Below are 49,037 nucleotides of genomic sequence, written 5' to 3'. Positions count from 1 at the left end.
GCTGGTTCGAGCGGCTGGCCCGCGAGGCCGGCCTGCCGAAGATCCGGCTCCATGACGTGCGCCACAGCTACGCGACGGCGGCGCTGGCCGCCGGGTGCCCGCCAAGGTCGTCAGCGAGCGCCTGGGCCACGCCAACATCGCGATCACGATGGACACCTACAGCCACGTCCTGCCCGGCATGGACGAGCGCGCGGCGAGCGCCGTAGCCCGGCTGATTCTTGACGACGAGACGCCAGGCGAGGCGGCTCGTTGACAAGGCGTTGACAACGCGCCGCGAGGCACCCGAGGAGGGAAAGGAGGTGAAGCGCAAAGCCGCTGCTCAGGCGGGGTGAGGCTTGGGGTGACCGAGGGGACTCGAACCCCCGACCTTCGGGACCACAACCCGACGCTCTAACCAACTGAGCTACGATCACCAGGTCGCAAGCGAGGGGAAGGATACCGGCCCAAGCGCGCCCGTGCCAGCGACTAGGACGACCTGCCGGCGAACTTCCGTGCTCATTGAACCACCGTCAGGGGGGCAGTAGGGTCCGCCAATGGCCCACAGCATCCCGGCCCGGCGTCTCCTCCTGCGCCAGCTCGAGCTGGACGAGGCGCGTGCCCTGCTCGAGGGCAGGCCGCACCCCGATCGGCCCTGGGCCGCGGGCTACCCGACCGAGGGAACGATCACCGCCGTGGACGGGTTCGTCCAGGCCGTCGCCGCCGACGTCCAGCCCGGACGGTACGGGGTTTACCAGCTCGTCCTCCAGGACGGCACGGTCGTCGGCGACCTGGGGTTCTACGGCCCGCCCACTCCCGCCGGGGTGGTCACCGTCGGGTACGGCCTGGCCCCGGGCGCCCGCGGGCACGGGTATGCCACCGAGGCGCTGCGCGCGCTGGTCGCATGGGCGCTCGCCCAGCCCGGGGTCGAACGGATCGAGGCGGACACCACTCACGCCAACCTGCCGTCCCAGCGGGTGATGGAGCGGGCCGGCATGCGCCTGGTCGGCCAGGACCAGCAGCGCCGCTACTACGCGCTGCCTTGACTTGACGTCCTCTTCCGCCTGAGGGCGGGGATCTGCTCTGGCGCACCTTCCGTGATGCGGTGACCGGGGTGACGGCCGAGGTCCCAAGGCGGGCGAGCGCCCGGGCCAGGACCCGGGCGCTCGCCATCAGCCCGGCACGAGATCAGGCGCCGGCTGCGTAGATGTTCTGGTCCAGCCCTCCCTGTGACAGGCACGGATCGCTGATGGCCGGGGACGAGTAGGACGCGGCGTTGATGTCGTTCGGCACGTACGTGCACGGCTGGTAGACGTCGAAGCCGTCGTGGTCGTCGTCGGCGCCCACCTCGCGCGGGTCGGTGCCTGGCACCAGGTCACGCGAGTCGGTCCATGCGGCGACGACGGTGCCGCCGACCGCCGAGACGTAGATGTAGTCACCCCAGAACCCGTCCCGCCTGGCCCCGTGGGTCTCCCAGCCGAAGTTGCTGCCGACCGCAGAGAGCTGGGTCTCGCTCCAGCTCACGCCGCCGTTCGTGGACTTCGCCACGAGCGTGTGCACGACGTCGCCGGAGTTCTGCCCGCTGGCGGTGTTGCCCGGCGGGAGGCTCGGCGCGTACGCCGGGTCGCTGCGGGAGTCGTAGAAGACCACGTTGATCACCCCACCGGCGGCCGCGATGTCAGGGGTCCACTGGTGGCCTGCCGGCACGATATCGAGCGTGGTGGCAGGGGTCGGCCAAGCGGTCCCGTCCGGGGAGCTGCGCACGAAGACCTTGGACTGTCCGCTCGCCAGTTCCGCGTTCCAGACCACGTGCACGCCGGTTGCGTCCGCGGCGACCGCGGGGGCGCTGGTGAACCGGGAGAAGGTGAGCCCGCTCGGGCAGGCGAACGGTCCGTCGCCGCAGTCGGTCGCGCCGTTCCCGCTGAACTGGCTCGAGTCGAACAGCTCGATCGTGGCCACATGCGCCGCCGGGCCGAAGGACGCGCCCCCGTCGGTGGATTTCGACAGCCACACGTCGCTGCTCGGATTCGACGAGGACGGGTAGGTCAGGAACGTCAGGTACACCGCGCCGTCGGGCCCCACGGCAAGATCGGCGAAGGACCCGGTACCAAGCGACACCGGCGTGACCCGGATCGGCCTGGAGAAGGTCAGGCCGTGGTCGGTGGAACGGGAGAACAGGACGGCGTTGTTGGGGGCGAACCCGTCGTACTGCGACCACGCCACGTAGGCGTTGCCGGAGAACGGCCCGGTGGTCTGGTCGACCGTCAGGTTGATCTTGTCCTGGAACAACCCGGTGAGGAACTGCCCGGAGGGAGTTCCGCGCTTGACCAGGACGGTCCGGTCGTAGGCCGCGCCGTCGTTGGTGTAGCGCGCGACGAACACCCCGCCGTTGACCGGCTTGGAGCGGTTGAAGCAGATGAAGGCGTAGAACAGGCGGCCGTCGCGGTCGAAGGCCTGGGACGGGTCGCCGGCTGCGCCGCAGGTTCCGTGAACCGGCGAGGCAACCCCCGCCGCCGACGAGTCGGCCGGGTATCCGGGTACCAGGCTGTCGTGCCAGCTGGACCCGCCGTCGCTGGAGCGATAGTAGCCGGTCCAGACGTCGCCGTTGACGATCTGGGCGCAGTAGTCGTTGGCTCCCGCGACGACGACTTGGGTGTTGTGGGGGTCAACCGCCACTGTCGGCTCGTTCTGCGAGCGCCTTCCCGTGCTGCACGCCGTGGTCGTGGCGTCACTGGACCCGTCGTGGCGCAGATAGCTCGAGGCAGTGCCGTCGCGGGTGACCCTGACGTTCGCGCTGCTGGCGAATGCCGCACCGCTGAAGGCAACAGCAACCGCGACGGTCAGGGGAACAAGGACCCAGCGAGATCTCATGAAGACCTCCTTATCCGGCCGCCGGTAGTCGTCTCCCCCCGTTGGGCAGACGACCGGCCCGAAAAGCCTTGCAAACCCATCCGCAAGGGTCAACCCGGCGACGGATCCCGGAGCGCCCTTCACCAGCGCCCTGAAAAGGTCGGTGCACTGGGGCGCAGCCTTGGTGGCCGCCGGGGCGCGTGGGTTGGGCGTTCGGGGCCACCCTCGCGGTGAACGTGGCCACCGCGGTGAACATGGCCACGTAGCGCAGCCTTGGCAGCCTTGATAGCCGCCGGGGCGCGGTTGGACGGGTGCGTTGCCGACCCGGCCGCGCCCGTGGTTGCATGCCGGCGATCGTCTGCAAGGGAGTGCACACATGCGAATGGTCCTGATGGGCCCGCCGGGCGCCGGGAAGGGCACCCAGGGCAAGCGGCTCGCGGAGGAGTTCGGCGGCGCCCACATCGCAACGGGCGACCTGTTCCGGTCCAACGCCGAGCGCCAGACCGAGCTCGGCCGGATCGCCCAGGAGTACATGGAGCGTGGCGAGCTGGTGCCCGACGAGATCGTCATCGCGATGGTGACCGAGCGCCTGTCCGAACCCGACGCCGCCGCTGACTTCGTGCTCGACGGCTTCCCACGGACCGTGCCGCAGGCCGAGACCCTCGACCGGCGCCTGGCCGAGCTCGGCCTGCCCCTCCAGGCCGCCCTGAACTTCGAGATCACCAAGGACGAGCTGCTCAGGCGGCTGGCCGCGCGGGCCAAGGAGGAGGACCGCGCCGAGGACGAGGACGAGGACGCCATCCAGCGCCGGCTCGAGTCCTTCATCAACGACACCAGGCCGGTGGTCGACTACTACGACCAGCGTGGCCTGCTCCTCCACGTCGACGCCATGGGCCAGGTCGACGAGGTCACCAAGAGGATCCTCGACGACCTGGCCGCCCGCGGCCTGGTCGCGCGCTGAGCCGAAAGCTCACGCTGAACCGGAGGGTTAGCGATGATCGCGCTGGTCACGGGTGCTTCGAGCGGGATCGGGGCGGCCGCCGCGCGCCGGCTGGCCCAGGAGCCGGGCGCCCGCCTGGTCCTGGTCGCCCGCAGGCGCGAGCGCCTCCAGGCACTCGCGGCCGACCTGGGTGACGCCACCGTGATCGCCGCCGACCTGACCGACCCGGACACCCCGGCGCGCATCGCCGAGGAGGTCGAGCGCGAGCACGGCCGGCTCGACCTGCTGGTCAACAACGCGGGCGCGCCCGGCCAGGGGAGCTTCGAGCGGAGCGGCTGGTCCGGCGTCCAGTCCACCATGGCGATCAACTTCGACAGCCAGGTCCGGCTGACCGAGGCGCTGCTGCCGCTGCTGCGGCGCTCGGCGCCGAGCGCGATCGTGAACGTGGCCAGCGTCGCCGGCCGGGTCGCGCGGGCCTCGATCGGGGACTACTCGGCCAGCAAGTTCGCCCTGGTCGGCTGGACCGAGGCGCTCCACCTCGAGGAGCGCAAGCACGGCGTGCACGTCGGCCTGGTCCTGCCCGGCTTCGTCTCCACCGAGGGCTTCCCCCAGCGGGAGCTGATGGCCCGGCGCCTCACCCGCTGGATGGTGTCCACCGACGACAAGGTGGCCGAGGCGATCGTGGATGCGGGCCTGCGCCGCAAGGCCGAGCGCTACGTGCCCCGCCCGTACGTGCTCGTCCCGATCCTGCGCACGCTGGCCCCGCCGCTCTACCGCCTGGCGGTCGGCGGCGGCCGGCGCTTCGCGCCGAGCACGGCGACCAATCCGGTGGAGCAGGAGGCGCCGCCGGTGGAGCAGGAGGCGTCGCCAGCGGAGCAGGAGGCGCCGCCAGCGGAGCAGGAGGCGCCGCCAGCGGAGCAGGAGGGGTCAGCAGGCGACCGACGGCAGGGCTGAGCGCCGCCTGGCGGCCGGTCAGCGGAGCAGGGGGCGGAGCGCGTCCTCGAGCTGGCCGGCGGTCAGGGGGCCCTCGAAGCGGGCCCGGACGATGCCCTTGCCGTCGATCACCAGCGTCCACGGCTCGGTCTGGAAGCCCCAGGCGGTGAAGGCGCGCACCGGCTTGTCCGGAGCCTTCTGGTCCGGGTAGATCTCGACGTGGACGAGGTTGGCCTGGCCCGGGCGGACCTCGTCGGCGAGCACGAGCAGCTCGTCCACGACCGGCCCGCACATGCGGCTGGCGCAGAACAGCGGCGTCGAGAAGCTCACCACCGTCGGCCTGCCCGAGGCCAGCGCCCGGTCGAGGGAGACGGCGTGCAGGTCGCACGGGGGCGTGCGGGTGCAGACCTTGGCCAGGGCGGCCTTGCCGGTGGCCACGAGCGTCGGCGCCGGCAGCGCCTTGCTGCCGACCGCGCCGGGCACCTTGCCGGCGACCGGGACCGCGCCCCGGGCCACGCCGCGCTGCCCGCCGCCAGCGTCGATGGTGGCCGCGATCAGCCAGTTGCCGGTGGCCGGGAGGTCGACCTCGGCCCCGTAGAAGCCCTTCAGGTCCGAGCGGGGGGACTTGTCGCCAGTCTTGTCGTAGGCGTCCATGGTGAACCATTTGGCGGGAAACGGGCCCATCGCCTTGCTGGTCTCGTCCTGGGCCGTCCACACCTCGGGCCTGCCACCGGTCACCAGGCGGTTGTCGGGCGTGGAGAGGCCGAAGGTGTACAGCCCCTTGCCGGTCTGGAGCTGGCTCTGGGCGCCGAGCAGGGAGAGCTGCGTGCTGCCGCTGCCGATGGTGCCGATCGAGCCGGGCGCCGCGGCCTGGCCCGCCCCGGCCGAGCCCGAGTCGTCCTTGGTGCAGGCGGCAAGCAGAGCGGAGAGCCCGAGGGCGCTTGCGCCCACGGCAGCCTGCCTGAGCAGGTGACGGCGGGAGACGCGCGCGCCTGCGCGGTTCGCCTGCTCCTCGAGAGATACGGCTCCGGTTGCTTCGCGGTTGGACATGCTCGCTGCTCCAGTTAAGGACTGACGGGTCGATTCAACTGCCCGTTCGAGGGAGAACACAACCCAGTGTGGACCACCATCGCTGGACGGGGGACCGGGGGGAACACCACCGGGGGACCGGGGGGAACACCACCGGGAGACCGGGGGGAACACCACCGGGAGACCGGGGGGAACATCCACGGCGGATCGGGGAGGAACATCCTGATGAGCAACGTGATGCGGACGACCAAGCTGCGACGGCGAGGAGGGGGCAGGCGCCTGGCCCGGCTCGGGGTGCTGGGGGCTGCCGTGCTCGTCGGCCGGAAGACGGCGAGCAGGCAGAACCATGGATCCAACGGCCGTTCGGGGCCGAACGGCGTGCCGGGCCGCGCCGACACGAAACAGTCACCCAGCGTCGACGCCAACGACCCCTGGGCTGGCCACAGCCCGAAGCCGCCGGCCACCGACGGCCGGGGCCGGGGTGCCGAAAGCCCCCAGGACATCCCCAAGCAGGGCTGGCGGGACATCTTGATCCGGGTCAAGAACGAGATCCGCGACGACAAGGTGCCGCTGATCTCGGCGGGTGTGGCCTACTACGCGCTGCTGTCCCTGTTCCCCGCCATCATCGCCCTGGTCTCGGTCTACGGCCTGGTCGCCGACCCCGGCGATGTCCGGGCCCAGGTCAACAACCTTGCCTCGATCATCCCGGAGGGGTCCCGGACCCTGATCACCGACCAGCTCACCGCCCTCACCAGCACCGCGGGCGCCGGGCTGAGCCTCGGCGCGGCGTTCGGGATCCTGACCGCCCTGTGGAGCGCGTCGAGCGGCATGAAGGCGCTCATCACGGGGATCAACATCGCCTACGGCGAGCCCGAGTCGCGCAAGTTCCTCAAGCTCCGCGGGCTCGCGCTGCTGCTCACGCTCGGGGCGATCCTGACCATGGCGATCGCGCTGGGGGTCATCGTCGTGCTCCCGGTCCTCATCGACCATGTGTTCGGCCCGGTCGGGGGCACGGTCGTCGGCATCCTGCGCTGGCCATTCCTGGCCCTGCTGATGATCGTCGGCCTGGCGGTGCTGTACCGGCTGGCGCCCGACCGGGACGACCCCAAGTGGCGGTGGGTGACCCCGGGCTCGGTCGTGGCCACCGTCCTGTGGGTACTCGCGTCGATGGGCTTCTCGTTCTACGCCAGCCACTTCGGCAACTACTCCAAGACCTACGGTTCGCTCGGCGCCGTGGTCATCCTGCTGTTCTGGCTCTACCTGTCCGCGTTCGTGGTGCTCGTGGGCGCCGAGGTGAACGCCGAAATGGAGCTGCAGACCAAGAAGGACACCACCCACGGCCCGGACAAGCCGATGGGGGAGCGCGACGCCCACGCCGCCGACCACGTGGCCGAGACCCCGGCCACCGTCAAGGGGTAGCGCTGTGCTCCGGGCTGGGGACCAGCCCCAGCCCGGAGCACAGCGCCAAGACCGAGAACGGCCGGCCCGGAACAGGGCCGGCCGTTGGCGTCGTCCGTACCGCGAGCTAGTCGTCCGTACCGCGAGCTACAGGTCGGTGCCGCCGGTGCCGCTCGAGGTCGGCGCCGTGCTGCTGCTCGACGAGGAGCGGCTCTTGCGGGTGGTCCCGGTCCCGGAGTCGGTGGTCCCGGAGCCGGAGTCGGTGGTCCCGGAGCCGGAGCCGGTGGTCCCGGAGCCGGAGCCGGTGGTCCCGGAGCCGGAGCTGGTGGTCCCGGAGCCGGAGCTGGTGGTCCCGGTCGTGCCCGTGCCGGTCGCGCGCTCGCGCGCCGCGCCCACGCTGTCGGCCGCCTTGTCGGCGACCTGCGTGACCTTGCCCTCGATGGTCGTCGAGGCCCGGCTCTTGGACGCGGAGAACAGCGAGCTGACCTCCTCCTGGAGCCGCTGCATGCTCGGGTTCTCGGCCAGCCGCTTGGCGGACTCGCTCAGCTGCTCGTACCGCTCCCGGCCCGCCTTGGTGCCGAGTACATAGCCGATGGTCAGGCCCAGGGCAATTGCGGACTTGCCTTTCATCGTCTGCGCTCCTTCTCGTGGTCGTGCCGGCGGTGGTGGTGACCGGCGCGTCGGGCGGTCAGGCGGACTCGAGCTGCTCCTTGCGCCTGGCCATCTTCTCGCCGAGCTCGTCCATGCGCTCCTTGCCAAGGAGCTTCTCGGACTCGGGGAGCAGCTCGGTCTCCTCCTCCTCGACATGATGCCGGACGTTCTCCATGAGGACCGTCACCTTGGCGTCGAACCCGTCGGCGTCGAACCCGTCGGCGTCGGGCTCCATGCCGGCCAGCTCCCCGAGCAGCACCTTGACCACGTGGTGCTCCTCGTAGGCCTCCTCGACGATCTCCCGGTCCTCCTTCGGGGCCTTGGCCTGGACCGCCGGGTAGAAGATCTCCTCCTCGATCGCGGTGTGGACCTCGAGCTCGTGACTGATCTGCTCGACCAGCTTCCGCTTGGTCTGGTATGCCTGGTCCCCGGCCTCCTCGAACTCGCGGAACAACGCTTCCACGGCCCGGTGGTCCTGCTTGAGGAGCTCAACAGCGTCCATCGTCGGGCGGTCTCCTTTCTGGCTCCGCGCAGGTTCGGTACGTAGGCGTACACCGGCACCGGCGGAGGCAAACCACCTGGCGGCCGCATGCGCAACGGCACCGGAGGCGGTCTCCGCGCCGCCCGTCACGCTGGCGGATGCTACCCGGCGGCGCGCCGGTAGCGGTTGACGGCCAGGGGCACGAACCCCAGCAGGATCCCGAAGATCCAGGCCAGCGAGTACAGCACCGGCCTGGTGGTCGGGCCGCCCAGGCAGAGCGCGCGCAGCGCGTTGACCGTGTTGGTGATCGGGTGGGCCCTTGCGAACCCTTGCAGCCACCCTGAGGTGAGCGGAGATCCGGCCGGGGCTGTGGGAGCGGCGGACTACAGCTGGCCCGGCCGCCGGCGACATGCCTCGGACAGGACCCAGACCAGCACCGCTCAGGCCCGCCGGCTGGCCGACCAGCTCGGCGTGGGCGCGTCGGCGACCGGCACCACCTGGTGCTCGAGGGCGAACGCGACCGCCTCGAGCTTTGAGTGGACCCCGAGCTTGACGAGCACGTTCTGGACGTGGGTGCGGACCGTGTTGAGCGACAGGAAGCAGTGCTCGGCGATCCTGCGGCTGGAGTACCCGGCGGCCAGGTAGCCGAGGATCTCGCGCTCCCGGGTGCTCAGCGTCCGCACCAGCAGCTCGACAGCCGGGTCGCGGGCAGGCCGGGGTGGGGTGGCCGAGGTGACCGGGCCCTCGTGGCCGTCCGCGAGCTTGCGGATCACGGCCGCGACCTGCGGGCTCGAGGTGTCCTTGGCGAGGAAGCCGTCGGCCCCGGCCTCGATCACCCCCGCCACCGTGTCGTCGGAGGTGTCTGCCGACAGCACCAGGACCTTGGTGCCCGGGGCGCGTTCCTTGACTTCGCGGAGGACGCCGGCGACGTCGGTCCGCGGCATGTGCGCGTCCAGCAGCAGCACGCCCGGCGCGTGCAGGTCGATCAGGGCCAGCGCCTCGGCGCCGTCCGCCGCCACCCCGAGGACACGCAGGTCGTCCTGGGCGTCGAGCACCATGCTGAGACCCTCGGCGAAGACCTGGTGGTCGTCGGCCAGGACCAGCGTGATCATGCCCCCCATCATCCCGCCTCCCGCTCGCTCTCCGCGGTCGCCAGCGCGTTCGCGCGCGACCCCACCGCCTGCCGGCCCGCGGCCGGCAGCTCGAGGCGGACGACGGTGCCGCCCCCGGCCCGGCTGGCCGTCAGCATGCCGCTGCCCGTCTCCTCGACGAAGCGGCGCACCAAGGCGAGGCCAAGCCCGTTGCCGTCGCGCCGGAGCCCGGCCTTGCCCATCCCCGGACCCCGGTCCATCACCAGGACCTCGACGCCGCCGGACGAGCGCCGGACGACCACCTCGACCGGAGTGCCGCCGCCGTGGCGGTGGGCGTTCTCGATCAGGTTCTCGAGGGCCTGGCGGAGCAGGACCGCGTTGGTCCTGGCCCACAGCGGCCCGGCGCCCTCGACCCGCACGACGGCCGGCGCGCCGGCGCGGACCGTCTCGGCGGCCTGGGCGGCGATGGCCAGGACGTCGGCGTCGTCGCGCCGCTCCTGGCGATGGGCGTCGAGCACGTGCCGGCCGAGCTGCTCGAGGTCGCCGACCTCACCGGCGAGCCGCTCGGCGAGCGGGCGCGGATCGTCGCCCCTGCCCGCGGTCAGCTGGATGGCCTCGGTGAGAACGCGGACAGCGGCCAGGCGGCGCATGACCTCGTGGGCGAGCAGTGCCAGCGGCTCTACCGCGTGGTCGTCATCATTCCAGTGCATCACGGCACACCTTCCGATGGGCTCCGCGTGCAGCGAGTACGCGGGGACCGGTACCCATGGTCGTGCGGCGGTGACGGCGACCCTTGTAGCCGCTTTCGGCCGTCGGATCGCGATGTCGGCATTAGGGTACGGCAGTTGCAGCAAGCCACTCATCCGGAGAACTGACTACTTGCCCTCCCTGGTCCATCGCAGGGACGCTCTCGGGGGAGACTGCGGACGGGGCTTCCTTCAGCCTGAAAAGAGGGTTGGGCGCTTCCCCGCGCCTGGCCCTGATGATCCCCCTTCGCGGTTTTCGCCTAGCTGCCGTACCCCTACGTACTGCGGCTGTCGTACGGGTGTGGTCAGGGGATGCGCCACGCTTAGCGCCGCAGGCCCGCGCGGCCGTCACGGGCGGCGTCGCGGTGGGCAGGCGGTATGGAGGGACGATGGCTCGGGTTTTCCTGGCGGACTGCCAGCCGCTGTTCAACGAGGCGCTTGAGGCGCTGATCGAGCGCGACGGGCGCAACGACGTCGTGGGCTCTGGCTCGACGGCCGCACAGGTCGTGGGCGCGGTCGGGCGGCTGCGGCCCGACCTGGTCGTGGTCGACGCCGACCTCGCGCTGGTCTCGCGACCGACGCTGGTCGAGACCGTCCTCGACCAGCTGCCCGAGACCAGGGTCATGCTGCTGACCCAGGAGATCGACCTCGAGCTGCTGCTGGCCGCCATCCGGTCGGGCGCGGTCGGTGTGGTGGGCAAGAAGAGCGGCACCCGGACGGTGCTGCGCGCGGTCCAGGCCGCGCTCGACGGCGAGGGCGTGGTCCCCAGGGCTATGCTGCCGGAGCTGTTCCGGCGCCTGCTCGACCTCGGCGAGCGGGCCACCGACTCGCCGCTGAACCGGCTGTCGCCTCGGGAGCGCGAGGTGCTCGCCCTGCTCGGCCGCGGCTGGAACAACGCGCGCATCGGCCGCGAGCTGTTCATCAGCCCCCACACGGTCCGCACCCACGTGCAGAACATCCTGCAGAAGCTCGAGATGCACTCGAAGCTCGAAGCGGCGACCTTCGCGATGCAGCGCGACCTCGCGCCGCGCACGCTCACCCCCGACCTGAACGGAAGCCGCGCCTTCCAGCGCTGAGCCGGGTCGCCCGCTGCTGGCCAGGACCCGGGGTCGAGGACGGTTCTGCGAGTCTGCCCTCGTCTGCGGTGACGCGCTGACTTCCTTCGGTAGCTCACTGTCAGTAGTTCACTGTAGGTTCGGGGTATTCGCCTTGGGATCAGCAGGGCAATAACGAACTTTTGACGTTCTAGGGTATATGCTCCCGACCTCGGCGTCCCGGGTTGCCGATTTCCCCGCCTTCGCCCGCTTGTGCGCGGGTGCCGGCCGGCGCCCGATCGCGATTGTCTCGCAGGGGGGTTGGGTGCTGATGACCCGTTGACGGTTCGAGCCGCCCACCGGTGATCCGGTGGTGCGGGGGGCTGCCGACCGTGCCGCACGCAGGCGCACGCCGCGTGCCGGCCACGGCGCCGTGCGGCGGCCGTGGCCATCGGCCACATCCGAACGGTCCCGTGGGACGGGGCCGTCGTGTCGGTGTTCGTATGGGGATCGAGTACAGGAGGTAGGGCGTGGATGTCCATCGCCCATCATCGTCGCGGCTCGCCGCCGTGATCGCGTTCGTTCTCGCCGGGCTGCTCGTCCTGGCCGCCGTGCCCAGCCCGGGGGGCGGCAGCCCTGGCGGCGCTGCGGCCGGGGTCGGCGCTGCGGCCGGGGTCGGCGCTGCGGCCACCACGGCGGTGGTGGACCCGCTGCTCGCGGCGGCGCGCGGCGCCGTCCGGGTGATCGTGCAGAAGCAGGCCGGCGGCGACTTCGCCCCCGAGCGCGCGGTGGCCCGGCTCGGCGGCCGCGTCACCCGGCCGCTCCCGGTCGTCCACGGGTTCGCGGCCACCCTGCCCGCCAGCGCCGTGCCGGAGCTGGCTCGCACGCGAGGCGTGCGGGCCGTCTCGCGCGACGGCCGCATGCGCGTCCAGGCCAAGCTGGCAGCAACGCCGCCGTCCACGCCGCGCTCGGTCTACCCCAAGGTCGTGCGGGCCGACGCGGTGTGGCAGGCGGGCGTCACCGGCAGCGGCGTTACCGTGGCGGTCGTGGACACGGGCGTCGCCGACGTGCCCGACCTGCACGGCCGGATCGTGCAGGTCACCGACGACCTCACCGGCCAGGCGTCACCCTGCGTGAACCTGTCCGGCGAGTCCAGCTGCGCCGACTCCTACGGGCACGGCACCTTCATCGCCGGCACCATCGCCGGGAACGGCGCCTCGTCCGCAGGCAAGTGGAAGGGCGCCGCGCCAGGGGCTCGCGTGCTGTCGCTCAAGATCGCCGGCCGGGACGGCGCCGCCGACGTCAGCAACGTGCTCGCCGCCATCCAGTGGGTGGTGTCGTTCAAGGACCGCTACGGCATCGGGGTCCTCAACCTGTCCCTGGGGACCGACTCCACCCAGTCCTACACGGTCGACCCCCTGAACTACGCGGTCGAGCGGGCCTGGGACGCCGGCATCGCCGTGGTCGTGTCGGCCAGCAACCGCGGGCCCGACCCGCGCAGCATCTCCAAGCCAGGCGACGACCCCTTCGTGATCACCGTCGGCGCGATCGACGACAACGGGACGACGGGCTTGGGCGACGACCTGCTGCCTGACTTCTCCTCGCGTGGGCCGACCGCGGCCGACGGGCTGGGCAAGCCCGATGTCACCGCCCCCGGCGGGCACGTCATCTCGCTGCGCGCACCAGGGAGCGCGATCGACACCCAGTTCCCCGTCTACGTCGACGGCGCCTACCGCAAGGGCAGCGGCACCTCGATGTCGGCCGGGGTGGTGTCCGGCGTCGCCGCGCTGATGTTGCAGGCCAACCCGGACATGACCCCGGACCGGCTCAAGCACGCGCTCAAGGCCACCACCCAGGCCACCGTCTCGGCCGACCCGATGGTCGTCGGCACCGGGCTGGTGAACGCCCAGGCCGCCGCCTTCGCGGCCCCGCCGGGTACGGCCAACCAGGGCCTCGCGCGCTCCAGCGGGCTCGGCCCGCTCGATCTCTCCCGCGGCACCGTGCGGGTCAAGACCGACGACCTGATCGGCGGCACGCTGGGTCTCGTGCTCGGCGGCCTGCTGACCGCCCAGCTCCTGCTCTGGGACCCGTTCGGCTACACCACCGGTGGGTGGACGAGCGGCACCTGGTACTCGACCGGCTGGCAGACCTCCCGCTGGTACCGGCTCAGCTGGGCGGGCAACGACTGGGGTGGGAGCAACTGGCGCCAGGCCGATGGCTGGTACGGCAACTGCTGGTACGGCTCGACCTGGTACGGCGCCTGGGAGTAGCGGTTGACCGCATCCGAGCAGGAGCCCCGGGGAACGGCGCCGGTCAAGGGCGCCGTTCCCCGGTCGATTCCATTCCTCTCAGCGCTGCTGGCGGTGGCCGGCGTCGCTGTGGCCGCCGCCGCGCCCTCCGTCGTCCCGGCGCCCACGCCGCTGTCCGTCGTCACGGTCGGCACCCTTCTCGGTGCGCTCGTCCTCGCGGGCACCCTGGAGCTTCGTTACCAGCTCCGGGGCGGTCGTTTCGTCCACGACGACGAGGCCAACTCGTTCGACCTCTTCGAGGCGGTCCTCACGCCGCTGGTCTTCGTGCTTCCCGGGCTCGGGGCGGTGCTCGTGGTCGGGGTGGCCAAGGCAGTCTCGGAGAGGCTGCTCCGCGTTCCCGCGGTGGTCACCTGCTTCAACGTGGCCCAGTGGATGTGCACCGCGGCGGTGGCGAGCCTGGTGTTCACCTCCATGCGCACGAGCGCCACACCCGCCGTCGGCGACATCCCCGGGCTGCTCCTCGCCATGCTCGCCGGCTGGCTGGTCAACTACCTGGCGTTCACCGTCGCCGTGTACCTGAACCGGCAGCAGCCACTTCGCCAGGTCCTCGCCACGACCGCGCCGGGCATCATCCCCTGCCTGCTGGTGACCGCTGTCAACCTCGCCTTCGGCGTGCTCTTCGTCGCCGCCCACGCCTGGGAGCCGGCCGTAACCCCGCTGTTCATGGTGCTTCTGGGGATCCTGCACCGCGCCAACCGGGCCTTCGCCGCGGTCCGCGCCGATCGTGCCCGCCTCCGAGGCATGCAGCGGGCGATGCACGCGCTTGGGGTGCCGATGGATCCCAGGGAGGCGATCCCGCAGTTCCTGCTCGAGGTGCGCAGGTGCTTCGAGTCGGAAGCGGCCGACCTGGTGGTGGTCGCCGGCCGGGCCCGCACCGTCCACCGCTCGAGCGCCGGTAACCCCGCCTACTTCACGTTTCAAGAGCCGATGGGCAGTGCCACGCTGGCCACCGCGCTGCTCGCGATCGAGGAGGCGAAGCGGGTCGGCCCGGGCGCCAGCGACAGCGCCATGGTGGAGCTGCTGCTGGCCGACGGCTGGCGCAACTGCCTGGCCGCTCCGGTCCAGTCCGGCGGCCAGACCGCCGGCGTGCTGGTCACCTACAACCGGACCGGGCTCGAGGGCTTCGAGGAGGGCGAGCTCGCCGTGCTCGACACGCTGGCCGGGGAGGTCGCCGGCGCCCTGCAGAAGGGCGAGCTGCTCGAGGCCATCATCGAGGAGCGGACCAAGCTGTCGGAGATCTTCTCCAACACCTCCGACGGGATCGCCACCATCGACCCGGACGGCAGGGTGACGAGCTGGAACCCCGGGTTCGAGCGGATCACCGGCTACGCGGCCGGCGACGTGGTCGGTACCCTGGGGCTGTCGCGGCTCCGGCCCAGGGACACCGACGGCCGGGAGGTGCGGGTCGACCGCTGGGCGAGCGACCCCTGCATCCTGCCGTCGGTGCTCGAGGTGCTCAGCCCGGACGGCCAGCCGTGCTGGATCTCCTGCGCCTACGCGCGCGTGCCGGCGGCAGGCAGCCGCTACCGGCGGCTCATCCTGACCTCGCGCGACATCACCAAGGAGTTCGAGCTGCGCCGGGCCGAGCGGGCCCTGCGCGACTCCGAGGCCCGCTTCCGGGCGCTGGTGCAGAACTCCTCGCACATGGTGATCGTGCTCGACGTGGGCGGTGGGATCACCTACGCGAGCCCGGCGTTCTCCCGGATGCTCGGCTACCGGGGTGGGACGCGGATCGGGCAGAACCTGTTCGACCTGGTCCACCCGGACGACGTCAAGGAGGCCCGCACCCGCTTCAGCGACCACCTCGGCCAGCACGAGCCGAACCAGACGTTCGAGTTCCGCATCCTGGCCGCTGACGACCGCTGGCGGCACGTCGAGACGCTGGCCAACAACCTGCTCGAGGACCCGTCGGTCGGCGGGGTGGTGTTCAACTGTCGCGACGTGACCGAGCGCAAACGGGCCGAGGCCCTGCTGGCCGGCCAGGCCCACGTGCTCGACCTGATCGCCAGGGACGCCCCGCTGTCGGACACCCTGGCAGTCCTGGCCCGGGTGATCGAGACCGAGGCCGAGCGCGCGCGCTGCGCGATCCTGCTGCTCGACGAGGACGGTGGCAGGCTCGGCGTGGCGGCCGCCCCGAACCTGTGCAGCGAGGGGCTCGGCAAGGCCGACGGGCTGGTGGTCGGCCCGCAGGCCGGCGCGAGCGGCGCGGCCGTCCACCGCCAGACCCCGGTGATCGTGCCCGACGTGACCACCCACCCCAACTGGGCCCGGACCCGCGAGGCAGCCAGGGCGCTCGGGGTCCGGGCGGCCTGGGCGGTGCCGATCATGGCCTCGGACGCGGCCCGGGTGCTCGGCACCCTCACCCTCTACCACGAGACGCCGCGCAGCCCGGAGCCGGTGGACTGGCAGCTCCTCGAGCTGGCCGCACACCTGGCCGACATCGCCATCGAGCGCACCCAGGCCCAGGCCAGGCTCGCCTACCAGGCCGCCCACGACGCGCTGACCGGCCTGCCCAACCGGCTCTGCTTCCTGGACCGGGCCACCATGGCGCTCGCCCGGACCCAGCGCAGCCGGGCCTCGGTGGCCGTGCTCTTCCTCGACCTCGACCGCTTCAAGGTCATCAACGACTCGCTCGGCCACGCGGCCGGGAACCAGCTGCTGATCGCCCTCGCCCAGCGCCTGCAGCAGGTCATCAGGCCCGGGGACACGGTCGCCCGCTTCGGCGGCGACGAGTTCACGATCTTGTGCGAGGGCATCGCCGACGAGGCCCACGCCCTGGCCATCGCCGAGCGGGTCGCCGAGGCGGTGGCCCAGCCGTTCCTGCTCGACGAGGCCGAGGTCTTCGTGACCATGAGCATCGGCATCGCGCTGGGCAGCGGGCCCCACTTCCGGCCCGAGGCGCTGATGGAGAACGCCGACGCCGCCATGTACCGGGCCAAGGCCCGCGGCGGCAACCGGCGCGAGGTCTTCGACCAGGCCATGCGCGCGCGGGCCAGGCGCCGGCTGGCCATGCACAGCTCCATGTACCGGGCGGTCGAGCGAGGCGAGTTCCGGGTCTTCTACCAGCCCAACGTGTCGCTCGACAGCGGCGAGCTGGAAGGCGTGGAGGCGCTGGTCCGCTGGGAGCACCCGGCCCGCGGCCTGCTCGAGCCCAAGGAGTTCATCGGGTTGGCGGAGGAGACCGGCCTGATCGTGCCGATCGGCACCTACGTGCTGCGCGAGGCGTGCCGCCAGGCCGAGCGCTGGCGCACCGCCGGCCCGGGCGGCAGGCCTCTCAACATGAGCATCAACCTGTCGGCCCGCCAGTTCGCCCGACCCAAGCTGGCCGGCCTGGTCGCCGACATCCTGGCCGAGACCGGCGCCGACCCGGCCTCGATCTACCTCGAGATCACCGAGAGCGTGCTGATGGAGGACGCCGAGTCCACCTACGCCGCCCTGGCCGAGCTGAAGGCGCTCGGCGTCAGCCTGTCGATCGACGACTTCGGCACCGGCTACTCCTCGCTCACCTACCTCAGGCGCTTCCCGGTGGACAAGGTCAAGGTCGACCGGGCCTTCGTGGACGGGTTGCTCGGCGACCCCGAGGACGCAGCGATCGTCACCGCGGTGGTCAACCTCGCCCACAACCTGGACCTGCGGGCGGTGGCCGAGGGAGTCGAGACCGCCGAGCAGGTGGCCCGGCTGCGAGACCTGGGCTGCGACATCGGCCAGGGCTACTACTTCGGCCAGCCCCAGCCGCCCGAGGCGATGGCGCCCGGGCTCGGGCTGCCCGCCGGCGTGCCCTGAGCCCGTCTTCTCCAGCCGAGGCGGTGGCGCCGGGCTCGGGCTGCCCGCCGGGGTGCCCTGAGCCCGTCTTGTCCACGGGCGGGGGCCAAGCCGTTGACCGATGCGACGGACCCCTTGCACACTGACGATTCGATCGCATCCACCGGATGCACACCAACCGGGGCAGGCGAAGCGAGCATGACGGTCGGCAAGGCTGTGGCGCTGCGCAGGGCGGGCTCGCTCCCGGCCCTGGTCGCGCTCGAGGTCGGCGCGGTCCTTGGGCTGCACCGGCTCGGCGAGCTGGCCGCCTTCCAGATCCCCTGGCGGCACTTCGGCCGCGACCTCGGCCCGTGGCTGCTGTACAGCCCGATCGAGGACGTGCTCGGCGCCGTCCTGCGGATGGTCGCGCTGCTGCTCGCCTGGTGGCTGCTGGCGAGCACCGCGCTGTACCTGGTGGCCAGCGTGACCCGCGTGCCGGCCCTGGTCAGCAGGGTCGAGTGGCTCGCGCTCCCGGTCGTGCGCCAGGTGGCCGACCGTGCGGTGGCGGTCGCACTGGCCACCTCGATCGCCGGCGCCAGCCCGGCGGTGGCGGGCGCCCTGGTGGTCCGCAGCGCGCCCGGGCCGGTCGCCGCCACGGCCGCCACGGCCGCCACGACCACCACGACGACCCCGCGGTCAGACGGGTACGTGCCGCACCCGGCCGGGCCGACCGGCTCGCAGCCGGCGGCCCCGTCGAGCAGCACGTCCACCACCTCGGCGACCACCACGACGAAGACCACCACCACCACGAAGACCACCACCACGAAGACCACCACGCCGGCGACCACCACCACGCTGTCGACGACCACGTCCACCAGGGCCGCCACCACCACCTCGACCGCCGCCCCGCCGTCGACCACCCGGCCGGCGACCACCCCGACGGTGGAGCCCCCCGGCCCGAAGCCCACGTTCCAGGTCACCACCACGGCGCCGACTACCACCACACGCGCCGGTGCCCCAACCTCCACGCGCGCAGGCGCCCCCACCACCGCGCCGGCCCGCCAGCCCGCCCCGACCGCCAGCGCGCCCGGGCCCGGCTATCTGCCCCACCCGGCCGGCACGACCACGACGACCACGAACCCGCAGGGCCGCGGCAGCGCGCCCCCGGGAGCCCCTGGACCCGGGGAGCCGAGCCCTGGCGCGGGCCCTGGCCCGAGCGGCACCGTCCTGCCGTCCATCCACCGGGTGGAGCCGGGCGACAACCTCTGGCTGATCGCCAGGAACCAGCTCGCCCTGGCCACCGAGCGCAACCCACGGTCACTGCGCAACAGCGAGGTGGCCGCGTACTGGGTGCGGGTGGTCGCCGCGAACCGCAGCCATCTGCGTTCCAAGAACCCGGACCTCATCTACCCGGGCGAGTCCGTGCGCCTTCCACCCATCCCCAACAGCGCCGGAAGCTGACCATCCGGTCGGTGCGCGGCACGGCCTCGAATCTGCCAGGTCGACTTCGATCCCGGGCGTCCGGCTCGGCGCCGGGAATGGCGCCCGCGGCGCGGCCGCAGGCGGCCACCGGCCGATTCCACATTCCCGACCGGTTCATGACAAAGTTACGGAACTGATGCGCAGCCGGTAATAGCCCTCCAACCGGCTGTACCCCCCGCATCAGCAGCCCGGGTTCCCCCCGCCCGGTCTCGTCCACTCGTCCGGCGGGTCCGGACCAGGAGGTCAGTGTGCTGAAGGACGTCATCGCACCAGGCGACGTCAGAGTCGCCCCAACGCGGTACACGCCTGCGCGCTCGCCGCTGCGCATCGCCCTCGTCGCCCCGCCCTGGTTCGAGCTCCCCCCCAAGGGCTACGGCGGCATCGAGGCGATGCTGTTCTGGCTCGTCCAGGGCCTGGTCGCCCGCGGCCACGACGTCACGCTGATCGGAGCCGGCGAAGACCACACCGGCGCGCGCTTCCTGCCCACCTACGCCGAGCCGCCAACCGCCAAGCTGGGCCAGTCGTTTCCCGAGGTGATCCACGCCCTCACCGCCACCGAGTACCTGGACGAGCTCGAGGTCGACGTCCTCCACGACCACACCCTGGCCGGGCCGCTGCTGCTCCGCGGCACCCGGATCCCGGCCATCGTCACCAGCCACGGCCCGATCACCGGGGAGCTGGCCGAGTACTACCGGATGATCAACCGGTACGCCCGGCTGGTCGCGATCTCCGAGTTCCAGCGCACCAGAGCGCCGCACCTCCAGTGGGCGGGCATGGTCCACAACGCCATCCCGGTGGCCGAGTACCCGTTCCAGGCCAAGAAGGAGGAGTTCGTGCTCTTCCTCGGCCGCATGAGCGCGGAGAAGTCGCCCGACCTCGCCATCAAGGCGGCGCGGGCCGCCGGCCGGGAGATCGTCGTCGCGGCCAAGTGCAACGAGCCGGCCGAGCATGAGTACTTCGAGCAGCGCGTCCGCCCGCTGCTCGGGCCGGACGCCCACTGGTTCGGCGAGGCCGACTCCAAGCAGAAGAAGGAACTGCTGGCCCAGGCGCACTGCCTGGTCTTCCCGATCCAGTGGGACGAGCCGTTCGGCATCGTCATGGTCGAGGCCATGGCCTGCGGCACCCCGGTGGTGGCCCTGCGCCGCGGCTCGGTCCCCGAGGTGGTCCGCGACGGGCTCACCGGCTGGATCCGTGACGACCCGGCCAAGCTGCCGGCCGCGATCGAGCGCGCCGGCGAGCTCGACCCCTGGCGCTGCCGTAGCTGGGTGGCAGACAACTTCGACGTGTCCGGCATGGTCAGCGGGTACGAGGCCATCTTCCGGCGGGCCCTGCTGGCCCTGCCCGTGGGTGGCCTGACCCCGCAGGCCGGGCTCACGGAGAGCCCCGGTCAAGCACCTGCTGGGCGGGTCCGACGCTCCCTGAAGGTCCAGCGTGCATGAGCGCGGCGCCGGTGCTTGACCGGCACTGCCAGGCCAAGGCGGTACCCCGGATCGAGGAGGGCCGGGTCAGCGACCCACCGGGTCCAGCCAGAACGGGCTCGAGTAGGCGATGGCCCGGCCCAGCCCGGCCCATTCGCCCTTGGCCCGCGGGTCGGGCGGCTCGGCGGGGTCGCTGACCCGGAGCACCACCCAGGCGCCCTCGGCCGGGTCGAGCCGCGTCTCGAAGGCGACGACCGGGTCTTCCGGCTCCGGCACCTTCACGTCCTCGGCCGCGGCCAGGGCCGGCATCAGCGACCCGGGGCGGAGCACCTGCACGTTCAGCGGGCGGCCCTGCCATCCCTCGCCGCGGTCGAGGTCGACCTCGAAGCGGGCGGGGCCGCCGCGGTGGGCGACCGTGCCGCCCATGCGCACGCCCTCCAGGGACGCGTCCAGGCGCAGGCCCTTGACCCGGGTCGCGAAGAAGCGCCGGGCGGCGAGGGCCTCGAGCACGCCCGCCCGGGTCAGCTCGTGGACGTACAGGCCCGCCCGGCCCTTGTCCTCCGGGAACCCCCAGTCGGTGCCGTGCTCGTCGCTGACCCCCAGGATGCCGACCCGCCAGCCGGCGTTCAGGCACTGGTTGAGAGGCGACTCGCCTCCCTGCTGGGTGTCCTTGAACAGGTAGTCGTGCGTCTTGTTGAACATCTCCAGGCTGACCACACGGTCGGCCAGGGCCGGCCGGTAGCGGAAGTTGCCGAAGCGCAGCCGCCCCGTCCCGGGATGGTTGAAGCCGATCAGGCCCTCGGGGGCGCGGCGCTCCAGCCAGCGCCAGAGTGGGGCCATGGAGAAGACCAGCGTGCGCAGGGGGTCGGTCCACCGCTGGCTGCCCCAGATGTTGACATGCCCGAACAGCGCACTCGACCACTCGAACCCGCGCAGGGCGGCGAACTCGCCCGGCGCGTCGGCCGCGTCGGCCAGCCGCGCCGTGGTCTCCCAGGCGTGGCCGTCGATGCCCGTCCAGCCGGGCGCGTCGACCAGCCCCAGGAACACCGACGCCCAGCGGGAGTGGTCGGTGATCGCGGCCACGTCGAGCCCGGCCTCGCGCATCGAGGCGAAGGCGCGCGCCGGGTCGCCCTTGCCGTCCGACAGCATGGTGTGGTTGTGCAGGTCGGCGTGGACCAGGAACGGGCCGGGGAACAGCCGCGACCGCCGGCTGGTGCCCCACGCGTCGAGCCCCCGCTCCGGGGAGGGTTCCTGCTCCGCCATGCCTGCACGGTACCCCCGCCGCCGACCTTCGCGTGGCCGGCCTCGCGTGGAACCGACGCAGGCGACAACAATGGCATGGCCCGCTCGGCACGAACCAGGCACGGAAGGTGGCAGCGATGGCAGCTCCGAGGACCGTCCACCTCGTCCCCCACACCCACTGGGACCGCGAGTGGTACGAGCCGTTCCAGCGCTTCCGCATGCGCCTGGTCGACCTGGTCGACCGGGTCCTCGACCTGGCGGAGGCCGACCCGGGGTTCGCCTTCACCTTCGACGGTCAGACCGCCGCCATCGAGGACTACCTGGAGGTGCGGCCCGAGGCCGAGGCGCGCGTGCGCCGCCTGGCCGGGCGCGGGCAGCTCGCACTCGGCCCCTGGCGCATCCTGGCCGACGAGTTCCTGGTCTCCGGTGAGACGCTGGTCCGCAACCTCGAGAGCGGATGGCGGCGCGCAGAGGCCCTCGGCGGTGCCATGCGCGTCGGCTACCTGCCTGACGAGTTCGGCCACGCCGCCCAGCTTCCGCAGCTCCTGCGCCGAGCCGGCATCGAGCATGCGGTGCTCTGGCGCGGGGTGCCGGCCGCGATCGACCGCCACGCGTTCACCTGGGTCGCCCCCGACGGGTCCGAGGTGCGGACCGAGTACCTGGCCGCCGGCTACGGCAACGCCCTGCCCCTGCTCGCCCTGCCCGAGCGGCTGGCCGACCGGGTCGAGGCGTTCGACGAGCTGATGCGGCCCTTCTTCGGCGACGACGAGCCCCTCGGCATGTACGGGTCCGACCACACCGAGCCCCTGCCCGGCCTGGCCGGCCTGGTGGCCGATGTGAACGCGGCCCAGGACCGGTGGCGGCTGCGGGTCGAGACGCTCGGCGCCTACGTCGCCGGGCTCCCGGCCGTCGCCGGGCTCCCGGCCGGCGCCGACCACCTGCCGCGCTGGCAGGGGGAGCTGCGTTCGGGGGCGAGGGCCAACCTGCTCATGGGCGTGACCTCTGCGCGGGTCGAGGTGAAGGCGGCCTGCACCCGCGCCGAGCGGCTCCTCGAGCGCTACGCCGAGCCGCTGCAGGCACTGTGGGGCAGGTCCTGGCCGGACCGCTTCCTGGACCTCGCCTGGGGCAAGGTGATCGAGAGCTCGGGCCACGACTCGGTCACCGGCTGCGGCGCCGACGCCGTCGCCCACCAGGTGCTCGGCCGCCTCGCCGAGGCCGAGCAGATCGCCTCGGCCTTGCGCGACCGGGCCGCCGCCGAGGTGGCCATGCGCGTCCCGGCCGGCGCGGTGGCGGTGCTGAACCCGTCCCCGCACCCTCGCGGCGGCCTGGTCGAACTCGACCTGGCCGTGCCCGCCGGCTGGGACGCGGTCGAGCTGGAGCTGCCCGACGGCCGCCGCCTTCCCACCCAGGAGACCGCGCGCGACGCCACCCTGGTGGACGCCCGGGAGCTGCCCGGGCAGGAGCTGCCCGGCCTGCTCCAGCGGTGCATCCACCTGCTGGCCGACGTGCCAGCCCCCGCCCTGGGCTGGACCACGGTCCGCCCGGTCCCGCCCGCTGGCGGGCAGCAGCTCACGGCCAGGCCACCAGCGGCCGGGCAGCAGCTCAGAGTCGGACAGCAACTCACGGCCGGGCCGCCCGCGGCCGGGCAGCCGCCGGCCGCCGGGCCGCCCGGCGGGGAGGGCGCTCCGGGCGCAGGTGCCGTCGGCACCGCCGGGCCGTCCGGGCACGTGGTGCGGGCAGGGGAGCGGTGGCTCGCCAACGGGCTGGTCGAGGTCGAGGTGGCCGGCGACGGCACCCTGCGTGTCTCGGGCGGCGGGGCCGAGCTGGCCGGCGCCGCCCGGCTGGTCGACGGGGGCGACGCCGGCGACCTGTACAACTACGGGCCGCCGCCCGACGACGAGCTGGTGGACGCGCCGGTGTCGGTGGTGGTCCGCTGCGTCGAGGACGGCCCCCTGCGCGGGCGGCTCGAGGTGGCCCGCGCCTACCGCTGGCCGCGCGGCCTCCGCGACGACCTCGCCGGCCGCGCCGCCGAGCGGCGCGAGGCAGCCACGACCACGCTGGTGGAGGTCAGGGCCGGCGAGCCGTTCGTGCGCCTGACCCTGGTGGTCGACAACCAGTGCACCAACCACCGCCTGCGGCTGCACGTCCCGCTGGCCGCGCCCGCCGACCGCTCGTTCGCCGAGGGGCAGTTCGCGGTCACCGAGCGGGGCCGCACCGCCGAGGGCGGGCACGGCGAGGTGCCGCTGCCCACCTTCCCCGCCCGTGGCTTCGTCGCCGCCGGCGGCACGGCGCTCCTGCTCGACCAGGTCACCGAGTACGAGTTGCTCGACGGCGAGCTGGCCGTGACCCTGCTGCGGGCGGTCGGGCAGATCAGCCGCAACGACAACCCCTACCGCGAGGAGCCGGCCGGCCCCGAGCTGCCCACGCCCGGGGCCCAGGGCCAGGGCCGGCACGAGTTCCGCCTGGCCGTGCTGCCCCATGCCGGCAGCTGGCAGGAGGCCGGGGTCCTGCGCGCCATGGAGCGCTACCAGCACGACCTGGTGGCCGCGCCCGGCACGGGCGCGGCCGGCCCCCCCGGGGAACGCGGCCCGGGGGAGCGGGCCGGGGGGCGTGGCCCCGGGGAGCGGGCTGGGGAGCGCTCCCCGGGGGAGCGGGCCGGGGAGCACGGCCCGGGGGAGCGGGCCGGGGAGCACGGCCCGGAGGAGCGGGCCGGCCTCGAGGTCGAGGGGGAGGGCGTGGTGCTGTCGTCGCTCCGGCGCCGGGGCGGATGGCTCGAGCTGCGGCTCGTCTGCCAGCACCCGGCCGGCGCGACCGCAACCGTCACCGGGCCGTTCACCCGGGCCCGGGGGGCCGACCTGCTAGGCCGGGCCGGCGCCGACCTGCCCCTGGACGGGGGGGCGCTCCGGCTCTCTCTCCGCCCCTGGGAGATCGCCACTGTGCAGCTCGCCGGGCCGCCGCAGCAGGAGCGGCAGCCCAGCTGACCGGGGACCCGGGCTTCGGCACTTCGCCTGTGCTACCGGGCCGCATCGACTCCGGGCCGCAGGAGGAGCAGCCCAGCTGACCGAGGATGCGGGCTTTGCCGCACCCGCTGGTCGTCGTGCTGCCGGCGGCCGTGGTCGCCGAGGTCGCCCGGAGGGCGCCCGGCTCGGTCCAGGGCGGTATGGTGGCGTCCGGACGCCGGCGCCGGCCCGCGACGCCGACGGTGCCTGGCCGGGAAGGGGGGCGGGGAGGCCGGCAGGGGGGAGGCCGGCAGGGGGGAGGCCGGCAAGGGGGAGGCCGGCAAGGGCGGGGAGGCCTCTCGGGCGGTTGCAGGTGTCCAAGGGTGGAGCCGACCGGTAGCGTTGTCGAAACCCAAGGGAAGCGTGCCTGACGACCTCGACGTTCAAGGAGAGACCTCATGTGCGGGATCATCGCCGTCGTGCGACGCCCCTCCAGCCGCACGTCCCCGGCAGCCGCCGACGTGGTGCTCCGCCTGGAGCGGGCGTGGGCAGCGGCATCCGAGGCACACCAGGTCGGGACCGCCATAGCGGCGCACCTGGACCGGGCCGCCGGCGAGCTGGAGGCGGTCGACGAGCTGCTGCGGGGCGCGGCCGGCCTCGAGTGCCTGCTCGGCGACCCGGTCCGGCTGGCCGCGCTCGACCGGCGCGCCGGTGAGCTCGAACACCTGGTGGACCGGATGGAGGCCCGCCTCGACGCCGGGCAGCACGGCCAGCCCACCACCACGCTCGAGGCGGTCAACGCCGCGCTGGTCCGGCTCAAGGACGCGCTGTGGGCGATCCGCCGCGACCGGATCGTGACCGCCCAGGCGGTGGGGGCGCTCGCCGGGCCGAACCCGGGCCGCGCCACGGTCGAGGCGTTCGCCTCGATCCAGACCGCCCTGTCCGCGCTGGACCGGCTGGAGGTGCGCGGGCGCGATTCTGCCGGCCTGCACGTGCTCGTCACCGGGCACGGGCTCGACCTGGACGACCCGGAGGTCGCCCGCATGCTCGCCGCCCGGCGGCAGGACCGGCTGTTCACCTCCAGGGCGGTGCGCACGCCCCACGGCCATCTGAGCTTCGTCTACAAGGCGGCCAGCGAGGTTGGCGAGCTGGGCGACAACGGCCGCCGGCTGCGCGCCGCGGTCACCGGGGACGCGCTGCTCCGCCGGGCCCTGGCCGCCGAGGGCGCCGAGGCGATGGTGCTCGGGCACACCAGGTGGGCCAGCGTCGGCATGATCAACGAGGCCAACGCCCACCCCCTCAACCAGGAGGAGGACGGCGGGCCCGAGACCCCCTACACCGTGGCGGCGCTCAACGGCGACGTCGACAACCACGCCCAGCTCGTCGAGCGGCACGGCCTGAAGCTCCCGGACGAGATCACCACCGACGCCAAGGTCATCCCGGTGCTGGTCTCGCGCCGGCTCGCCTCGGGGCTGCCCCTCGAAGAGGCGTTCCGGCAGACCGTGGCCGAGTTCGACGGCTCGGTCGCGGTCGCCGCGAGCGTGGCCGAGGCGCCCGGCCAACTGCTGCTTGCCCTGCGGGGCAGCGGGCAGGCGCTGTACGTGGGCCTCGCCGACGACCTGTTCGTGGTCGCCAGCGAGCCCTACGGCCTGGTCGAGGAGAGCGCCCGCTACCTGCGGATGGACGGCGAGGCGAGCAGCGACCCCGACGGCGGAGGCCGCGGGCAGATCGTCGTGCTCGACCGGGCCCTGGCCGGGGCGACCGCCGGGATCGGTCGGCGCACCTACCAGGGCACCGACCTGCCGGTCGGCGAGGGGGACCTGCACCGGGCCGAGATCACCACCCGCGACATCGACCGCGGGGCCTTCCGGCACTACCTGCTGAAGGAGATCTCGGAGGCGCCGGTCTCGCTCCGCAAGACGCTGCGGGGCCGGATCCGGGAGGTGGGCGGGCGTCTGGCCGTCAACCTCGGGCCGGAGACCCTCCCCGACACGGTCCGGCGGCGGCTCGAGACGGGCGCCGTCCGGCGGGTCCTGGTGATCGGGCAGGGGACCGCGGCCGTGGCCGGCATGAGCGTGGCCGCCTCGATCACCGAGGCGCTGGGGGGCACCCTGGCCGTCACGGCGCTGCCCGCCACCGAGCTGTCCGGGTTCGGCCTGGACGGCGACATGGGCGACGCCCTGGTGGTCGCGATCAGCCAGTCGGGCACCACCACCGACACCAACCGCACCGTCGACCTGCTGCGGGCCAGGGGCGCCGCGGTCCTCGCGATCGTGAACCGGCGGGGGAGCGACCTCACCCACAAGGCCGACGGGGTGCTGTTCACCTCCGACGGCCGGGACGTGGAGATGAGCGTCGCCTCCACCAAGGCGTTCTACGGCCAGGTGGCGGCCGGGCTGCTGCTCGCCTTCGCCATCGCCGACGCGGTCGGCGTCGGCGACCCCGACCGGCGCCACGAGTTGCTGGCTGCCCTGCGCGAGCTGCCCGCGGCCATGGAGCGGCTGCTCGGGCAGCGCGAGCACATCGCCGAGCTCGCCCAGAGGCACGCGCCGGCCAAGCGCTACTGGGCGGTGGTCGGCAACGGGCCCAACCGGGTCGCGGCCGAGGAGATCCGGATCAAGCTGTCGGAGCTGTGCTACAAGTCGATCGCCTGCGACGCCACCGAGGACAAGAAGCACATCGACCTGTCGTCGGAGCCGCTGACGCTGGTCTGCGCCGCCGGCCTTGCCGGGTCGGCCGCTGACGACGTGGCCAAGGAGGTGGCGATCTTCCGGGCCCACAAGAGCGTCCCGCTGGTGATCGCGACCGAAGGAGAGGCCCGGTTCAACGCGGCGGCCGGGGTGATCGCCGTGCCCGCGGTCCACCCCGCGCTCGCCTACGTGCTGTCGACCATGGCCGGGCACCTGTTCGGCTACGAGGCCGCCCTTGCCATCGACGCCCAAGCCTTGCCGCTGCGGCAGGCCCGGGCGGCCATCGAGCGCACCGCCGGCTCCACCCGCACCGCCGACGAGCTGCTCGACCGGCTCGGCCCGGAGCTCGAGGCCCCGGCCATGGAGTACCGGACCCGCCTGCGGAGCGGCCGCTACGACGGCACCCTCGAGGCGAGCACCGCGCTGTCGGTGGCGTCGCTGCTCCGCTACGCCGAGCGGACCATCCCGCTCGACGCCTGGCAGGCCGAGTTCGGCACCCAGGCGACGCCCGGCGCGGTCGTCGACGACCTCGCTGTGGCCCTCACGGCCGGCATCGACGAGCTGACCCGGCCCATCGACGCGATCAAGCACCAGGCCAAGACCGTCACCGTCGGGATCTCGCGCTCCGACGAGACCGTGCTCACCGTGCCGCTGGTGCGCCAGCTCCTCGACGCGGGCGCGGTCCGCGCCCAGCTCGGCTACGACACGCTCCGGACCGTGGCCGCGCTCGACCCGGCGGTCGCGCGCGTCACCGGGTTCACCCGCTACCGCATCGAAGGCGAGGCGGGCGACGAGGCCGCCAAGCTCGCCGTGCTCGCCAAGGGCGGGATCTCCGAACGCCTGGTGTCACGGGCCGAGCAGGACCACCGCCTGCGCGGCACCAAGCAGCTGGTGGCGATCGAGCGCCAGGTGCTGGCGGCCAGGGGGCGGAGCGACGGCCGCACCGTGCTCCTGGTCCCCGAAGTCGCCGACGGCCACACCACCGGCCTCACCCTGCTGCACGTCGACTTCCACGAGCGGCTGCCCGCGACCCGGGCGCGCACCGTGCTCGAGGGGTACCGGGGCCGGCTCGCGGCCCTGCGCAGCGCCGTGACCGAGACCGAGCCGGCGTTCGATGAGACGCTGCTCGGCCAGCTGCCGGTGGCCAGCCTCGTCACCGACCCGGTCGAGGCCCTGGCCGACCGCTGGCGAAGCGCCCCGGCCGCGCCGTAGCCCCGGGCCGCTGCCCGGCCGCTGGCGGGGCGCCTCTGCCGCGCCGTAGCCCGGGCTCCTGCGCGGCCAGGGCGGTGACCCCCGCCTGCGCGGCCAGGGCGGTGACCCCGGCCGCCGGGACGCGACGGTCAGCGCCTGGCCAGCGCCTGGAGCCTCCTGAGCGTCTGCTGCCCCTGGCCCACCGTGACCTCGAGGGCGCAGTTGATCCGCACGTCGCCGTTGAGCGGCACCCCGCTGTTCTTGAGGATGCGCAGCACCGTGAAGTTCTGCTGCAGCTGGGTGACGACCTGGGCGGGGATGTTGGCGCCGCTGCGCGGCGACGCGCCGGTGCAGGTGACCCCGACGACGCCGTCGCCGGCCCCGGAACCCTCGGGCAGGTTGGAGAAGCCGTTGGTGACGGGGACGAGCAGGTTGCTGATTACGCCAGTGGCCGTCTGGGGCTCCGGCTGGGCGCCCGCGCTGCGCAGCGACCCGGCCAGCAGCGCGGCCGCGAGCCCGACCACGGCCAGGACGGCAGCGAGCGTGCCGCTGCGGGAGACGGTAGCGGGCATCAGGCCCCCCCTTCTGTCGGCGAATGCCCGCAACTCTCCCACCCCGGAGGGGTTTGTCAAGAACTGCCCGGAACGGCCGGGGGGCTCAGCCCGGACCCTGGTCGCCGTGGCCGAGCGCTGCCCTGGCACCGGGGTGTCAGCAGCCGCGGCCGACGCACTGATCATCACCGCGAGCGTGGCCAGCCTCCTGGCCGTCACGCTCGTCATCGCAGCGGGGCGCGCGAGTGGTTCCGGGGCCAGGGACGTGCGGGCCGCGCTCGCAGTGGCCAGTGTCGTTCTGTCCTGGTTGGTCGTGCAGACCGTCTTCACGTCGCGCTACGCCCGGCTCTACTACACCGGGCCCGACGGCGGGATCAGCTTCAACCAGGAGACTCCTCCCCGCTACTCCGATTTCGCCTACCTCGCCTTCACCATCGGGATGACGTTCCAGGTCTCCGACACCAATCTCGAGACCCCGGTGATCCGGGCGACGGCACTCCGCCATGCGCTCTTGTCGTACCTCTTCGGGGCGGTCATTCTCGCAACAACGATCAACCTGGTCTCCGGGCTGCTCAAGTAGCCAGTCTCGTTGCCCGTGTTCAAGGCGTGCGGCGCCGCAGGGTGGCCGCGTCCACCTACACCCGCGGTCTGGTACGTCCGTCGACATGGGCCAAACGCCAGCGACCTTGGGCTCGGCGGTAGTCCTCTTTTCGCCAGAGACCTCAGGCCGCCTGGCTCAGGTTCATAGCCGAGTCTGCATCGGCTTTCGAGTACGGCCGAAGACCCCGTCGGCCTCCCGGGGACAGCGAGGGTCGTCGGGCCAGGTGCTGATCACAAAAGCAGCGGCGGCGGCACGGCGTCGGGATCCCACCAGTCCGGCTCCGGCTCGACCTCCGGGTGCAGGTGCAGCAGGTGCTGGCGGAGCTCCTCGGGATTGGCGGCGAGGTATGCGCAGTACGGACACGGTTCGCCTTCCGGCACCTGGGTCTCCTCCCGTGAAGCGATCTCTGACTGATGACGTCCCTACCCCATGACCGCTTAGCTCTACCGCGATCTTGGTTGTCCCCAGGTCAGCCCGGTGAGCAGGGTGGCGGCGCCCAGCGCGGCATCGATCGGGTGCGCAGGACCCCGCACCTGGCCTACCCGTTGCTTCGCCGGACTGGCCTGCCGGTCTCATGACACCAACAGGCCGCAGGATCTGGAGGTCAGCGGTCGCCTTTGCGGCATACCATGGGTACTGGAGGCACAGATCCCCGTGGCGAGAAGGATCGGGGCGATGACGACAAGCGGTTGGCGTATCGACTGGGCGGCCCTTGGAGCAAACATGGGCTCCACGGTGCTGTTCACCCTCCTGCCGCTCAGCCCCTTCCTTTGGGGGGCCCACTACACCCACTGGCTGATCGGGCTGGCCATTGGGATCGTCTTGGGCCTCTACTTCTACGTCCGGAGAGAGCGTTACACCGAGCCAGGCCCCGACGCCGACGAGACCCGGTTTCCACGCTGAGGAGCCGTCGCGCCTGGGAGGCCACTGAACAAGGGCCGTTCTTGCCGGGCTGCAACGCCGCAGCTCAGGGCGTCGCAAACCAGGTCGCCCGCCGGCCTGCCACCGCAGGCGATGATGTACAGCCGCAGGCGATGATGTACAGCACCCGTCGCTGCATCTCCCGATTGGCCACAGACCTGGAAGGCCGTGGCGGGGCCGGTGCCTTGTGACACCGGCCCCGCCGTCAGGCCTGCCGCGTCAGCGCAGACCGATGTTCACCGAGTAGGTCTGCCCGTCGTCCAGCTGGACGCCGATGCGCCAGTAGAAACCCTTCTGGCCGCTCGACGTCCCCCAGTTGTAGATGTACTGCTGGCCGCTCGAGTCCCAGCGGTAGGCCCCGCTGGTGCTGGGCAGGTCGCCGTACGCGGACTCGTCCACCGGTGCGGTCGTCGGGCTGCCCTTCGCGGGGGTGACCCACTGCGGCAGGCTGGTTGGCTGGACGACCGTGCCGTCGCTCTTCTTGAGCTGGAACTTCGCCGGGACGGTGCTGCCCGCCTTGAAGATGCTCACGGTGGTGGTCCCGACCTGGTGGGCGGTGTCGTTGATCGGCTGCAGGAACCCGTCGAACCGGTAGATCACCTGGTAGGTGCCGGTTCGCGTAACGGTGTTGCCGGCCTTGTCGGTGGCGGTCGCGGTGAAGGCGAAGGTGCCGACGCCGCTCGCGAGCCCGCCGCTCACCCGGACCGAGCACCAGGCAACGCCCGAGACGTCGTCACCTGCGGCGCACGAGGCCGCTGGCACCGCGCCGAGGGTGTAGATGCCGCCGTCCTTCAGGCTGAGCGTGCTGATGGTTGGGGCCTCGGCGTCGATGTTGATGTGGTCGACGGTCGCGCTCTTGGCGTTGCCAGCGTTGTCGACCGCCGAGGCGGTCACGGACTGGTTGGCGCCGTTGCCGGTCAGGGTCACGTCGTCGGGGCAGACCACGACGGCGGACAGCGCATCGGAGCAGGTGAAGTGCACCGTCACCGGGCCGGTGTACCAGCCGTTGGACCCGACCGCGCCCGAGACGATCGCGCCGCTGATGGCCGGCTGGGTCTTGTCGAGCTTGACGGTCACCGAGTCGGTGCCGACATTGCCGGCGGTGTCCTTGGCCTGGCCGTTGACGACCTGCCCGCTGGTCTCGTCGCCGACCAGCACGTCCGAGGTGGTCGAGCTCGGGTCGACGCCGGAGCCCGTGTCGTCGTCCCTGGCGCTGAAGTGGACGGTCACGTCGCTTGAGTTCCAGCCCGCGGCGTTCGGCGTCGGGGTCAGCGTGTGGGTCATGGTCGGGGCGATGTTGTCGTATTTGAGCCCGATCGTGTTGTTCGGCTCCTGGTTGCCGGCCCTGTCGAGCGCGTAGTAGTCCACGGTCGCGTTGCCGCTGCCGCTCAAGGGGACGTCCACGTCGACGCTGGCGCCGGCCGCGACCTGCCCGGTCCCGCCGTTCACGCTGTAGTGGACCTCCTTGACGCCGGCCGGGCCAAGGTCGGTGGCGCGCAGGGTCACGGTGGCGCTGCTCCCGGTGCAGTAGCCGTTGGTGGCCGTGCAGAGGTTGTTGGCCTTGGTCTGGGGCGCCTGGCCGTCGATGTTGATGCCGCCGACGGTCCTGCCGGGTGCCGAGTTGCCCGCGTGGTCGGTCGCGGGGTCGCTTGTGACGCTCTGGTTGCTGCCGTCGCCGCTGATCACCCTGCTGGTCGGGCAGGACGCGACGCCGGACAGGTTGTCGGCGCAGGTGAAGTCGACCACGACGTCGGTGTTGTACCAGTCGTCGCCGTTGGGCGCCGTCGTCGGGCCGCCGTTGATCGTGGGCGGTGTGCGGTCGATCCTGATGCCGTCCAGCGACGCGCTGGCGGTGTTGCCAGCCTTGTCGGAGACGCTCACCGGCCCGGCGCTGAGGTTGGTGCCCTCCCCGGTGACCAAGCTGTCGTCAGGCTGGGTGCTCGTGTCGACGCCGGACAGCGCGTCCGAGGCCGTCCAGCGGATCGTCACGTCACCCTTGTGCCAGCCGTCGGCATTGGGGTCGGTGGTTGGCGCGCCGGCCAGGTACGGCGGGGTCAGGTCGATGTTGATGTCGTTGGCCGTCGCCTCGCTGCTGTTGCCAGCGTTGTCCTGCGCGCTGCCCGTCAGGCTCTGGCCGGCGCCCTCGTTGTCGAGTAGGCCGCCGCCGACGCACCCGGCGACCCCCGACTCTGCGTCGTCGCACGTGAAGCCTACGAGGACGGGGGTGTTGTTCCAGCCGTTGGCGTTCGGCGCGGGCGACCGGTTGGGCGTGATGGTGGGCGGGACGCCGTCGACCCTGAGCGTGATGCTGTGGCCGTCGGCGGTCCCGTCCTCGACGTTGCCGGCCCGGTCGAGGCTCCAGTAGGTGATCGTGTGGCTGCCCTTCAAGCCGTGGTGGAAGGGGCCGTCGTAGGTGTGCAGGGCACCGCCGTCCACACGGTAGTAGGTCGCCTCGACGCCCGAGAGGCTGTCCACCCCGGCGAGGGTGATCTCGACCGGTCCGGCGTACCAGCCGCTGTCCAGCGGCGCGGGCACGTCCGCCGAGGTGCTCGGCGCGGTGCGGTCGATCTTGACCCCCGCGAGGCTCCTGCTGGTCGAGTTGCCCGCGTTATCGCTGATCGAGGCGCTGGCCGAGAGGTTGTCGCCTTCCCCGGTGATCGTGCTGGCGGCCGGGCAGCCGCCGGCCAGGCCGGACGGCGCGTCCGAGCAGGTCCAGTCCACGGTGACGTCGCCTGCGTACCAGCCGTTGCCATTCGGGGCGCTGGTGGCGGCACCGGTGAGCGACGGGGCCGTCTTGTCGACGTTGATCCCGGTCAGCCCATCGCTTTCGGAGTTGCCCGCCCCGTCGGTGGCGGTGCCGCTCGCGCTCTGGTCGACACCCTCGCCGACGGTCTTGGACGCCGGGCACCTGTCGATGCCCGACAGCGCGTCGGAGCAGCTGAAGCTCACCGTGACGTCATCGGCATACCAGCCGTTCGCGTTGGTGGCGCGGTCGGCGCCCGCGCTGATCGTCGGGGCGGTCTCGTCGATGGAGACGGTCGCCGGGTCGGTCGTCTTGTTCCCGGCGTTGTCGACGGCCGTCCCGGTCACCGGCTGGCCCTTGCCTTCGGTGGTGACCGTCTGCGGGCCGCTGCAGCTCGCGATGCCCGACAGGGCGTCCGAGCAGGTGAAGGCGACCGTCACGTTGGTGTTGTTCCAGCCGTTGCCGTTGGCCGCGGGCGACTGGCTGTGGTTGATGGCCGGCGAGGTCTTGTCGATCCTCACCTGGACGGTGTTGGCGGCCTCGACGTTGTCGGCCTCGTCCACGCTCCAGAACTCCAAGGTGTGGACACCTTCGGCGCTGATCGAGATGCTCGTGCCGGTCTGCTGCGCGCCGCCGTCGAGCCGGTAGTGGGTGGCCCTGACTCCCGAGAGGGCGTCGTCAGCGCTCAGGCTGATGGTGACGTCGTCGTTGTTCCAGTCGCCGGGTGCCGACGCGGTCGTGGTGGGCGCCGTCTTGTCGATGTTGACGGCCGGGCTGCTGCTGGCGCCGGTCGTGTTCCCTGCCTTGTCGCTGACCGACGCTGCCGCGGTCTGGGCGGTGCCTTCGCCGCTGATCGTGCTGTTGGCCGGGCAGGTGCCGTCGATGCCGGAGAGCGCGTCCGAGCAGGCCCAGTCGATGGTGACGTCGCCGGAGTACCAGCCGGCCGCGTTGGCGCTCGTCGTCGGGGCGCCGCTCAGGGCCGCAGCCACCTTGTCGATGTTGACCGGCCCGACCGTGTCGCTTGAGGTGTTGTCGGCGTTGTCGGTCGCGGTGCCCGCACGTGACTGGTCGGCGCCGTTGCTGGCCAGCGTGGTCGTCCCTGTGCAGTGCTTGATGCCTGACAGCGCGTCGGCGCAGGTGAAGCTCACGGTCACGTCGGTGTTGTTCCACCCGTTGGCGTTCGCCGCCGGGCTGCGGCTGCCGCTGATCGTCGGTGCCGTCTTGTCCAGCTTGACGGCGACCGAGCCGCTGCCGGCGTTGCCCAGCCGGTCGGTTGCGCTCGACGTCTTGGTGACACCGGGCGTATTCGCGGTCACGCTCTCGGTCGCCGGCGTTGGGCCGCTCGCCACGCCGGCGCCGGTGTCGGTCGCGCTCCAGGTGATCGTGACATTGGCGTTGGTCCAGCCCGCGGCGTTCGGGGCGGGGGAGAGGGCGGCGGTGACGGTCGGGCCGGTGTTGTCCAGGACGTAGGCGGCGGTGGCGGGGCTCTGCGACTGGCCGGTGCAGTGATTGGCGTTGAAGTTCGGCGAGGCGGCTGCCGTTACGCCCTGCACGCCGTCACCGGTGCCGGCCGTGAGCGGGAACGACCACGACGACTTCGCCGTGCTGGACGTCTGGCGCGCCGTGTACGCGCCGGTGACCTCGACGCACCTGGTGTCGGATGACGTGGCCACCGTGAGGGTGAGGGCCGCGCCGTTCCTGGCATACAGCGTGCCGTCCACACTCGCCGTCCCCGTGCCGCCGCTGAACGACGCCGAGGTGACCGAGGCGGCCGAAGCCGGGGTGAGCTGGACGAGCGTGGCGGCAAGCGCGAGCAGGGTGGCGAGCGCCACCGTGAGCTTCGGGTTCCTGGCCACCGTGAGCTTCGGGTTCCTGAGGGATGCGGAATGGTGCACGATGCCTCCGTCGCTTGAGCTGGGTTGCCACGACGGTAGTGATCCGGACATTGGTCGCCCATGGCCTGGTGGGGGGATCCGGCGTCGAGGTTTCTCGACACGCACTACGTAGGCACCGGGACACGGGCAACGGGCACCGGGCACCGGGCACGGGCAACGGACACCGGACAGGGGCAACGGGCACCGGGCACGGGCGTCGGCACCGGGCAACTGGCACCGGCCGACCCGGCGCTCGGCAGGAGCCGCGGGTCGGCCTTGTCAGCGTCCCTCGAGCAGCCGGACGGCGGCCTCGCGGTCGGGCACGCGCAGCTTCTTCACGACCGCGGCGACGTGGGTGCGGATTGTGGCATGGGAGACAAAGAGGCGTTCGGCCATCTCATGCGTGCTCAGCCCCTCGCACAGCAGGTCGAGCACCTCCCACTCGCGGCTCGTCAGCTCCACGCCCTGGCGGCCGAGCAGCGGCAGCCGGCGGCGCCGGCCGCGCTCGCGGAGATCCTGGATCACCCGCGCGACGAGATGGCGCGGCAGGGCCGCCTCGCCCGCGAGCACGCCGCGGAGCGCATGAGGCAGGCGCTCCGGGCGGGTTTCCTTGGGCAGGTAGCCGACGGCGCCGGCGCGCAGGGCGTCGAACAGGTCGTCGTCGTTGCGCGAGACGGCGAGCATGACGACCGCGGTGTCCGGCAGGCTCGAGATGATCGCCTGCGCGGCCGCGATCCCGTTACCCGGCACGTGAACGTCCACCAGGCACAGGTCCGGACGCTCGCGCACGGCGGCCTTGACCGCCGCGCCAGCGTCGGCGACCTCGGCGCACACCTGAAACCCGTCGTCCTCCAGGACTGCCCGCACCCCGGCCCGCGTAGCGGGGTGGTGATCGGCGATCAGCACTCGGATCCGCTCGGCCATGGCAGCCACACCTCCGCCTCGGATCCCCCGGACGCGAGACCAGCCGCAAGCTTTCTCCGAGTGCTTCGGCGCGTTCTCCTCTGCGCATGAGACGCAAGCTTCCGTGAGGTCGAGCGGGGACTCGCGCCGGAGCGCCATCCTGGCCAGCCGGGCGAGGAACACGCGGTTCCCGGCGGCGGCGCGGACGACCGGGCGGAGCGCCGCCTCGGCGTCCAGCGTGCCGTTGAGCTGCCGGAAGTCGAAGAAGACGATCGCGTCCGCGAGGGCCTGGGTCTCGGGCTCGTCGATCCAGGCGCGGAAGTACCGCTGCCAGGTCCCAAGCGGCACGCGCCAGCGCGGGTTGGTGGCCATGATCCCGCCTGGGCAGCGGGGGAAAGCCACAGCGCTCGAGGACTTCGACCAGGTGCTCGGCCAGCGCGGCGAGGTACGCCTCGGCGTTGGCCGGTGCGTCGTCGGACAGCACGAGCGCGTGGTCCTGGTCGGTGTGGAGCGTCGCCTCCACCCGCGCCTGGCTGCCGAGGATGAGGAATGCATAGGGCGCCGGCGGTGCGCCCAGGCGGGTCTCGGCGTCGCGGAGGAGCGGTTGCCTCCGACCCCGTCGTCCTGGCAGCTACCGTCCGCCTTTCGACCGTTTGTAACCGCTGGAGGCTCGGACGATCAGCTCCGGCTCGAAGACCAGCTGGCGGTGGCTGTGGCGCCGGTCCTCGGAGGTCTCCTCGATGAGCAGCTCCGCTGCGGCCCGCCCCAGCTCGTCACGAGGCTGCCGGACCGACGACAGCGGCACGGCGGCCGCGGCGGCGAAGTCGATATCGTCGTAGCCGACGATCGCGAGGTCGTCGGGGACCCGAAGCTGGCGGCGGGTCATCTCCTGGAGAACGCCCAGCGCGAGCAGGTCGTTGGCGCAGAACGCCGCCGTCGGCCGGCGGTTCGCCGGGAGCTCGGCGATCTGCGCTCCGGCGGCGCGTCCGGACGAGAAGTTGAGCGCCGCCGTCTCCACCCTGATCAACCCCGACTCCGGAAGACCGGCCGCGGTGAGGACACGTTTGGTGCCGTCGTAGCGGTCGGAGACCTGCTTGAACCCGAACGGGCCGCCGACGAAGGCGATCCGCTCGTGGCCCTGGTCCACCAGGTGGGTGGCGGCCAGCTCGCCGCCGTAGACGTCGTCGACCGACACCGAGCAGAAGCTGCGGGTGGACGCCCAGCGATCGACCAGCACCACCGGCATCCCGCGCTGCCGCAGCTGCCGCAGCCGCGTTCCCACCCCCTCGACCGGGGTGATCAGGATGCCCTGCACCCGGTGCTCCTCGAGCAGGTCGAGGTAGCGGCGCTCGCGGTCGGCCTTCTCGGCGCTGTCGCAGAGGATCACCGCCAGCCCCTCCGCGGTGACGGCCTCCTCGACCCCGCGGGCGACGTCGGTGAAGAAGGGGTTGGCGACATCCAGCACGACCAGCCCGAGGGTGCGGCTGCGGCCGGCCCGCAACTGGCGGGCGGACTCGTTGCGGACGAACCCCAGTTGCGCGATGGCCTCCTCCACCCGAGCCCGCGTGGCTGGCGCGACAACCTCCGGCCGGTTCAGCACGTTGGACACGGTCCCGACCGACACGCCGGCCTCTGCCGCCACGTCACGGATGCTGTAGGTGGTCGCTGGGGCCTTCACGATTCCTGCCTCCTCCGCTCGCACGGCGCCAAGTATGCAGTACCGTCGCGCTGAATCGTACCAAGCATCTAGGCGAATCTCGCCTTTACACACTCGGGAAACCGGGACGTAACCCCTTGACAACGCAGGTCGCGCCCGCTTACGTTCCTCCAACAGTCTATGAAACGATTCAACGCGGCCTCCGTAGGGAGGAGTATGGATGGCACAGGCCGAAGGCAGTTCGCGCCCGCCCACGGCTGGCCCGGTCGGCACTCCTCTGCTGATCCTGGTGCACGCCACGAAGTCCTTCGGATCGGTCCAGGCCCTCGAGGACGGGTCGATCGAGCTGTACCCGGGTGAGGCGCACGCCCTGATCGGCGAGAACGGCGCCGGCAAGTCGACCCTGGTGAAGATCCTGGCTGGCGTGCACAGGCCGGATTCAGGCCGGCTGCTCCTGGACGGCAAGGAGCTCCGCCTTGCCAACCCAGCCGATGCCCGCGAGGCCGGGATCGCAGTCATCTACCAGGAGCCGACGCTTTTCCCCGACCTGTCGGTCGCGGAGAACATCTTCATGGGGCGTCAGCCACTGTCCGGCGGACGGCGGATCGATACCGGCGAGATGCGCCGCCAGGTCTTGGCGCTCATGGAGCGGCTTGGCGTCCCCCTCGACCCGTCTCGCCCCGCCCGCGGCCTTTCCATCGCCGATCAGCAGATTGTCGAGATCGCCAAGGCGTTGTCGTTCGACGCCCGGGTCATCGTCATGGACGAGCCGACCGCGGCGCTGTCCGGGGCGGAAGTCGAGCGCCTGTTCACGGTGGCCCGAACGCTGCAGGAGCACGGCGCGGCCGTTTTGTTCATCTCCCACCGGCTCGACGAGGTCTTCGCTCTCTGCCAGCGGGTGGCCATCATGCGCGACGGCCGACACGTGTTCAGCGGCCCGCTCGAGGGGCTCACCAACGACGACCTCGTGCGCCGGATGGTCGGCCGCGAGCTCGACGCGCTGTTCCCGAAGCAAGCGACGACCCGGGGGGGCGTCGCTCTGTCGGTCCGCCGGCTGACCAGGGAGGGCGTCTTCACCGACGTCAGCTTCGACGTGCATCACGGCGAGATCGTCGGCCTGGCAGGCCTGGTCGGCGCCGGACGCAGCGAGGTCGCCAGGGCCGCGTTCGGGATCGACCGGCGCGACGCCGGCCAGGTGACGGTCGAAGGACGCGACCTCCCGGCGGCGTCGCCGACGGCCGCGATGGCGGCCGGCATGGGCCTGGTGCCCGAGGACCGCCGCGAGCAGGGGCTGGTCATGGACCTGTCGATCGCCCGCAACGCGAGCCTGGCATCACTTCGGCGACTGCGCCGCGGCGTCCTGATCCGTAGCGCCGACGAGCGGAAGCTGGCCGCCGACTGGGCCACCCGGCTGCGGCTGAAGTTCGCCCGGCTCAGCGACCCGGTCTCGACGCTTTCCGGCGGCAACCAGCAGAAGGTCGTCCTGGCCAAGTGGTTGGCCCGCCGCCCAACGGTCCTGATCGTCGACGAACCGACCCGCGGCATCGATGTCGGCACCAAGGCTGAGGTCCACCGCCTGCTGTCCGACCTCGCCGGCCAGGGCGTGGCCGTCCTGATGATCTCCTCCGAGCTGCCGGAGATCCTCGGCATGGCCGACCGCGTGCTGGTGATGCACGAAGGGCGGCTCACCGCGGAACTGTCCCGCGAGGAGGCCACCGAGCAGACCGTCATGTTCGCCGCGACCGGCCACACCGGCAAGGAGGTGGGGCGGTGAGCACGGCCGTGGAAGGCCAGGTGGAGGCCACCAAAGGCGGTCAGCGCAGCGGCAGCCATCTCGTCGAGGTCGCATTCAGGGTCCGCGAGCTGGGCATTCTGGCCGCTCTCGCCTTGGTCGTCGTCATCACCACCGCGTACAGCCCGCGCTTCCTCAGCGGCCAGAGCCTCCGCGACCTGCTGCTGAACGCCTCCATCATCGCGCTGCTGACCGTCGGCCAGACGCTGGTCGTCATCACCCGCAACGTCGACCTCTCGGTCGGCTCGGTGCTCGGGCTGACGGCGTTCATGACCGGGAACCTGTTCGTCGGCCGCCCTGGCATGCCCGTCGTCGTGGCGGTGCTCGCCGGGCTGCTGGCCGGCGCCGTCTGCGGCGCGATCAACGGCGCCGTGACGGCGGTTGGCAAGGTGCCGAGCCTTGTGGTCACCCTGGGCACCCTGTATGTGTTCCGCGGCATCGATTACGCCTGGGCCGGTGGCCGGCAGATCAATGCCGCGGATCTGCCCGACAGCCTACTCACCCTCGGTAGCGGGCGCTTCCTCGGGGTCCCCTATCTCGTCGCGATCACCGTGCTGCTTGTGGCCGTCGCGGCCTACGCGCTGCGCTCCTACCGTGCCGGCCGCGAGCTGTACGCGATCGGCTCCAACCCCGACGCCGCGTTGCTCGCCGGTATTCCGGTCGGCCGGCGAGTCTTCGCCGCGTTCGTCCTCAGCGGCGCCGTGGCGGGGCTGGCGGGGGTCCTGTTCACGGCCCGCTACGGGACGGTCGACGCCACCGCCGGTACCGGTTTCGAGCTGCAGGTCATCTCCGCGGTGGTGGTCGGCGGCGTCGCGATCTTCGGTGGCAGCGGCTCCGTGGTCGGCGCCGCCCTCGGCGCCCTGCTGCTGAGCACGATCGGCAGCGCCATCGTGGTCCTGCGGGTTCCCTCGTTCTGGCAGCAGGCGATCGTCGGGGCGCTGCTGATCGGCGCCATCGCCCTTGACCGACTGCTCGGCCTCCGCATCGCCGCCGCGCTCAGGCAAAGGAGCATTCGAAGTGGCAGCTGACACCCCCGCGGCCAGGTCGACCCGGCAGGACCAGCGGCCAGGGCTGCGGCGACTGCTGCGCTGGGAGACCGCGCTCGTCCTGCTCCTGGTAGCCGTCGGGCTGGTCGGCGAGCAGACCTCGCCCGGCTTCCTGACCGGCGCGAACCTGTTCTACCTCGGCCTCGACGTCGGCGAGATCGCGCTGATGGCGCTGCCGCTGACCATGATCATCATCGCCGGCGAGATCGACCTGTCGATCGCCTCCATCCTCGGCCTGACCAGCGCGCTGCTGGGCTGGCTGTGGAACGCCGGCTGGCCGCTGGAGCTCATCTTCCCGACCGTGCTCGTGGCCGGCGCGCTGGCGGGAGCGCTCAACGGCTTCTTCGTCACCCGACTCGGCCTGCCCTCGCTCGCGGTGACCATCGGGACCCTGGCGCTGTACCGCGGGCTCGCCTTCGTCATCCTCGGCGACCAGGCGGTCGCCGACTTCCCGGCCAGCTACACCAGGTACGGCACCACCCCGGTGCCGGGCACGCACATCCCCTACCCGATCGCCTTCTTCGCCGTGCTGGCCGCCCTCTTCGGGGTCGTGCTCCACGCCACGCCGTTCGGGCGGTCGGTGTTCGCCATCGGCGCCAACCAGGAGGCGGCGTTTTTCTCCGGCATCCGCGTCAAGCGGACCAAGTTCATCCTGTATGTGCTCAGCGGCGCGATGTCCGGGCTGGCCGGCATCGTCTTCACCCTGCGCTTCGCGAGCGCGCGAGCCGACAACGGGGCCGGTCTCGAGCTCGCCGTGGTCGCCGCCGTCCTGCTCGGAGGCGTCTCGATCTTCGGCGGCAAGGGGACCCTCGGCGGCGTGGTGGCGGCCGTGTTCCTTCTTGGCGGCATCCGCAGCGCCCTGATCCTGAACGACGTCTCCAACGACATCCTCAACGTGGTGACCGGGCTGCTGCTCATCGGCAGCGTCATCGCGCCCAATGCCATCGCGGCGGTCGGCCGGGCCGTCAGCCGCCGCCGGTCGGCGTCACCGGCCGCTCCCGCGGAGCCAGCCGGGGCCAGTTGACCAGCCGCCTCGCCCGTCCACTCCCTCGCCCGTCCACTCCCTCGCCCGTCAAGCCACCGTCGCGCCCGCGACGCCGGAAGAAAGGACACCGGACCATGCAACCATCCCCTTCGGCGAGACGCCTCCGCCGGCGGTGGGCGTCGGTCGCCCTCGCCATCTCGTGCACCCTCGTCCTGGCCGCCTGCGGCGGCACGACCAAGGAGAGCTCCTCGGGCGGCGGCGCAACCGCCACCAGCGCCGGCCAGGCCAACCCGAACGCTCAGATCAAGCAGGGCCTCAAGATCGCCTTCCTCCCCAAGCAGCTCAACAACCCGTACTTCACCGTGGCGAACACGGGCGGCCTGGCGGCGGTCAAGGAGTTCGGCGGCGAGGGCAAGGCGGTGGGTCCGTCCGAGGCCAGCGCGTCGTCGCAGGTTTCGTACATCAACACCCTCGCCCAGCAGCGCCAGGACGCGATCGTCATCTCCGCCAACGATCCCAATGCCGTGGTGCCGGCCTTGAAGGCGGCCCAGTCGCAGGGCGTCAAGGTCGTGACCTTCGACTCCGACACCGCACCCGAGGGCCGGCAGGTCTTCGTCAACCAGGCCAGCGCGGAGGACCTCGGCCGCAGCGAGGTGCAGCTGCTCGCCAAGCAGATCAAGAGTTCCGGCGAGATCGCGATCCTGTCGGCGACGCCGAACGCCACCAACCAGAACACCTGGATCAAGTTCATGAAGGATGAGCTGAAGAAGCCCGAGTACAAGGACATGAAACTCGTCAAGGTCGCCTACGGCAACGACGACGACCAGGACTCGTTCCAGCAGACCCAGGGCCTGCTGCAGGCATACCCCAACCTCAAGGGGATCATCTCGCCGACCACGGTGGGCATCGCCGCCGCCGCCCGCTACCTGAGCGGGTCGAACTACAAGGGCAAGGTCGCCCTGACCGGCCTGGGCACGCCCAACCAGATGCGCAAGTTCGTCGAGGACGGCACGGTGCAGGCGTTCGAGCTGTGGGACCCGGGCAAGCTCGGTTACCTGGCCGCGTACGCGGCTGCCGCGTTGGCGTCCGGTCAGATCACCGGCAAGGAAGGCGAGAGCTTCAAGGCCGGAGAGCTGGATGACTACAAGGTCGGCAAGGGCGGCGAGGTGCTCCTCGGCCCGCCGCAGGTCTTCGACAAGCAGAACATCGCCCAGTTCGACTTCTAGCGCACCGCCCCGGGACGCAGGACGCACCGCTGCGTCCCGGGGCGGTCCCACCCGAGGTGACGTGGTGACACAGCGACTTTTCTAGGAGCTCGACGGCCAGCGTCCTGACGAGCGGATGCGGCCGCTGGAGGAGGTCTTCCATCTACCATGACCAGGACGACACCTGACGATTCCAGCGTGAAGGCCGCGCTGCGGCAGCAGCGGATCGAGCTCCCGTCGTGGGCGTTCGGCAACTCCGGCACCCGCTTCAAGGTGTTCGGCCAGCCGGGGGTGCCGCGCAACCCCTACGAGAAGCTCGCCGACGCCGCCCAGGTCCATGCCGTCACCGGCGTGGCCCCCAGCGTGGCCCTGCACATCCCCTGGGACGCCGTCGACGACTATGCCGACCTGGCCAAGCACGCCGCCGACCATGGGGTGCGGATCGGCACCATCAACGCCAACGTCTTCCAGGACGACGACTACAAGCTCGGCAGCGTCTGCAACCCCGATCCCCGGGTGCGGCGCAAGGCCCTGGACCACCTGCTGGAATGCGTCGACGTCATGGACGCGACCGGCTCGCGCGACCTGAAGCTGTGGTTCGCCGACGGCACCAACTATCCCGGCCAGGACTCCATCCGGGCCCGCCAGGACCGGTTGGCCGAGGCCCTGGCCGCCACCTACGACGGGCTCGGGTCGCAGCAGCGGCTGCTGCTGGAGTACAAGCTGTTCGAGCCGGCCTTCTACCACACCGACGTGCCGGACTGGGGCACTGCCTACGCTCACTGCCTGCAGCTCGGCGACCGCGCCCAGGTGGTGGTCGACACCGGCCACCACGCCCCAGGGACCAACATCGAGATGATCGTGGCGTTCCTGCTGCGGGCCGGCAAGCTCGGCGGGTTCGACTTCAACTCCCGGTTCTACGCCGACGACGACCTCATGGTGGGGTCGGCCGACCCGTTCCAGTTGTTCCGGATCATGCACGAGGTGGTACAGGGCGGCGGCTACGCGCCGGAGGCTGGGATCGCGTTCATGCTCGACCAGTGCCACAACATCGAGCCGAAGATCCCCGCCCAGATCCGTTCGGTGATGAACGTCCAAGAGGCCACGGCAAAGGCGCTGCTGGTCGACACCGGGGCACTGGAGGCTGCGCAGCAGGCCGGCGACGTCCTCGGGGCCAACGCGGTGCTGATGGACGCCTACAACACCGACGTGCGCCCGCTCCTGGCCGAGCTGCGCCAGGAGCTCGGCCTCGACCCTGACCCGGTTGCCGCCTACGCGCGTTCGGGCTACGCCGACAAGACCGTTGCCGAGCGCGTCGGCGGCGAGCAGGCCGGGTGGGGAGCGTGACACTCAGATGAACACTCCTACCCATGCCGAGGTCCAGGCGCTGCTGGAGCGGTCCAACCGGCTGGGCTCCGACCCGCGCAACACCAACTACGCCGGCGGCAACACCTCCGCGAAGGGCGAGACGACCGATCCGGTCACCCAGCGGCCGGTCCAGCTGTTGTGGGTCAAGGGCTCCGGCGGTGACCTGGGCACCCTGGTGGAAGATGGCCTGGCCGTGCTGCGCCTGGACCGCCTGCGGGCGCTCGTGGACGTCTACCCCGGGGTCGAGCGGGAGGACGAGATGGTCGTCGCGTTCGACTACTGCCTGCACGGCAAGGGTGGCGCGGCCCCGTCGATCGACACCGCCATGCACGGCCTGGTCGACGCCGCGCACGTCGACCACCTCCACCCCGACGCCGGCATCGCGCTGGCCTGTGCGGCCGACGGGGAGGCGTTGACCAAGCAGTGCTTCGGCGACCGGGTCGCCTGGGTGCCCTGGCGCCGGCCCGGCTTCCAGCTCGGCCTGGACATCGCCGCCATCCAGCAGGCCCATCCCGAGGCGATCGGGGTGGTGCTCGGCGGCCACGGCATCACCGCCTGGGGCCCGACCTCCGAGGCGTGCGAGGCCAACTCGCTGGAGATCATCCGCACCGCCAAGCGGTTCCTCGACGAGCGCGGGAAGGCCGATCCGTTCGGGCCGGTGGTCGACGGTTACCAAGCCCTACCTGAGAGCGAACGGCACGCCCGCGCGGCGGCGCTGTTCCCGGTGCTGCGCGGCCTGGCGTCCACCGACGCCCCCCAGGTCGGCCACTACACCGACTCGGCGGTGGTGCTCGACTTCGTCGCCAGGGCGAAGCACCTGGCCCTGGCCGCGCTTGGGACCTCCTGCCCCGACCACTTCCTGCGCACCAAGGTCCGGCCGATGGTGCTGGACCTGCCCCCCACCGCCCCCCTTGAACAGGTCACGGGGCGACTCAAGGAGCTGCACGCCGCCTACCGCGAGGACTACCGCGCCTACTACCAGCGCCACGCGCAGCCCGACAGCCCGCCCATGCGCGGCGCCGACCCGGCGATCGTGCTGGTGCCCGGCGTTGGGATGTTCTCCTTCGGCCGCGACAAGCAGACCGCCCGGGTGGCCGGCGAGTTCTACGTCAACGCTATCAACGTGATGCGCGGCGCCGAGGCGGTCTCGACCTATGCCCCGATCTCGGAGTCGGAGAAGTTCCGCATCGAGTACTGGGCGCTGGAGGAGGCCAAGCTGGAGCGGATGCCCAAGCCGAAGCCCCTTGCGACCCGGGTCGCGCTGGTGACGGGGGCGGGGTCCGGCATCGGCAGGGCGATCGCGCAGCGGCTGGCCGCCGAGGGCGCCTGCGTGGTCGTGGCCGACCTGGACGCCGGCAACGCCCGCACGGTGGCCGCCGAGCTCGGCGACGCCGACGTGGCCGTCGCGGCGACCGTCGACGTCACCGACGAGGACCAGGTGGCCGAGGCGTTCCGGCAGGCTACGCTGGCCTTCGGCGGCGTCGATCTGGCCGTCAACAACGCCGGGTTGTCGGTCTCCAAGCCGCTGCTTGAGACCACCACCGGCGACTGGGACCTGCAGCACGACGTCATGGCCAGAGGCTCGTTCCTGGTGTCGCGTGAGGCTGCCAAGGTGATGGTCGAGCAGGGACTCGGCGGCGACCTGGTCTACATCGTCAGCAAGAACGCGGTGTTCGCCGGCCCTGACAACCTCGCCTACGGGGCGGCCAAGGCCGACCAGGCCCACCAGGTCCGGCTCCTGGCCGCCGAGCTCGGAGAGCACGGCATCCGCGTGAACGGGATCAACCCCGACGGCGTGGTCCGCGGCTCCGGGATCTTCGCCAAGGGCTGGGGCGCCCAGCGGGCCGCCGTCTACGGCGTTCCCGAAGACGAGCTCGGTGAGTACTACGCGCAGCGGACGCTGCTCAAGCGCGAGGTGCTGCCCTCCCACGTCGCCGACGCGGTGGTCGCGCTGGTCGGCGGCGACCTGTCGCTCACCACCGGCCTGCACGTCCCGGTGGACGCCGGCGTCGCCGCCGGCTTCCTGCGATGACCCCGTGGCGCCGGGGAGACCCCAAGGGAACGCCCCGGTGAACGGGGGCGTGTATGCGGCCGTCGACCTGGGCGCCTCCAGCGGGCGCGTCATGGTTGGCCGGGTCGGTCCGGCGCAGCTGGACCTCCACGAGGCGCACCGCTTCCCCAACGAGCCGGTGCGCCTGCCCGACGGGCTGCACTGGGACATCCTGCGGCTGTACCGCGAGATCCTTCATGGTCTCAGGGCCGCCGCAGGCGACGCCGAGCCGATCGTCAGCGTAGGCGTTGACGGCTGGGGCGTCGACTACGGGTTGCTGGACGAGACCGGCACCTTGCTGGGCAACCCCTACCACTACCGGGACTCCCGCACCGCCGGAGCCGCCGACAAGGTCCACGCCGAGATCCCATTCGAGGACCTGTACGCGATCACCGGGCTGCAGTTCCTACCGTTCAACACCATCTACCAGCTCGCCGCCGCCGCCGGCACGCCGCAGCTGGACGCGGCCAGGACGCTGCTGCTGCTGCCCGACCTGCTCGGCTACTGGCTCACCGGGCGCGCCGGCTCCGAACAGACCAACGCGTCCACCACGGGGCTGCTCGACGTTCGCACGGGCAACTGGTCGGCTGAGGTGCTGCGGGCGGCCGGGATCCGCCGGGAGCTGCTTACGCCGCTGCGGCGGCCCGGGGAGGCGGTCGGGCCCGTGCGCTCGGACGTCGCCGAGGAAACCGGGCTGCCCCGGTCGGCGGTCGTCACCGCGGTCGGCTCACACGACACCGCCTCGGCGGTGGTCGGCGTCCCAGCCGACGGCGAGCGCTTCGCCTACGTCTCCTGCGGCACCTGGTCGCTGGTCGGCGTGGAGCTGGAGCGTCCGGTGCTGACCGAGGAAAGCCGCAAGGCCAACTTCACCAATGAGGGCGGCCTCGACGGCCGGATCCGCTACCTGCGTAACGTCATGGGCCTCTGGCTCCTCCAAGAGTCGCTGCGGGCCTGGGAGCGAGCGGGGCAACCGGCCGATCTGCCCACGCTGCTCGGGGCGGCCGCCGACCAGCCAGCGGGCGGGCCGGTCGTGGACCCCGACGCCCCGGCCTTCCTGCCACCCGGCGACATGCCGGCCAGGATCCAAGCGGCGTGCCGGCGGACCGGTCAGCCAGAGCCCGAGGGCCAGGCCCAGCTGGTGCGCTGCATCCTTGACAGCCTGGCCGCCGCCTTTGCGCGAACCGTCCACGACGCCGCCCGCCTGTCGGGGCAGGAGGTCGACGTCGTACACCTGGTCGGGGGTGGCGCCCGCAACCGGCTGCTGTGCCAGCTCACCGCGGACGCGTGCCGCCTGCCGGTGCTCGCCGGGCCGGTCGAGGCGACGGCGCTCGGTAACGTCCTGGTCCAGGCGCGCGCCCATGGCTGGATCACGGGAGGCTTGCAGACATTGCGGGCGCTGCTGCGGGAGACGCAGGAGGTCCGCCGCCACTGGCCGGCGGCCACCGGAGGCTAAGGGCTCGCCACCCAATAACCTGGCCAGATCGAGTCCGCTTACCTCGGTGTGTCGTCGCTGGAACGACCAGGTTATTGGCCCGCAGGCCCTAAGGGCTCGCCGCCCAATAACCTGGCCGGCAGGAGCGCAGCTCCACCAGCGCGTGAGGGGGGCGCCCCGACGGCGACCCGGACCGGCGGCCGTCGCCGGGTGCGCCGCCGCGCCGTTCCGCCACCAACGGGAAGCCGCGTCGTTCCGGCACCAACGGGAAGAGGCGGCGGCTCGCGGTCTTGCCGATTGCGGAGCCGCCGCCCTGCCCCCCCTGTCCCTGTATTCGCACCGGCCGCCGCTCCGGTTCACCGGAGCCGAAAAAACCCTCGCGCGACGTTGTACCGGTCGCCTGAGCAGGCAAAGTGAGTTGCCCGAACCGGCAGACGCTGCCATGGTCCGGTACGCGGGCGGCCCGCACGGGCACCCGCGACCGACGAGGAGGAGGGTTCATGCGGCTCGCGGTCGTGCCGTTCGAGGAGGAGCACCTGGACGCCGCTGGAGAGCTGCTGGCCGCGAGGCACCGGGACGACCGGGCCGCCGAGGCGCTGCTGCCCGAGGCGGCCGACGACCCGACGGTGGCACGCGCCGCGGTGGCGGCGGCCGCGGCCCAGCCCGCCACCTCAGGGGCGAGCGCGCTGCGCGGCGGCCGGCTGGTCGGCTACCTCCTCGGCTCGCGGATGCCTGAGGACATCGTGCCCCGCTCGGCCTGGGTGCGACCGGCCGGCCACGCCCTCGCCCGCGACGAGGACCCGGGGCTCTACCACGACCTCTACGCGGTCGCGGGCCAGCCGTGGGTGGCGGCTGGCTGCTTCAGCCACTTCGTGGTCGCGCCGGCCGCGGACGCGCGGGCCGCGGCCGCCTGGTTCGCGCTCGGCTTCGGCCAGGAGCAGGTCTACGCGCTGCGCGGGCTCACCGAGGCGGACGCGGTGGCGCGGCCCCCGGTGCCGGAGGGGGGGACCGGGATCCGTGCGGCGCGGCCCCTGCCGCCGGAGGGGGGGATCGAGATCCGTCTGGCCGGCCCGGGCGACCTGGACCTGGTGATGGAGCTGGCCGGCGCGATCTCGCGCCACCAGGCCGGCCCGCCGGTGTGGCAGCCGAGCCTGCCGGAGTTCCTCGCCCAGCTCCGGGAGTCCCAGGCCGAGTTGCTGGCCGACCCGACCGCCACCTACTGGCTGGCGGTCGGGCTGGGGGGGCGGCTCCTCGGTTTCGAGGTCATGCTCCCGGCCGAGGCCGACGAGGGCGACCTGCGCACGCCGGCCCGCTGCATCCACCTGATGGTCGCCGCGACACGGACCGAGCTGCGGGGCGGCGGCGTCGGCCTGGCCCTGACCGCCCACGCGCTTGCCGCCGCCCGGGAGGCCGGGTACGAGACGTGCATCACCGACTGGCGGTCGGCGAACCTGCTGGCGTCGCGCTTCTGGTCCGGCCGGGGATTCCGGCCCGTGGCCCTGCGCCTGCGCCGCTCGATCGACCCGCGCATCGCATGGGCCGACGGCCGGGGGTGAGCCGGCCGGCCCGGCGGTGCACCGCCCAGCCGGTGGGCCGCCAGGAAACGTCGCTGGCAGCAACGCCGAAGGCGGCGGTCCGGCCGGAGTGGGCGGGTATACTGACGGGCGCCTGCCCGCCTTGGGCGCTTCTCCTCGGTCCGGCGCCGTTGCACCTCGGGCCGGTGCTCCTTACCCAGAACATCCATCGATCCCGCCGTACCCGTCCTCCG

At 72.3% G+C, this 49,037-nt stretch carries 32 protein-coding genes, 1 tRNA gene and 3 pseudogenes; 22 read left to right on the top strand and 14 right to left on the bottom strand.

Annotation, left to right across the window (positions count from 1 at the left end; translation table 11 throughout):
- Nucleotides 1-253: pseudogene (locus VG276_28515) on the top strand (tyrosine-type recombinase/integrase).
- Between the two features lie 83 nt (nt 254-336).
- On the opposite strand, the gene VG276_28510 reads toward VG276_28515, so the two are convergent.
- Nucleotides 337-413: transfer RNA gene (locus tag VG276_28510), tRNA-His, on the bottom strand.
- A 120-nt stretch (nt 414-533) separates the two neighbouring features.
- Here VG276_28510 and VG276_28505 point away from each other — a divergent pair.
- Nucleotides 534-1,022 carry a GNAT family N-acetyltransferase gene (locus tag VG276_28505; protein HEV8653230.1) on the top strand — a complete coding sequence of 163 codons (489 nt, stop codon included), beginning with the start codon at nt 534-536 and terminating at the stop codon, nt 1,020-1,022.
- A gap of 142 nt (nt 1,023-1,164) precedes the next feature.
- On the opposite strand, the gene VG276_28500 is transcribed toward VG276_28505, so the two are convergent.
- Complete coding sequence (locus VG276_28500; protein HEV8653229.1) at nt 1,165-2,847, bottom strand: hypothetical protein; 1,683 nt, start codon at nt 2,845-2,847, stop codon at nt 1,165-1,167.
- Between the two features lie 355 nt (nt 2,848-3,202).
- On the opposite strand from VG276_28500, the gene VG276_28495 reads away from it, so the two are divergent.
- A complete protein-coding gene (locus tag VG276_28495) occupies nt 3,203-3,787 on the top strand; it encodes an adenylate kinase (protein HEV8653228.1) in 585 nt (194 codons plus the stop codon).
- A gap of 33 nt (nt 3,788-3,820) precedes the next feature.
- Entirely contained in the window at nt 3,821-4,720 is a 900-nt protein-coding gene (locus VG276_28490) for an SDR family NAD(P)-dependent oxidoreductase (GenBank protein ID HEV8653227.1), read from the top strand.
- Between the two features lie 18 nt (nt 4,721-4,738).
- Here the strand turns inward: VG276_28490 and VG276_28485 are convergent, their stop codons facing one another.
- Nucleotides 4,739-5,650 (bottom strand): hypothetical protein, encoded by a 912-nt coding sequence (locus tag VG276_28485; protein HEV8653226.1) that lies wholly within the window; start codon nt 5,648-5,650, stop codon nt 4,739-4,741.
- 303 nt (nt 5,651-5,953) lie between these two features.
- Here VG276_28485 and VG276_28480 point away from each other — a divergent pair, with 303 nt between their 5' ends.
- Complete coding sequence (locus VG276_28480; protein HEV8653225.1) at nt 5,954-7,147, top strand: YihY/virulence factor BrkB family protein; 1,194 nt, start codon at nt 5,954-5,956, stop codon at nt 7,145-7,147.
- 126 nt (nt 7,148-7,273) lie between these two features.
- Here VG276_28480 and VG276_28475 read toward each other — a convergent pair whose 3' ends face one another.
- The 4 genes from VG276_28475 to VG276_28460 all read right to left on the bottom strand — a co-directional run bounded on the left by VG276_28475 (nt 7,274) and on the right by VG276_28460 (nt 10,059).
- Nucleotides 7,274-7,756, bottom strand: a complete 483-nt coding sequence (locus tag VG276_28475; GenBank protein HEV8653224.1) for a hypothetical protein — start codon at nt 7,754-7,756, stop codon at nt 7,274-7,276.
- Between the two features lie 58 nt (nt 7,757-7,814).
- Nucleotides 7,815-8,279: a hemerythrin domain-containing protein gene (locus tag VG276_28470; GenBank protein ID HEV8653223.1), complete on the bottom strand. Its 465-nt coding sequence runs from the start codon at nt 8,277-8,279 to the stop codon at nt 7,815-7,817.
- 419 nt (nt 8,280-8,698) lie between these two features.
- Nucleotides 8,699-9,370, bottom strand: coding sequence for a response regulator transcription factor (locus VG276_28465; GenBank protein ID HEV8653222.1), 672 nt, complete (start codon nt 9,368-9,370; stop codon nt 8,699-8,701).
- A gap of 8 nt (nt 9,371-9,378) precedes the next feature.
- A complete protein-coding gene (locus tag VG276_28460; GenBank protein ID HEV8653221.1) occupies nt 9,379-10,059 on the bottom strand; it encodes a HAMP domain-containing sensor histidine kinase in 681 nt (226 codons plus the stop codon).
- 425 nt (nt 10,060-10,484) lie between these two features.
- On the opposite strand from VG276_28460, the gene VG276_28455 reads away from it, so the two are divergent.
- The 5 genes from VG276_28455 to VG276_28435 all read left to right on the top strand — a co-directional run bounded on the left by VG276_28455 (nt 10,485) and on the right by VG276_28435 (nt 20,100).
- Nucleotides 10,485-11,171 (top strand): response regulator transcription factor, encoded by a 687-nt coding sequence (locus VG276_28455; GenBank protein HEV8653220.1) that lies wholly within the window; start codon nt 10,485-10,487, stop codon nt 11,169-11,171.
- A 488-nt stretch (nt 11,172-11,659) separates the two neighbouring features.
- Complete coding sequence (locus VG276_28450; protein ID HEV8653219.1) at nt 11,660-13,399, top strand: S8 family peptidase; 1,740 nt, start codon at nt 11,660-11,662, stop codon at nt 13,397-13,399.
- Nucleotides 13,400-13,402: 3 nt separating this feature from the next.
- Nucleotides 13,403-17,221 carry an EAL domain-containing protein gene (locus tag VG276_28445; protein ID HEV8653218.1) on the top strand — a complete coding sequence of 1,273 codons (3,819 nt, stop codon included), beginning with the start codon at nt 13,403-13,405 and terminating at the stop codon, nt 17,219-17,221.
- A gap of 177 nt (nt 17,222-17,398) precedes the next feature.
- Nucleotides 17,399-18,640, top strand: a complete 1,242-nt coding sequence (locus VG276_28440) for a hypothetical protein (protein ID HEV8653217.1) — start codon at nt 17,399-17,401, stop codon at nt 18,638-18,640.
- Nucleotides 18,641-18,909: 269 nt separating this feature from the next.
- On the top strand, nt 18,910-20,100 hold the full coding sequence (locus VG276_28435; protein HEV8653216.1) for a glycosyltransferase family 4 protein: 1,191 nt from the start codon (nt 18,910-18,912) through the stop codon (nt 20,098-20,100).
- Nucleotides 20,101-20,166: 66 nt separating this feature from the next.
- On the opposite strand, the gene VG276_28430 is transcribed toward VG276_28435, so the two are convergent.
- Complete coding sequence (locus tag VG276_28430; GenBank protein HEV8653215.1) at nt 20,167-21,342, bottom strand: CehA/McbA family metallohydrolase; 1,176 nt, start codon at nt 21,340-21,342, stop codon at nt 20,167-20,169.
- Between the two features lie 116 nt (nt 21,343-21,458).
- Between VG276_28430 and VG276_28425 the strand changes: the two genes are divergently transcribed.
- Nucleotides 21,459-24,302, top strand: a complete 2,844-nt coding sequence (locus VG276_28425) for an alpha-mannosidase (GenBank protein HEV8653214.1) — start codon at nt 21,459-21,461, stop codon at nt 24,300-24,302.
- Nucleotides 24,303-24,718: 416 nt separating this feature from the next.
- On the top strand, nt 24,719-28,162 hold the full coding sequence (locus tag VG276_28420) for an SIS domain-containing protein (GenBank protein HEV8653213.1): 3,444 nt from the start codon (nt 24,719-24,721) through the stop codon (nt 28,160-28,162).
- A 128-nt stretch (nt 28,163-28,290) separates the two neighbouring features.
- Here VG276_28420 and VG276_28415 read toward each other — a convergent pair whose 3' ends face one another.
- Nucleotides 28,291-28,713 (bottom strand): hypothetical protein, encoded by a 423-nt coding sequence (locus VG276_28415; GenBank protein HEV8653212.1) that lies wholly within the window; start codon nt 28,711-28,713, stop codon nt 28,291-28,293.
- A gap of 148 nt (nt 28,714-28,861) precedes the next feature.
- Between VG276_28415 and VG276_28410 the strand changes: the two are divergent.
- Nucleotides 28,862-29,272 (top strand): annotated as a pseudogene (locus tag VG276_28410) (DUF1345 domain-containing protein).
- 251 nt (nt 29,273-29,523) lie between these two features.
- Here VG276_28410 and VG276_28405 read toward each other — a convergent pair.
- A complete protein-coding gene (locus VG276_28405) occupies nt 29,524-29,673 on the bottom strand; it encodes a hypothetical protein (protein ID HEV8653211.1) in 150 nt (49 codons plus the stop codon).
- Between the two features lie 295 nt (nt 29,674-29,968).
- On the opposite strand from VG276_28405, the gene VG276_28400 reads away from it, so the two are divergent.
- Nucleotides 29,969-30,196, top strand: a complete 228-nt coding sequence (locus VG276_28400; GenBank protein ID HEV8653210.1) for a hypothetical protein — start codon at nt 29,969-29,971, stop codon at nt 30,194-30,196.
- Nucleotides 30,197-30,433: 237 nt separating this feature from the next.
- On the opposite strand, the gene VG276_28395 is transcribed toward VG276_28400, so the two are convergent.
- From VG276_28395 to VG276_28380, 4 genes and pseudogenes are all read right to left on the bottom strand, one after another.
- Nucleotides 30,434-34,852, bottom strand: coding sequence for a PxKF domain-containing protein (locus tag VG276_28395; GenBank protein ID HEV8653209.1), 4,419 nt, complete (start codon nt 34,850-34,852; stop codon nt 30,434-30,436).
- 258 nt (nt 34,853-35,110) lie between these two features.
- Nucleotides 35,111-36,106, bottom strand: coding sequence for a response regulator (locus tag VG276_28390; GenBank protein ID HEV8653208.1), 996 nt, complete (start codon nt 36,104-36,106; stop codon nt 35,111-35,113).
- Between the two features lie 94 nt (nt 36,107-36,200).
- Nucleotides 36,201-36,278: pseudogene (locus VG276_28385) on the bottom strand (DUF294 nucleotidyltransferase-like domain-containing protein).
- Between the two features lie 87 nt (nt 36,279-36,365).
- Nucleotides 36,366-37,412, bottom strand: a complete 1,047-nt coding sequence (locus VG276_28380) for a LacI family DNA-binding transcriptional regulator (protein ID HEV8653207.1) — start codon at nt 37,410-37,412, stop codon at nt 36,366-36,368.
- A gap of 199 nt (nt 37,413-37,611) precedes the next feature.
- On the opposite strand from VG276_28380, the gene VG276_28375 reads away from it, so the two are divergent.
- The 8 genes from VG276_28375 (at nt 37,612) to VG276_28340 (ending at nt 48,825) form a co-directional block, all read left to right on the top strand.
- On the top strand, nt 37,612-39,165 hold the full coding sequence (locus VG276_28375; GenBank protein ID HEV8653206.1) for a sugar ABC transporter ATP-binding protein: 1,554 nt from the start codon (nt 37,612-37,614) through the stop codon (nt 39,163-39,165).
- A gap of 20 nt (nt 39,166-39,185) precedes the next feature.
- Complete coding sequence (locus VG276_28370; protein HEV8653205.1) at nt 39,186-40,211, top strand: ABC transporter permease; 1,026 nt, start codon at nt 39,186-39,188, stop codon at nt 40,209-40,211.
- On the top strand, nt 40,201-41,253 hold the full coding sequence (locus VG276_28365; protein ID HEV8653204.1) for an ABC transporter permease: 1,053 nt from the start codon (nt 40,201-40,203) through the stop codon (nt 41,251-41,253). Before VG276_28370 ends, VG276_28365 begins: the two co-directional genes overlap by 11 nt.
- 95 nt (nt 41,254-41,348) lie before the next feature.
- Nucleotides 41,349-42,440, top strand: coding sequence for a rhamnose ABC transporter substrate-binding protein (gene rhaS / locus VG276_28360; protein HEV8653203.1), 1,092 nt, complete (start codon nt 41,349-41,351; stop codon nt 42,438-42,440).
- A gap of 147 nt (nt 42,441-42,587) precedes the next feature.
- Nucleotides 42,588-43,766, top strand: coding sequence for an L-rhamnose isomerase (gene rhaI / locus VG276_28355; protein HEV8653202.1), 1,179 nt, complete (start codon nt 42,588-42,590; stop codon nt 43,764-43,766).
- Between the two features lie 7 nt (nt 43,767-43,773).
- A complete protein-coding gene (locus tag VG276_28350; protein HEV8653201.1) occupies nt 43,774-45,819 on the top strand; it encodes a bifunctional aldolase/short-chain dehydrogenase in 2,046 nt (681 codons plus the stop codon).
- A 37-nt stretch (nt 45,820-45,856) separates the two neighbouring features.
- Nucleotides 45,857-47,290, top strand: coding sequence for a rhamnulokinase family protein (locus tag VG276_28345; GenBank protein ID HEV8653200.1), 1,434 nt, complete (start codon nt 45,857-45,859; stop codon nt 47,288-47,290).
- 479 nt (nt 47,291-47,769) lie between these two features.
- Nucleotides 47,770-48,825 carry a GNAT family N-acetyltransferase gene (locus VG276_28340; GenBank protein HEV8653199.1) on the top strand — a complete coding sequence of 352 codons (1,056 nt, stop codon included), beginning with the start codon at nt 47,770-47,772 and terminating at the stop codon, nt 48,823-48,825.
- The last annotated feature ends 212 nt before the right edge of the window (nt 48,826-49,037 follow it).

This window comes from Actinomycetes bacterium (assembly GCA_036000965.1).
Classification (GTDB): Bacteria; Actinomycetota; CALGFH01; order CALGFH01; family CALGFH01; genus DASYUT01.
Note: the sequence above shows the minus strand (reverse complement) of the source record. Positions and strands in the feature narration are given on the sequence as shown.

Bases quoted from the DNA above. Each gene is read 5' to 3' on its own strand.
- VG276_28505 (HEV8653230.1), top strand. From the start codon at position 534: ATGGCCCACAGCATCCCGGCCCGGCGTCTCCTCCTGCGCCAGCTCGAG.
- VG276_28500 (HEV8653229.1), bottom strand. From the start codon at position 2,847: ATGAGATCTCGCTGGGTCCTTGTTCCCCTGACCGTCGCGGTTGCTGTT.
- VG276_28495 (HEV8653228.1), top strand. From the start codon at position 3,203: ATGCGAATGGTCCTGATGGGCCCGCCGGGCGCCGGGAAGGGCACCCAG.
- VG276_28490 (HEV8653227.1), top strand. From the start codon at position 3,821: ATGATCGCGCTGGTCACGGGTGCTTCGAGCGGGATCGGGGCGGCCGCC.
- VG276_28480 (HEV8653225.1), top strand. From the start codon at position 5,954: ATGAGCAACGTGATGCGGACGACCAAGCTGCGACGGCGAGGAGGGGGC.
- VG276_28475 (HEV8653224.1), bottom strand. From the start codon at position 7,756: ATGAAAGGCAAGTCCGCAATTGCCCTGGGCCTGACCATCGGCTATGTA.
- VG276_28470 (HEV8653223.1), bottom strand. From the start codon at position 8,279: ATGGACGCTGTTGAGCTCCTCAAGCAGGACCACCGGGCCGTGGAAGCG.
- VG276_28465 (HEV8653222.1), bottom strand. From the start codon at position 9,370: ATGATCACGCTGGTCCTGGCCGACGACCACCAGGTCTTCGCCGAGGGT.
- VG276_28460 (HEV8653221.1), bottom strand. From the start codon at position 10,059: ATGCACTGGAATGATGACGACCACGCGGTAGAGCCGCTGGCACTGCTC.
- VG276_28455 (HEV8653220.1), top strand. From the start codon at position 10,485: ATGGCTCGGGTTTTCCTGGCGGACTGCCAGCCGCTGTTCAACGAGGCG.
- VG276_28440 (HEV8653217.1), top strand. From the start codon at position 17,399: ATGACGGTCGGCAAGGCTGTGGCGCTGCGCAGGGCGGGCTCGCTCCCG.
- VG276_28430 (HEV8653215.1), bottom strand. From the start codon at position 21,342: ATGGCGGAGCAGGAACCCTCCCCGGAGCGGGGGCTCGACGCGTGGGGC.
- VG276_28425 (HEV8653214.1), top strand. From the start codon at position 21,459: ATGGCAGCTCCGAGGACCGTCCACCTCGTCCCCCACACCCACTGGGAC.
- VG276_28420 (HEV8653213.1), top strand. From the start codon at position 24,719: ATGTGCGGGATCATCGCCGTCGTGCGACGCCCCTCCAGCCGCACGTCC.
- VG276_28415 (HEV8653212.1), bottom strand. From the start codon at position 28,713: ATGCCCGCTACCGTCTCCCGCAGCGGCACGCTCGCTGCCGTCCTGGCC.
- VG276_28400 (HEV8653210.1), top strand. From the start codon at position 29,969: ATGACGACAAGCGGTTGGCGTATCGACTGGGCGGCCCTTGGAGCAAAC.
- VG276_28390 (HEV8653208.1), bottom strand. From the start codon at position 36,106: ATGGCCACCAACCCGCGCTGGCGCGTGCCGCTTGGGACCTGGCAGCGG.
- VG276_28375 (HEV8653206.1), top strand. From the start codon at position 37,612: ATGGCACAGGCCGAAGGCAGTTCGCGCCCGCCCACGGCTGGCCCGGTC.
- rhaS (HEV8653203.1), top strand. From the start codon at position 41,349: ATGCAACCATCCCCTTCGGCGAGACGCCTCCGCCGGCGGTGGGCGTCG.
- rhaI (HEV8653202.1), top strand. From the start codon at position 42,588: ATGACCAGGACGACACCTGACGATTCCAGCGTGAAGGCCGCGCTGCGG.
- VG276_28350 (HEV8653201.1), top strand. From the start codon at position 43,774: ATGAACACTCCTACCCATGCCGAGGTCCAGGCGCTGCTGGAGCGGTCC.
- VG276_28340 (HEV8653199.1), top strand. From the start codon at position 47,770: ATGCGGCTCGCGGTCGTGCCGTTCGAGGAGGAGCACCTGGACGCCGCT.